Below are 45,035 nucleotides of genomic sequence, written 5' to 3' on the forward strand. Positions count from 1 at the left end.
TTTACACCGTGGTTGCCTGGTCAGGGCAGTCGCCTTACCGCCCCACCCCCCCAACCCCCCTGCTTTTCCCCGCCGTCGTCCCCCCCCCCCCCCCACGACGCGAAGCCGGGCAGAAGCGGATCAGACGAGCCGGACCGGGCAGGCCTCGACCAGGTCGCCGAGGACGGCGGGCATCCAGCGGACCTCAGGAAGTGTTGGGTAATTGATCAACTGCATGGCGTGAGTTGCTGGGGGTGATCTTCGCGGGTCTCGACCGCGAAGATCACCGTCATGTGTGCCTGTTCGCGCGAGCCTCTCCATGCCCCGTCGTTGACGGATGCTCAGTGGGCGGTGATCGAGTCGCTGCTGCCGGAGCGGGATTCGCGCCGGGGCGGGCGTCCGTTGAAGTTCCCGCGCCGGCTCGTCGTGGACACCGTGCTGTATGTGCTGGTCACCGGGTATGCGTGGAGGCTGGTGCCGCATGACCTCGCGCCGTGGGCCGCGGCGTACCGCTGGTTCCGGGTCCGGGCGGCGGACGGCACCTGGGATCGGGTCCACGACGCCCTGCGTGAGCGGGTCCGGGTGGCCGACGGCCGCGATCCGCAGCCGTCGGCTCCCGTGCTGGACTCCCAGTCCGTGCGCAGTCATCAGGGCGGGCAGGCGATCGGTTACGACGCCGGCAAGCGGGTGCGCGGGCGCAAGCGACACCTGCTGGTGGATACGTGCGGGCCGAGCTGCTGCGGGCGGTCGTGCACTCCGCCACGGTCCAGGAGCGCGCCGGGGCGAAGCTGGTCCTCGCCGGTGTCCGCGAGGTGTTTCCGCTGGTCGGGCTGGTGTGGGTGGACGGGGGCTACGGGCGGCTGACTGGCCATACCGGGGCGCCACGAATCCGCTTGGGCCCGCCCGCGGACGACGCGTAGCCTCTTGGCCATGTGCTACCACGCGTTCAACGGCGCCTTCCGGCACTACGTGTGCGTCGCGTGCCGGCTCTCCTTCAAGGGCAGCACGTGGCCGATCCGGAAGCGCATCTGTCCTGGCTGTCGTCAGCAGCTCGTCTTCGCCGGCTACGACTTCGCCGCGCCCCGGCGACGCGACGCGAAGGCGTGGTCCGTCGTTGCTACCGTGCTCGCGGAGGGGCTGACCTACGACCACCGCCCCGGCTGCGGCTGCTCGCGGCTCCCCTCGTTCCGCCCCCGGACCCAATCACAGGTGCGCGTCCGCCGACGCGCGGCCGAGCGGCTGGGCCTGCCTCTGTCGGTGACCCTCGCCCGCCGGGACGCCTTCACCCCGGAGAGCCGCGACGAGCATCCACCCGCGCAGTAGGCCGCCGAGCCCGACACGACAGGGCGGCCACGTCCGCGCCGCCACCGAACCGACCTTGTCCGTCCACCACTTCACCCTCACGGCCTCGCCGGGCACCGACGCGGCGGAAGCCGAGGTCTGGCAGCAGCTGGAGGCTGCTCCTCCGGCGGGCTGCACCTACGACTCCGAGGTCCTTCCTCAGACCCCCCGAGCTGCACTGCGAGTGTGAGGCCTCCACCCGGCTGGAGGCCGTATTCGGCGTCGTCGGCGAGGTCCACGCCTCCCACGGCCTCCTACTCGACGACCTCGGCGTGGAGAATCTCCCCAAGTGGTTCGGCGACGGCCCGAACCAGACCGACAGCCCCGCCGGGATGTGCGCGGCCGACACCGCCGCCCAGCCCCTGCTCCTGGCCGTCGACCGCCTCAGGCGCCTGGGCCAGAGGCATCAAGGCGGTCACGGACCCGCTCCTCGGCGAGCCTCGCTCCGCCTGACCATCCCGCCATGGGTCCGCCGACGCTGCATCAAGGCACCTGACCTGTACCTTACGGGCAAGCGGTTCCGTGGAGGCGTGACGGAGCTCAGCGGTGCTCGGGGTTCTCGAAGTCGAAGCGGCAGCCCGCGTCCCACTCGGAGCGCTGGTTGCCGTGGGCCGGGATGCCGCCGACGTCCTTGAGCATCCTCGCCAAGTGGAGCTGGTTCCACGTCATGAGGGTCGCGTTGCGGTTGGTGAAGTCGTTCTCCGGGCCGCCGGACGGGGACGAGGACCTCCGGCACGACTCCTACCTGGAACTGGTCACGCAGGCCTGACGCCCGTTCCGAGTCCCGTCTCGGCCCGCCGGACTTCCCCGGCGGGCCGAGCGTCGACGAAAAACGTTCCGCGGTCCGCGAACCGCTCTACGGCTTGCGCGCCTCGATCAGGAACCGCGCCGAGTGGGCGACGAACGGCCCCTCAGCCCGGATCAGGGCGTCCAGCTCGCGCAGCCGGTCGCGGTACGCGTCGACGGTGAAGCCCGGGACCCCATCCAGATCACCTTGCGCAGGACAGGAGAAGCGTGATGGGCGAGCCGCCGGTGTCCTCCGGGGAAGGGCGCCGCTACTGCGGCGTCACGTAGGCGCCGGAGATGCCGCCGTCGACGAGGAAGGTGTTAGCGGTCATGAAGGACGAGTCGTCGGAGGCGAGGAAGGCCACCGCTGCGGCGATCTCCTCGGGCTCGGCGAAGCGGCCGAGCGGGATGTGGACCAGTCGACGGGCGGCCCGCTCCGGGTCCTTGGCGAACAGTTCCTGCAGCAGCGGGGTGTTCACCGGGCCGGGGCAGAGCGCGTTGACCCGGATGCCCTCGCGGGCGAACTGCACGCCCAGCTCGCGGGACATGGCCAGCACTCCGCCCTTGGAGGCGCTGTAGGAGATCTGCGAGGTGGCCGCGCCCATCACGGCGACGAACGACGCGGTGTTGATGATCGACCCCTTGCCCTGGCGCTGCATGTGCGGGATCGCGTACTTGCAGCACAGGTAGACGCTGGTCAGATTGACCTCCTGGACACGCTTCCAGGCGTCCAGGCCGGTGGTGAGGATGGAGTCGTCGTCCGGCGGCGAGATGCCCGCGTTGTTGAAGGCGATGTCGAGCCGCCCGCACTCGTCGACGACCCGCTGGAAGAGGTCGCGCACCGCGTCCTCGTCGGTGACGTCGGCCTGGATGAACAGGCCGTCGACCTCGTTCGCGGCCTTGGCGCCGGTCTCGGCGTCGAGGTCGACGCAGACCACCTTGGCGCCCTCCGCGGCGAAGCGGCGGGCGGTCGCCAGGCCGATGCCGCTGCCCGCGCCGGTGATGACGGCCACCCGGCCGTCGAGTCGCTGGGTCATGCTGATCACTCCTCCGTGGAGATGAAGACGTTCTTGGTCTGGGTGAAGGCGTCGAGGGCGTCCGGGCCGAGCTCGCGGCCGAGGCCGGACTGCTTGAAGCCGCCGAACGGCGTGGTGTAGCGCACCGAGGAGTGCGAGTTGACGGACAGGTTGCCGGCTTCCACGCCGCGTGAGACCCGCAGTGCGCGCCCGACGTCCCTGGTCCAGATGGAGCCGGACAGCCCGTACTCGGTGGCGTTGGCGATGCGCAGGGCGTCCTGTTCGTCGCGGAACGGGACGACCGCGACGACCGGGCCGAAGATCTCCTCGGTGAAGACGCGGTCGTCGTGCCGCACGGGCGCGAGCACGGTCGGCGGGTACCAGAAGCCGGGCCCGTCGGGGACGCTGCCGCGGAAGGCGACAGCCGACCCGTCCGGGACGTAGGAGGAGACCCGCGCCCGGTGGGCAGCGGAGATCAGCGGGCCCATCTCGGTCTTCTCGTCGGTCGGGTCACCGACCCTCACGCCGCGGACGGCTGGTTCCAGGAGCTCCAGGAAGTCCTCGAGAACGGATGCTTCGACCAGGATCCGGGAGCGGGCGCAGCAGTCCTGGCCGGCGTTGTCGAAGACCGCGTAGGGGGCCGTCGCGGCGGCTTTGGCGAGGTCGGCGTCGGCGAAGACGATGTTGGCGCTCTTGCCGCCGAGTTCGAGGGTGACGGGCTTCACCTGGGCGGCGCAGCCCGCCATGATCTCCTTGCCGACCCGGGTCGAGCCGGTGAACACCACCTTGCGCACGTCGGGGTGGGTGACGAAGCGCTGTCCGACGACCGGGCCGCGGCCGGGCAGGATCTGCAGCACGCCTTCCGGGATCCCGGCCTGGAGGGCGAGTTCGCCGAGGCGCAGGGCGGTGAGTGGAGTGAGTTCGGCCGGTTTGACGATGACGGTGTTGCCGGCGGCCAGCGCCGGGGCCAGGGCCCAGGCGGCGATCGGCATCGGGAAGTTCCACGGCACGATGACCCCGACCACGCCGATCGGTTCCTGGAAGGTGACATCGATGCCGCCGGACACCGGGATCTGTCGGCCGAACAGCCGCTCGGGCGCGGCGGCGTAGTACTCGATGACGTCACGCGCGTTGCCCGCCTCCCAGCGCGCATTGCCGATGGTGTGGCCGGCGTTGGCGACCTCCAGGGCGGCAAGGTGCTCGCGGTCGGCGTCGACGGCGGCGGCGAAGGAGCGCAGCAGCCTGGCCCGGTCGGCGGGTGCCACCCGGCGCCAGGTGTCGAAGGCGGCGCGGGCGCGAGCGACGGCGGCATCGGTTTCGGCGAGGCCGGCCAGTTCGACGGTGGTGATCACCTCCTCGGTGGCGGGGTTGACGACCTCGAAGAGGTCCGGTGCGGTCATGGAGCTGGCTCCCTGTGTGTGGAGGTGGTCTGGCCGGCGGCGACCAGGGCCTGGAAGAGGCGCAGGTCGTCGGGGTTCGTCTCGGGGTGCCACTGGACGCCCAACGCGAAGCGGTGGCCCGCCAGTTCGAGCCCTTCAACGGTGCCGTCGGCGCTGCGGGCGGTGATCTGCAGGCCGGCGCCGAGCCGGTCGACGGCCTGGTGGTGGTAGCAGGAGACCTCGGCGGTCGGCCCCAGGACGTCGGCGAGCCGGCTGCCCGCCACCACGCCGACCCGATGGCGGACGTAGCGGGCGGGGACGATCTGGTGGTTCCCGTCGGGCAGGTGCTGCAGGAGGGTGCCGCCGAGTTCGACGTTGAGCAGCTGCATGCCGCGGCAGACGCCGAGCACCGGCAGGTCCCGGGTGAGGGCGGTGTGCAGGAGCATGCTCTCCCAACCGTCGCGGGCGTGGTGCGGCGGGCCGGTGCGCGGGTCGGCGTCCGCCGCGTACCGGGCCGGGTCGACGTCCGGTCCACCGGCGAGGACGAGCCCGTCCAGGGCGTCGAGCAGGTGGTCGGCCCCGCCGGGCTGCGGCGGCAGCAACACCGGGGTGCCGCCCGCGCGGACGACGGCGTCGACGTACGTCTGGGGCACGAGGGAGGCGCGCTGGTTCCAGACGGACCAGGCGGCGTCGTCCTGGTAGCTGGTGATGCCGATCAGCGGTCGTCGGCGGTCGTCGCGCGTCACAGGCGCTCGAATCCGCGGCGCCGCTCCCAGTCGGTCACCGCCCGTTCGTAGGAGGCGAGTTCGGTGCGTCCGGCGTGGGTGTAGTGCCGGACGACGTCCTTGCCGAAGGCCTGGGTGGCGACTGCGCTGCGCTCGAAGGCGTCGACCGCGTCGCGCAGGGTGGCGGGCACCCGGGGCGCGGCGGAGGCGTACGCGTTTCCGGTGAACTCCGGTTCGAGTTCGAGCTGTTGCTCGACGCCGTGCAGTCCGGCCGCGATCAGGGCGGCGACCGCGAGGTACGGGTTGACGTCGCCGCCGGGGACGCGGTTCTCGAAGCGCAGCGAGGGGCCGTGACCGACCACGCGCAGGGCGCAGGTGCGGTTGTCGCGGCCCCAGGCGATGGCGGTGGGTGCGAAGCTGCCGGGCACGTAGCGCTTGTAGGAGTTGACGGTGGGTGCGAGCAGCAGGGCGAAGTCGGCCAGGCAGGCGAGCTGTCCGGCGAGGAAGTGCTCCATGGTGCGGGAGAAACCGTGCGGACGGTCACCGGCGAACACCGGGGCGCCCTGCTCGTCGCGCAGGCTCAGATGGATGTGGCAGGAGTTACCCTCGCGTTCGTCGTACTTCGCCATGAACGTGAGGCTGCAGCCCTCCTGGGCGGCGATCTCCTTGGCGCCGGTCTTGTAGACGGCGTGGTTGTCGCAGGTGGTGAGGGCGTCGGCGTACTTGAAGGCGATCTCGTGCTGGCCGAGGTTGCACTCGCCCTTGGCGGACTCGACGGTGAGGCCGGCGCCGGCCATGCCGTTGCGGAGTCGGCGCAGGAGGGGCTCGATCCGGCCGGTGCCGAGGATGGAGTAGTCGACGTTGTACTGGTTGGCCGGGGTGAGCCGGGTGTAGTCCTTGTCCCAGGCCTGTTCGTAGGTGTCCTGGAAGACGACGAACTCCAGCTCGGTGGCGGCCTGGGCCTGCCAGCCGTAACCGGCCAGCCGGTCCAGCTGGCGTTGCAGGACCTGGCGCGGGGAGACTGCGACCGGGCTGCCGTCGTGGTGGGTGACGTCGCACTGCACCATGACGGTGGCGGGGTGCCAGGGGACGGACCGCAGGGTGGCGAGGTCGGGGCGCAGCACCAGGTCGCCGTAGCCGTTCTCCCAGGAGGAGATCTCGTACCCGTCGACGGTGTTCATGTCGACGTCGACGGCCAGCAGGTAGCCGCAGCCTTCCGCGGCGCCGGGCACGACGTCGTCGAGGAAGTACTCGGCGGCGACGCGTTTGCCCTGGAGGCGCCCCTGCATGTCGGTCATGGCGAGCACGACGGTGTCGACGGACCCGTCGGCGACGTGGCCGCGCAGTTCGTCGAGGGTGAGCCGGGGGCTGGTCATCGGACCTCCAGTTCGGTGTCCCGTGCGTCGGGTTCGGGCGGCGTGCTCTGGACGTGGGGCCCGGTGAACCAGTGCCGGGCGGAGGCCAGCCACCACACGCCGGCGAAGCCGACGACGACGGCCACGGCGACGGGCGTGTAGTTGAAGTTCTCGGCGGTGATCGGGCTGGCAGTGGGGAGCATGAACAGGACGGTGATCACTGCCGTCCAGGCGACCGCGACGATGCCGACCGGCCGACTCCACCGGCCCAGGTGCCAGGGACCGCGCGGGAAGTCCTCGCCCTGGCGCAGTCGCAGGTACACCGGGATGACATAGGAGATGTACAGGCCGATGACGGAGATGGAGGTCACGGCGGTGTAGGCGGTGGTGTTCCACAGCGCGGGCAGGCCGAGCAGCAGCGCGCCGCCGGTCGCCAGCCAGACCGCGTTGGTCGGGGTCTGGGTGCGCGGGTCGATGCGGTGCCATAGGCGGGAGCCGGGCAGCGCACCGTCCCGGGAGAAGGCGTAGATCATACGGGAGTTGGCAGTGACGGAGGCCATCCCGCAGAAGAACTGGGCTCCGATGACGATGAGCAGCAGGACCTCGGCGCCGCCGGCGCCGATCGCGTCGATGAAGATCTGCGCGGGCGGGACCTGGGTGTCGCTGTTGAGCGCGCCGTCGTAGTCGCGGATCGCGAAGGTGATGCCGAGCAGCAGGATCCAGCCCGCCACCAGGGAGACGGTGATGGCGTTGACGATGCCGCGCGGGCCGGAGCGGGCGGCGTCGTGGGTCTCCTCGGTCATGTGCGCGGAGGCGTCATAGCCGGTGAGGGTGTACTGGGCCATCAGCAGGCCGAGCATCGCGACGTAGAACTGGTTGTGGAAGCCGGTCTGGTTGACGAACTCGGTGAGGACGAAGGAGACGGAGGCGTGCTGGTCGGGCAGCACGGCGAGCGCGCCGACGATGACCGCGACGCCCACCAGGTGCCACCACACGGACACGTTGTTGAGGACCGCGACCAGGCGCACCCCCCGGGTGTTGAGCAGGCCGTGCACCAGCAGGATGACGGCGAAGACCTCCATGGTGTGCACGGGGCTGGCCGCGACGCCGAAGCGGAGCGTGAGGAACGCGTTGGTGAAGAAGGCGGCGCCGAAGTCGACACCGGCGGTCACCGCGACCTGACCGAGGAAGTTGAACCAGCCGGTGAACCAGCTCCAGGCCGGGCCGCGGCTGCGGGTCAGTTTGGCGGACCAGTAGTAGAGCCCGCCGGCCGTCGGGTAGCTGGAACAGATCTCGGCCATCGCCAGCCCGACGCAGAGCGTGAGCAGACCGACCACCGGCCAGCCCCAGACGATCAGGGCCGGGCCTCCGGTCTTCATCCCCGTTCCGTACAGGGTCAGGCAGCCGGAGAGGATCGAGACGATGGAGAAGGAGACGGCGAAGTTGGAGAAGCCCGACATCGAGCGGGCCAGTTCCTGGGTGTAGCCCAGCTCGCGGAGCCGTTGTTCGTCGTCGGAAACGGGGGCGGTGTTCTCCGGAAACACTTCGGGGGCAGGGTGATCGGGTGAGCGTGCGTCGGTCATGGGCACCCCTGGGGGTTGAGGGTGTGCCGGGGAGGACACGGCCACGACGGCGTGGAACGGTCGCCCCGACGGGTTCGACGGTCGGACGGCTCTTCAATGGTCTGGAATCAGTCCATTGGGGTGGGTGAGCAGCATCGTTCCGGCTGGATCGGGGCCGCGTCAAGAGCGAGGAGGAAACGAGTCCGGGGAACCCGTTCATAGGTACGATTCCGACGTGGACGTGGACGAAACACGTGAGCAGGCGCGGCTCGGCTGGCAGGCCGGGGCGATCTTCCGCCCGGTCCGGACCGGCAACGCCTTCGAGGAGACCGTCGAGAGGCTGCTCCAGGCGATCAAGCTCGGCGTCTTCGACCTCGGCGACCGACTGCCCGCCGAACGGGATCTCGCCGCCCGGCTCGGCGTCAGCCGGGAGACCCTGCGCGAGGCGCTCCGCACGCTGCAGCAGGCCGGCTGCGTCGAACCCCGCCGCGGCCGGTACGGCGGCACCTTCGTCACCTATCGGCTGCCCGCGCCGGACGTCGCCGACCTGCGCCGCGCGGCCCGCGACCTCGGCGGCGCACTGGAGGACGCGCTGACCTATCGCCAGGTGCTGGAGGTCGGCGCCGCCGAGGCGGCCGCCCGTCGCCCCCTCTCCCCCGACCAGCGGGCCCACCTGGAGAGCCGGCTGACCGACCTGGAGGGAGCCCCGCCGGAGCAGTACCGCCAGCTGGACTCGCGCTTCCACCTCGCCATCGGCGAGCTCACCGGCTCCCCCACCCTTGCCGCGGCCATCGCCGAGGCCAGGATGCGTCTCAACGACCTGCTCAACGCCATCCCCATGCTGGACCGGAACATCGAGCACGCCGCCGAGCAGCACCGGACGATGGCCCGGGCGATCCTCGCCGGCGACGGTGACGCCGCCCGACGCGCCACCGAGGAACACCTCGCCGCTACGGCCGCACTGCTGCGGGGCTTCCTGGCCTGAGGCTCCGTGGCACCGCTTGCCGCCCCGTTCAGGACAACACGGGCCCGAAAGCGGACCAGGCGTCGGCCATCGTGCGGCCGGCCTCCCGGAGCGTCTGCGGCAGGTGGTGCGCCAGGGCCTCGACCAGTCCCTGGATGTGATCACTGCCGACATGCCGGGTGAGGGTGAAGCGCAGGCCCGACTTCTTCAGGGGGACGAGGGGGAAGGACGACTGGTTCACGTAGAACCCCTCGTCGAGCACACGCCGCACCATGCTGTAACTCACCCCGGGCTCGCCGAGTCCGATGAAGTAGACCGGCGTCCTGGGGTCGGAGACGACGGGCAGGCCGGCCGCGGCAAGGAGCTCGTTGCAGTGCTCGCGACGCTCCGCCAGCTCCGCTTGGAGGGTCTCAATCCGGGCGGAGAGGTGGATCCGCGCCGAGGCGATCGCCGCCCCGAGCATCGGGGGCGGCAGCGGGTGGGAGTACATCAGCGGTCCGCCGTTGACCTGCACCTGGTGGAACGCTTCCTCGGTGGGGAGCACGGCGACGCCGCCGATGGTCCCGAAGCCCTTGGCGAGTGTCGTGACGAGTACCACGCGTTCGCCCAGGCGCCGGCCGAGCTTCTCGAAGACGTAGCCCGCGCCGTGCCTCCCGTACCAGCTCATGCCGTGCGCATCGTCGACGTAGAGGTGCAGCGCGGGGTACGCCGCCATCAGCCGGACGAGGTCTTCGACGGGAGCGACGTCGCCGAACATCGAGTACACGCCGTCGATCAGGTACCAGATCCGCTCGCCGGCACCCTGCGCGCGCCGGAGCCTGCGTTCCAGCGCGTCCAGGTCGTTGTGCCGCACCATCGCGAGCTCGATCCCCTGTTGCCGCCCGAGCTGGGCTGCCGTCTGAACGCTGAAGTGGACCTGCTGGTCCAGCACGGCCAGGTCGCCGGCCCCGAGCAGCGCCGGCAACACGGAGATGTGGCACAGCGACGTCGACGAGTACACCAGCACGGGGTGGTCGTCGTACATCTCCCGCAGCAGCTCTTCGAGTTCGAGGTTCAGGCCGGATGCCACGTACCCCCTGGAGATCGAGAACTGGACGCCGAAGCGCTCGGTCGCGTCCACGGCGCCGCGCCGAACCTCCTCCTCCTGTTCGAGCGAGAGGTAGCCGCAGGTCCCGAAGTTGACGAGATCCCGGCCCCCGATCCGCAGGTACGTGCCCGGCGGCGCGTCGAGCCCGGTCGCCAGATGGCTGGTGCCCTGCCTCATCGCCTCGGCGATCAGCCGCTCGGCGGTGTCGGCGGAACTCTGGTACGGCACGGTGGCCATAGCGTAATCCCCTCAGACCATGGGGTGGTCGGACCATCGGATCAACGCCTCAAATCCAAGAAGGTTACGGAAAGTTGAGGCTGACCACGATCTCCGTCCCTGACTACGGCGAGCAACTCGACGCCGCCCGCGCCCGGCTGCGGCCCGGACGGGACAGAGCCCCGGAGGCCAGGGCACTCGTAGGCCACCACGGGTCAGTTGCGGTGGGCTCGTCCCGGCAAGACGCTGGCGCACCGCTTCTGCGCACCGCGAGCCGATAGATCAGGAGGGTCGTACGCGGTCTTCGACTCACCGGCCGACCAACATCCACCGTTCCGCCCCGGATGGCAGAGTGTGCCCCCACCCCAGATCGGCGAAACACTCTGGCACCCTACCTGACCTGCGGCAAAGCACACGAAGCTGCACGGCTGGTCTCTCTGCACGGGCATGTGGGCGGGCACGTCCGGGCGGTGCGGAACCCCCGCAAGACCAGGCGTTCACCCGGGCTGCTGTCAGAACACCACGGCCGAGCGGAGCACGTCGCCCCCGTGCATCCGCTCAAAGGCCTTCTCCACCTCGTCCAGGGCGATGGTCTCGGTGACGAACGCGTCCAGGTCCAGGCGGCCCTGCAGATACAGGTCGATCAGCATCGGGAAGTCCCGGGAGGGCAGGCAGTCGCCGTACCAGGAGGACTTCAGGGCGCCGCCGCGGCCGAAGACGTCCAGCAGGGGCAGCTCCAGCTTCATCTCCGGGGTCGGAACGCCGACGAGCACCACCGTCCCCGCCAGGTCGCGGGCGTAGAAGGCCTGCTGGTACGTCTCCGGGCGGCCGACCGCCTCGATCACCACGTCCGCGCCGAAGCCGCCGGTCAGCTCGCGGACCGCCTCGACCGCGTCGACCTCCATCGAGTTCACCGTGTGCGTGGCACCGATCCGCTGCGCCGTCGCGAGCTTCCGGCCGTCGATGTCGACCGCGATGATCTTCGCAGCGCCGGCGAGCCGAGACCCGACGACGGCCGCGTCGCCGACGCCGCCGCAGCCGATCACGGCGACCGTGTCGCCCCGGCCCACGCCGCCTGTGTTGATGGCCGCGCCGATGCCGGCCATCACACCGCAGCCGAGCAGTCCGGCCACGGCCGGCGAGGCCGCCGGGTCGACCTTCGTACACTGCCCGGCGGCGACCAGGGTCTTCTCGGCGAAGGCGCCGATGCCCAGGGCCGGGGACAGTTCCTGGCCGCTGGAGGCGAGGGTCATCTTCTGCCGGGCGTTGTGCGTGTTGAAGCAGTACCAGGGCCGCCCGCGCAGACACGCGCGGCACTGGCCGCAGACCGCCCGCCAGTTGAGGATCACGAAGTCGCCGGGTGCCACCTCGGTCACGCCCTCGCCGACCGCCTCCACCACGCCCGCGGCCTCGTGGCCGAGCAGGAACGGGAAGTCGTCGCCGATGCCGCCCTCGCGGTAGTGCAGGTCGGTGTGGCAGACGCCGCAGGCCTGCACGGCGACCAGCGCCTCGCCGGGGCCCGGGTCGGGCACCAGGATCGTCTCGACCCGCACCGGCTCGCCCTTGGCGGGGGCGATGACTCCCTTGACCTGATGGGACATTGCACGACACCTTTCGCTGTGGGTGTGATCCGGCAGGGACGGACGGGTCAGCCGCGGAGCCGTTCCGTCACCCACTCGTGGAAGGCCCCGATGTGGTGCTCGCTGGGCACCAGCACGCCGCCCCGCGCGTAGGCGCGGGAATCCATGCCGAGCTGGGTGCGGTCGCACGCCTCGAAGTCCTGCACGTTCACCCGGTGGAAGAGCTCCACCGAGCGGGACAGGTCCGTACCCGACTCGACCACGTCCTTGATGAAGAGCCAGTCGCACTCGACGACCGTGCGGTCCACCGCGAGGGGGTACATCCGGTGGACGATCACGTGGTCGGGCACCAGGTTGATGAACACCTGAGGCTTGACGGTGATCGCGTAGTACCTGCGGTCCTGCTCCTCGGAGACGCCGGGGATCCGCTCGACCCCGGCACTTCCGTCCACGGTGAAGCCCTCGGCCTCCGTCGCGAACTCGGCACCGTGCCCGACGTAGTACTGGGCCGCGTAGCCGCCGGCGAACTCGGGCAGAACCTCGGTGAGTTCGGGGTGGATCGTGGCGCAGTGGTAGCACTCCATGAAGTTCTCGATGATCAGCTTCCAGTTCGCCCGCACCTCGTAGCGGATGCGCCGCCCCACGGCGAGCTCGTCGGCCTGGTAGTGGCCGATCGCGTGCGGGTCGCCGAGCCGCTCGGTTGCGGCGCCGATCACGTCGTCCTCGAAGGAGGGCGGGTCGTCTGCCAGACAGACCCAGACGTACCCGAGCCACTCCCGCACGTGCACCGGGACCAGGCCGTAGGCCGTCCGGTCGACGTCGGGCATGCTGGTCAGGTTGGGCGCGGCCACCAGCTTGCCGTCCAGCCCGTACGTCCAGGCGTGGTAGGGGCATTGGAAGTTCCGCTTGACCTCGCCGGACTCCTCGGTGCAGATCCGGGCACCGCGGTGGCGGCAGATGTTGAGGAAGGCCTTGATCGTGTGGTCTCGGGAACGGGTCACCAGCACGCTCTCCCGGCCGACCTGCACGGTCCGGAACTTGCCCGGCGCATCCAGGTCAGCGGCGCGCACGACGCAGAACCACATCGTCTCGAAGATCTTCTCCTGCTCCAGCGCGAAGATCTGCGGGTCGGTGTAGGAGGATCCGGGCAGGGTGCTGATCAGGCTCGGTGGGAGTTCGGTCGCGGTCACGGCGGTCGCCTTTCGTGAGTGGGGAACCGGGATGCCTGACGGACGGCCGGCCGGGATCACCGGCGGATGCGTGCCATCTCCGGGTCGAACAGCGGCTCCTGGGCGACCGTGGCGGGCAGCCGCTCCCCGAAGTACTCGACGTGCACCCGGTTTCCGGGGACGGCCGCGGCGGTCGGCAGCCACGCGTAGGCGATGGACCTGCCGACGGTGTACCCGTACGCGGCGCTGGTGACGTAGCCCGCCGGTGCGCCGTCGACGTACACCGGCTCCTTGCCCATCACCACGGCCTGCGGGTCGTCCAGCAGCAGGCAGGTGAGCCGGCGGGAGACGGTCTCCTCGCCGAGGCCGACCAGCGCGTCGCGGCCGAGGAAGTCGCCCTTGTCCATCCGGACGGCGAAGCCGAGGCCGGCCTCGTACGGGTTGTGCTCTACGGTCAGGTCCGTCCCCCAGGAGCGGTAGCCCTTCTCCAGGCGGAGGCTGTTGAACGCGCTGCGGCCGGCGGCGACCAGGCCCAGCGGTCGGCCCGCCCGCCACAGGGTGTCCCAGAGCCGCGGCCCGGCGTCGGCGGTGGTGTACAGCTCCCAGCCGAGCTCACCGACGTAGCTCAGGCGCATCGCGGTGACCGGGACGTTGCCGAGGTACGCGTGCCTGGCCTTGAAGTAGCCGAAGCCGCGGTGCGAGAAGTCGGCGTCGGTCAACGGCTGGACCAGCTCACGGGCGAGCGGGCCCCAGACGCCGAGGCAGCAGGTGCCGGCGGTGATGTCGCGGACCTGGACCGTGCTGTCCTCCGGCAGGTGCCGGGTGAGCCAGTCGAGGTCGAGGTTGCCGTTGGCGCCGACCTGGAAACGGTGCTCGCCGAGCCGAGCTACCGTCAGATCGCTTCGCACTCCGCCGGCTTCGTCGAGCAGCAGGGTGTAGGTGACCGAACCGACCGGCTTGTCCAGCTGGTTGGTGGTGAGGTACTGCAGGAAGCCGAGCGCTCCGGGACCGGTGACCTCCAGTCGCTTGAGGGCCGTCATGTCGTAGAGCGCGACCCGCTCACGGGTGGCCAGCGACTCTGCGCCCGCGATGGGCGACCAGTACCGCGAGGCCCATTCGCCCCGCCCCGGGATGCCGGCTACCTCGGGCAGGTCGGCGTTGGCCTCGTACCAGTGCGGGCGCTCCCAGCCGGAGGCCTCCAGGAAGACCGCGCCGAGTTCCCGCTGCCGGGTGTGGAACGGGCTGACCCGCAGCGGGCGCGGCTCCGCCATCGGCTGCAGCGGGTGGAGGATGTCGTAGACCTCGACGAAGTTCTGGCAGCTGCGCCGGTGCACGTAGGAGGGCGCGAGCTGGACCTGCTCGAAGCGGTTCAGGTCGCATTCGTGCAGGTCGGTGCGCGGCCTGCCCTCGACCAGCCACTCCGCCACGGCCTGTGCCACGCCCGCCGAATGCGTCACCCACACGGCCTCCGCCACCCAGAAGCCGCGCAGCTCGGGCGCCTCGCCCAGGAGCGGGAAGCCGTCCGTGGTGAAGGAGAAGATGCCGTTGAAGCCCTCCTCGACCTTCGTCCCGGCCAGCGCGGGCAGCAGCGTCTTGGAATCGTTCCAGGCCGGCTCGAAGTCCTCCGCGGTGAACGCCTTCATCGAGGGCATGACCGGACCACCGGGGGCGGCCACCTCGGCGAGGTCGACGGGCATCGGGCGGTGGGCGTAGGAGCCGATGCCGATCCGGTCCACGTGCTCGCGGAAGTACAGGTCGCGGTCCTGGTGCCGCAGGATCGGCTTGGACGCCTCCAGCAGCTCGGAGTTGTGGCCGGCCAGTGCGGGCACCGGGGTGGTCCTGGCGTACTGGTGGGCCATGGGGACCAGCGGCACGGCGAGACCGGCCATCCGCCCGATCCTCGGTCCCCAGAACCCGGCGCAGGAGACCACGACGTCGGCGGGGAAGGTGCCCTGGTCGGTCACCACGGCGGCGACCCGGCCGTGCGCCGAATCGATCCCGGTCACGGTGTGGTGCCCGAGGAACCGCGCGCCCCGCGCGATCGCCCGGCGGGCCTGCGCCTCGGCGGCCCGCAGTGCCTTGGCCAGGCCGTCGTCCGGGGTGTGGAATCCGGCGAGCACCTGGCTGCGGTCGAGCAGAGGGTGGAGCTCGGCACACTGGTCCGCGTCGAGCAGGTGGGCCCGGACGCCCCACGAGGCGGCGTAGCCGTGCTTGCGCTTGAGTTCCTCCACCCGCTCCGGTGTGGTGGCGACCTCCAGACCTCCGACCTTGCGGAAGCACCACTGTCCGTCCAGCGAGAGCGCGGAGTACTTGTCGACGGTGTAACGCGCGAACTCGGTCATCGTCTTGGAGGAGTTGGTCTGGAAGACCAGACCGGGAGCGTGCGAACTGGACCCGCCGGTGGCGAACAGCGGTCCCTGTTCGAGCACCGTGACGTCCGTCCAACCGCGCGCGGTGAGTTCGTCGCCCAGCGCGCATCCCACGATTCCGGCGCCGACGATCACGACCTTCGGGTGAGCTGTCAAGTGATCCGCCCCCTCTTGGGAGATCGGAGTTGCATAATGCGCAAATCAATGCGCGATATGGAACAGCGTCGACCGCCGGTCGGACCGTGTCAAGACTCCACCCCCAACTCCCGTGCGCCTGGGAGGAGTCAGGACCCGCCCCCTTGACACCCCTTTCCCGTCCTTCCATACTCAGCGGCACGTTGCGGATAAAGACAATCGTCTCAAATTACGCAACTCACCCGAGGAGGCGGCGGCCATGCGCCCATCGATCCGCTCCGCATCACTGCTCATCGCCGATGCCTGGACGGCGGCCGAGGACGGTCGCGAGCGCGAGATCGTCAACCCGTTCGACGCCTCCCCCCTGGCGACCGTCGCCGAGGCGTCCGCGCGCGACGCCGATCGAGCCGTACGGGCCGCCCGCGCCGCGTTCGACGAGGGCTCCTGGGCCCGCGCCCCGGCCACCCGGCGCGCCGCCGTGCTGACCGCCGTCGCCGACGCGCTCCAGGAGCAGCGCGACGAACTGGCCCGGCTGGAGTCGCTCGACACCGGCAAGACCCTGGCCGAGAGCCGATTCGACGTCGACGACTCGACGGCCGTCCTGCGCTACTACGCGGCCCTGGTGACCACCGACGCGGGCCGCACGGTCGACACCGGGCGCTCGGACGCGGTCAGCCGGGTGGTCCACGAGCCGGTCGGCGTCTGCGCACTGATCACGCCGTGGAACTACCCGCTGCTGCAGATCACTTGGAAACTCGCCCCGGCACTGGCCGCGGGCAACACAGTGGTCGCCAAGCCCAGCGAGATCACCCCGCTCACCACCATCCGCCTCTTCGAGATCCTCCGGGAACGGCTCGCCGAGGCCGGCGCACCCGGCGGCACGGCGAACCTGGTGCTCGGCGCCGGGCCGGTCGGGGCGGCACTGGCCGAACACCCCGGGGTGGACCTGGTCTCCTTCACCGGCGGCCTGGCCACCGGACAGTCCGTCATGCGGGCGGCGGCCGCCACGGTCAAGAAGGTCGCACTGGAACTCGGCGGCAAGAACCCGAACATCGTCTTCGCCGATGCCGACCTGGAGGCGGCGGTGGACTTCGCGCTCACCGCCGCGTTCCTGCACTCGGGGCAGGTCTGCTCGGCCGGCTCCCGACTCATCCTCCACCGCAGCCTGCACCGCGAGTTCACCGCCGAGCTGGCCCGTCGCGCCGACCGCATCCGGCTCGGCGACGGTCTGGCCGAAGGCACCGAGACCGGCCCGCTGGTCTCCGCCGAGCACCGCGAGAAGGTCGAGCGCCACATCGCCGGCGCCATCGCCGAAGGCGCCGCCCTGCGCGCGGGCGGCGCCCGCCCCACCGAGCCCGGACTCCAGGCCGGCTACTTCCTGCGGCCGACCGTCCTCGACGGATGCCACGCCGGCATGGCCGTGGTCCGCGAGGAGGTCTTCGGCCCCGTCCTCACCGTCGAGACCTTCGACCACGAGGACGAGGCGCTGGTCCTGGCCAACGACACGCCGTACGGACTGGCCGGCGCCGTCTGGACCCGGGACCCCGGCCGCGGCGAGCGGCTGGCGGCCCGGCTGCGTCTGGGCACGGTCTGGATCAACGACTACCACCCGTACGTCCCGCAGGCGGAGTGGGGTGGTTTCAAGCAGTCCGGCACCGGCCGCGAACTCGGCCCCTCCGGCCTGCGCGAGTACCAGGAGACCAAGCACATCTGGCGTACCGTCAACCCGGCACCCCAGCACTGGTTCTCCGGCTGAGTGAGTTCTCCGGCCGAGGCCGACCCGGCCCCCCTCCACCGCCTCCGCCGGTCCTTGCGGTCCCCCGCGTCCCGACACCTGCCTTGCACCTGGAGCGTCCATGAGCACCTCGGGAAACAGCAGCACCACCGTCCCCGGACAACCCGCCGACGACACGCGCGACCTGGCCCGGTTCGGCTACCGGCAGGAGTTGGAGCGCTCCCTCGGCTCGTTCTCCAGCTTCGCCGCCGGTTTCAGCTACATCTCGATCATGACCGGTGTCTTCCAGCTCTTCGGCTTCGGCTTCGGCGCCGGCGGACCGGCCTTCATCTGGTCCTGGCCGTTGGTCTTCCTCGGGCAGCTCGCCGTCGCCCTCTGCTTCGCCGAGATGGCCGGGCAGTTCCCGCTGGCCGGTGGCGTCTACCAGTGGTCCAAGCAGACAGCCCGCCCGGTCACCTCGTGGATGTCCGGCTGGATCATGGCCATCGGCGCGGTGGTCACGGCCGCCGCCGTGGCGGTCGCCTACCAGGTGATCCTGCCTCAGGTCTCACTGGCCTTCCAGATCGTCGGCGGCGCCGACGACGCCGGGGTGACCTCGACGCCGAACGGTGCCAAGAACGCGATCGTGCTCGCCCTCGGCCTGGTGGTGTTCACCACGGTCGTCAACATCGTGGGCGTCCGGCTGATGGCGAAGATCAACAACCTGGGTGTGGCGGTCGAGCTGCTCGGCGTCACGCTGCTGATCGTCATGCTGGCCGTCCACATCCACCGCGGCCCGCAGGTGGTCCTGCACACCGCAGGCACCGGCGCCGGCCACTCCTCGGGTTACCTGGGCGCCTTCCTGGTCGCGTCCATCATGAGTGCCTACGTCTTCTACGGCTTCGACACTGCGGGAGCCCTGGCCGAGGAGACCAAGGAGCCGCGCCGCCATGCCCCGCGGGCCATCCTCCGCGCCATCACGGCGGCGTTCCTCGCGGGCGGCCTGCTGATGCTGGTCGGCATGATGGCGGTCGGCGACATCGACGCCCGGGAACTCGGCACGCTGGGCATGCCCTACCTGATCAAGTCCACCCTCGGCACCGGCCTCGGCGACGCCTTCCTGATCTGCTCGGCGATCGCCATCACCGTCTGCTGCCTGGCGGTACAGACCGCCGCCATCCGGCTGCTCTTCGCCATGGCCCGCGACGGCCGGCTGCCCTTCGGCCACGCCATCGCCAGGGTCTCCCCGCGGTCGAGGACGCCGATCGTCCCGGCGGTCGTCACCGGTGTGCTCACCATCGCCCTGCTGGTGGTCAACATCGGCAACCAGCGAGTCTTCTACATCCTCACCTCGGTCGCGATCATCCTCTTCTACATCCCCTACCTGATGGTCACCGGCCCGATGCTGCTGCGCCGGCTGCGCGGGCGGTGGCCGGGGCCCGACCACGGCCCGTACTTCAACCTGGGCCGCTGGGGCCTGCCGGTGAACGCCTTCGCGGTGCTCTACGGGGCGGCGATGACGGTCAACCTGGCCTGGCCGCGCGCGGCCGTCTACGGCGACGACCACTGGTACTTCCAGTGGGGCGCGGTGCTCTTCACCGCCGTGATCACTGCGATCGGCCTGGGACTGTACCTCCGGTACCGCAAGGGCGTCGCGGTACAGCGCCCGGTCGTCGAGGCTGCTGCCGCGGAACTCTGACGTTCGCTGGAGGGAGACCCGAGCGGGGCGCCGGGCGGACACCCGGCGCCCTGCGTTCAGCGGACGCGCATGTAGCCGAGGCGTCCGGAGACCTCCTCGGCGGCGGCCCGGACCGCGGCGGCCACCTCGCGGAGGCGTCCCTCGGACAGCCTGAACGACGGCCCGGAGGCGCTGATCGCGGCCACGACCTGCCCGTTGTGAGCGAAGACCGGAGCGGCCACGGCATTCAGCCCCGTCTCCAACTCCTCGATCGTGCAGGCGAATCCGTCCCTGCGAGCGGACTCGAGCTGCTTCCGCAGCTCCTCGGGGTCGGTGACGGTGAGCGGCGTGTACCGCTCCAGCGGCTCGGCGAGCCGCTTCTCCAGTGCCGCCTCGGGCAGGTGCGCCAACAGCACCTTTCCGCTCGAGGTCGCATGCAGGGGGGTCCGCTGGCCGACCCAGTTGTGCGTCGTGATCGCCGACGGGCCGAGCACCTGGTCGATGTTGACGGCGGCGTCCACGTCGAGGATCGCCAGGTTGATGGTCTCGGCGACCTCGACCGCCAGCCGCTCGCAGATCGGTCGGCTCTGCTGGGACAGATCGAGTCGGACGGTCGCCGCGCCGGCGAGCCGCACCAGGCCCAGGCCGAGGCGGTACTTCCCGCGCTCGCCGGGCTGCTCGACGAGCCCACGCAGCTCCAGGGCGGCGACCAGCCGGAACGCGGTCGACTTGTGCACACCGAGTTCGGCGGCGATCTCGGTGACCCCCGCCTCGCCGCGCCGGGCGAGGAGTTCGAGGATCGTCACCGCCCGGTCGACGGACTGCACCGGGGACTCCCCCGCACTGTTGCTCATGGCGCAACATTATGCACATCCAGTGGCCGCCGCGACCCTTGACAAGGCCTCACCTCGGAGAAACCATGTTGCGCATAACGAATCTCGTTGTGTAATACGCGACACGAATCGCTCTCTGGCGGCTCTGGAGGTTCCACATGATCACGGTGTGCCGGCTCGAGGACCTGCCCCCCGGCGAGGCCCTCCGGGTCACCGAGGGCGTCCCCTCCCCCATCGCCGTCTTCAACGCGGACGGCACCCTCTACGCCGTCGACGACACCTGCACGCACCAGGACGCGTCCCTCGCCGACGGCTGGCTGGAGGGCTGCCTCATCGAATGCCCCCTGCACGCCGCCTCGTTCGACCTGCGGACCGGCCGCCCCACCTGCCTCCCGGCGAAGGAGCCGCTGCGCACCCACCGGGTCTCCGTGCAGGACGGCTTCGTCCTGCTCGACATCCCCGTCGGCGAGCCGGCATGAGAACGATCGCCGTCGTCGGAGCCTCGCTCGCGGGCCTCGGCACCGCCCGTGAGCTCCGCTCCCAGGGGTACGACGGCTCCCTCGTGATCGTCGGCGAGGAGCGACACCGGCCGTACGACCGCCCGCCGCTGTCCAAGGAGTTCCTCAGAGGCGGCATCGACGCGGAAGCGCTCGCCCTGGGCACCCCGGACGAGTACCGGGAGCTGGGCGTGGACTGGCTGCTCGGTGAGCGGGCGGTGCGCCTCGATCCGGCGAGCCGGACGGTGACCCTGGCCGGCGGCCGCGAGCTGCGCACCGACGCGGTCGTCATCGCCACCGGCGCAAGCCCCTGGACGATCCCCGGCTCGGAAGGGCTGGCCGGCATCCACACCCTGCGCACGCTGGACGACGCCGAGGCCCTGCGCGCGGACCTCACCGACGGCCTGCCCCGGGTCGTCGTCATCGGCGCCGGTTTCATCGGCGCCGAGGTGGCCTCCACCGCTCACCGGCTGGGGTTGGACGTCACCGTCGTCGAGGCCGCCGATGTGCCCCTGGAGCGGGCGCTGGGTCGCGAGATGGGCCGGGTCTGCGCCTCGCTCCACACCGACCACGGGGTCCGCCTGCTGTGCGGCGTGGGCGTCGCCGACTTCGAAGGCGACGGCCGTGTCTCCGGTGTACGGCTGGCGGACGGACGCGTGCTGCCCGCCGAGGTCGTCGTGGTCGGCGTCGGGGTCCGTCCCGCGACGGGCTGGCTCGCGGGCTCCGGCGTCCGGGTGGACGACGGGGTGGTCTGCGATGCCGGGTGCGCGACGAGCCTCCCCACCGTGGTGGCCGTCGGCGATGTGGCCCGCTGCCCCAACCCCTTCACCGGGCGGCACGCGCGCATCGAGCACTGGACCAACGCGATGGAGCAGCCGAGGACCGCGGCCCGCACACTGCTGTCCGGTGCGTCCGCACCCGGACCCGCCTCCGCCCCCTACTTCTGGTCCGACCAGTACCAGGCGCGGATCCAGCTCGCCGGGCACGTCCGGCCGGGCGACGAACCCCGGATCGTCGAGGGGGACCTCGACAGCCGTTCCTTCGCTGCCGTGTACCTGCGGGACGGGCAGGCCGTCGCCGTACTCGCGATGAACCGGGCCAAGGCGTTCAACCGGCTCCGCCGCACCCTCGTCCCGGCCGTCGCGGTCGCAACCGGCTGAGCCTCGTTCCGCGCCCCGTCGGAGGGTCGCCGACGTCATCGCCGAGGCGCTGCTCCCCGGCTTCGACGCCGACAAGGCCACCGCCCTCAAGGCCCGCGTCACCACCCTCGCGGTGAAGCACCCGCTCTGCTGACGGCCGGGTTGCGGAACCTGGATGCCCGGCCGCCGGGAGTTCCGGCTGACTCCGAGGACCTGGGAGGCGGCAATCCGATCACTGCCGGCTGCTGTTCTGACGAGCTCGCACACCACGCTGCGCCGGTCACAGTCCGGCGGAGGTGCCGGCATCCGGCTGGGGCGCGCCCGTGTCTCGGCCTTGGATCGCCGCGGCGGCGCGGTGCAGTTCGGCGAGGACCGTCCGGACGGCCCTTCGTGCCGCACGCTCGGGCCGGTGGAGCACATCGATGTGTCGTCGGGCCTGGACTCCACTCAGCGGCCTGAGAACCACGTCGGGGTGTGGGCGGGCGGTCCAGCGCGGCATCAGTGCCAGGCCGCCGCCGGCGGCCACGGCCTCGGCGACCACCGCGAACTCGTTGATGCGGTGGACGATGTCGAGTCGGCGGTTGGCGACGCTGGCGATGGCCTCGATGGTGGCCATCAGTGGGAAGCCGTCGTGGACCGTGATCCACGGCTGGTCGGCCACGTCCCGCGGCGAGAGCTGCCGGTTCGAGGCGAGGGGGTGGCCGACCGGCAGGGCGACATCGAGGGGCTCGCGCAGCAGAGTGCCGGCGATCACGGTGCGCGGCCACGGCGGAGCGTGGTCAAGGCGGTGAGCGACCACAAGGTCGTAGTCACGGGTGAGGACGGGAAAGCGGTCCTGGGTGACATCTTCGTCGGCGAGAGCCAGTCGAGGACGACCCGGGCCGGCGAGGCTGCGCAGCAGAGGCGGAAAGAACGCCGAGGCCGCGCTGTGGAACGCCGCCACCGATACCTCACCGTCCGGTTGTTCGGTGAAGTCGGTGACGGCGTGGCGTGCTCTGGCCAGTGCGGTCTCCACCTCGATGGCCGCCCCCGCCAGGGCCTGCCCGGCGTCGGTCAGCACCACCCGGCGGCCGGCGCGTTCGGTGAGCGGTACGGGGATCGAACGCTGCAGCAGCCTCAGCTGCTGCGAAATCGCGGACGGCGTGACGTGCAGCGCCTCGGCGACCGCGGTGACACTCCCCAGTTCTCCCAGTTCCCGCAGGATCCGCAGCTGCCGCTCATCCACGCCGACAGTGTAGGGGTACTACAGGCTCGTTTAAGAAGTTGGTTGTGGCCTTCAACGCCCTGGTCGGGCAGCGTGGGGGCATGCCCGTTGCCCGCCGTACCGATGCAGTACTCCTCCTGGTCGCACTCGTCTGGGGCTCCAGCTACCTGGCAGCCAAGACGGCCACCGCCGCGCTCCCGGTCCTGGCAGTGCTGTTCGCCCGGTATGCGATCTCCGCGCTCGCGTGCGGCGCTCTGGTCGCCTCTCGACGCCGGACGCGCCGCTGGACCCGCGACGAGGTCCGCACCGGGTCCGTCCTGGGAGTCACCCAGGCGGCCGTTCTCGTGCTGGAGACCTACGGGGTGGCACACACCAGCGCCGCCAACGCCGGACTGATCATCAGCCTGACGATCGTGCTCACCCCCCTGATGGACCGCACCGGGGGCCGCAGCCTGCCCCCGACGTTCTTCCTCGCCGCCGGCCTCTGCGTCCTGGCCGTCGGGCTGCTCACCTCCAGCACCGGACTGCACGCACCACGACTCGGGGACGTCCTGATGCTTGCCGCCGCAGTCGTACGGGCCGGGCACGTCGCGCTCGTCGGACGGCTCACCGCCGACCGACCCATGGACCCGCTCCACCTGACAACCGCCCAAACCGTCGTCGGCTCGGCACTGTTCCTGCCAGCCGCCATCGCCCACCTGCCCGACCTGACCCGCAGCAGTGCTACCACCTGGACCCAGCTGATCTACCTCGCCCTGTGCTGCAGCGTGTTCGCCTTCCTCGCCCAGACCTGGGCCGTGCAACGCACCTCCGCCAGCCGGGCCAGCCTTCTGCTGGGAACCGAACCGATCTGGGCCGTCGCCATCGGGATCAGCCTCGGCGGCGAACGGCTCACGGTCTGGTCCGCCCTCGGTGCCGTACTGATGATCGCCGGGACCCACTGGGGGCAGACCATCGAGCGCACGCACCGCACCACGGCACAAACCGTGAAGGAATGCACCGCGTGCCGGACGACGACACCTACCAGCGCCTGATCACCCTGCTCGACACCACCCAGCCCCCTGCCGATCGCCGGTCCAGCTGTTCCCCGCCACCGCAGCCGGAACTCCGCGCGGCTCAGGCCGCCTTGCGGTGGCGGTAGAACTCGGCGTGGTCTGGTTCGAGGGGTGTGTTGCCGAGGATGATGTCGGCGGACTTCTCCGCGAGCATCATCACCGGGGCGTAGATGTTGCCGTTGGTGACGTACGGCATCGCCGAGGCGTCCACCACGTGCAGCCCCTCCAGGCCGTGGACCTGCATGGTGGTCGGGTCGATGACTGACATGTCGTCGGTCCCCATCTTGCAGGTGCAGGACGGGTGCAGAGCCGTCTCGCCGTCGCGGGCGACCCAGTCGAGGATCTGCTCGTCGGTCTCCACGGCGGGGCCGGGCGAGATCTCGCCGTCGCTGAACTCTGCGAAGGCGTCCTGGCCGAGGATGTGCCGGGTGACGCGGATGGCCTCGACCCACTCCCGCCGGTCCTGGGCGGTGGAGAGGTAGTTGAAGCGCAGCGCGGGGTGGACGCGGGGGTCGCGCGACTTGATCTTCACCGAGCCTCGTGCGTCCGAGTACATCGGGCCGATGTGCACCTGGTAGCCGTGCCCTCCGGCCGGCGCGGAGCCGTCGTAGCGGACGGCGATCGGCAGGAAGTGGAACATCAGGTTGGGGTAGTCGACGTCCTCGTTGCTGCGCACGAAGCCGCCGCCCTCGAAGTGGTTGGTCGCCCCCGGCCCGCTGCGCAGGAACAGCCACTGCGCGCCGATGAACGGCCGCCGCCAGAGCTGGAGTTGCGGCTGCACCGAGACGGGCTGCCTGCAGGCGTGCTGGACGTACACCTCCAGGTGGTCCTGGAGGTTCTCGCCGACGCCGGGCAGGTGGTGGACGGGCCTGATACCGAGGGCGGCCAGCTCGTCCGCGTTGCCGACGCCCGAAAGCTGAAGCAGTTGGGGGGAGTTGACCGCGCCTCCGGAGAGGATGATCTTCCCGCCCTGCACGCGCTCCAGCGAACCCCGGCGGGCGTACTCCACACCGACGGCCCGCTTGCCGTCGAAGAGTACGCGGGTGGCGAGCGCCCGGGTCCGCACTTCGAGGTTCGGGCGGCCCATGACGGGGTGCAGGTACGCGCGGGCGGCACTGAGGCGGCGGCCGCGGTGCAGGTTGCGGTCGAAGGGGGCGAAGCCCTCCTGGCGGTGACCGTTGACGTCATCGGTCAGCGGGTACCCGGCCTGCTGGACGGCCTCGAAGAAGGCGCCGAAGAGCGGATTGGTGACCGGCCCGCGCTCCATGACGAGCGGGCCGTCGTGGCCACGGAAACCGGGGCCATCAGCCGCTCCGCGCCGGGCCTCCCGGTCGGCCAGGCAGTTCTCCATCTTCTTGAAGTACGGCAGGCAGTGCGCGTAGTCCCAGGTCTTCATGCCTGGGTCGGCACCCCAGCGCTCGTAGTCCAGCGGGTTGCCGCGCTGGAAGATCATGCCGTTGATGCTGCTGGAGCCGCCGAGGACCTTGCCCCGGGCGTGGTAGATCCGCCGTCCGTTCATGAACGGCTCGGGCTCGGACTCGTACTTCCAGTCGTAGAAGCGGCTCCCGATCGGGAAGGTCAGGGCGGCCGGCATGTGGATGAAGACGTCCCACGGGTAGTCGGGCCGCCCGGCCTCCAGTACCAGCACCCGGTTCCCCGGGTCCGAGCTCAGCCGGGCCGCGAGCGCACAACCGGCCGATCCTCCGCCGACGATGATGAAGTCGTACTGCTGAAAGGTCATGTGTTCCTGCCGTAGCTGTCGGCGCCCGGTGGGTGCGGTACCGCAACCAGGCGGTTGTCGGGCGATGGCGAGGCGGGATGGGGCAGGGGAACTGACGTTCAACACGACGTCGACAGCAAGTTTCCTCAAGTGAAACCAGCTCCGTATGGCGCAACAGTCTCCGCGCGGCTCGGATCGGCGTCAAGCCGCACCAGCCTGTGATGCCAGGTTTTCTGCCGAGGCCAGTCCCTCCCGACTGTTGTGGGTGGCGCAACTGTGTGCGTAATCTGAAACAGCTTGGTTGCCCTCCACACGTCAGGGAGGCGAGTCACGATGGCTGCACGCCGCCGACGGTCGGCCGCGGCTGCTCATCCTGGTCTCCCGGTTCCCGGCCACCCCGCCGCCCCACTCAGGAGCCCAGGAGTCCTGCCATGTCCCATCAGCTTCCCGAGCACCCCGACTGGCTGTGGCGCACGCCCGACCCGAGGCCGTCCTACGACGTCGTCATCGTCGGCGCGGGCGGCCACGGACTGGCCACCGCCTACTACCTGGCCCGCAACCACGGCATCACCAACGTCGCGGTGCTCGAACGTGGTTGGCTGGCCGGCGGCAACATGGCACGCAACACCACGATCATCCGCTCGAACTACCTCTGCGAGGAGAGCGCGGCGATCTACGAGCACGCGCTGAAACTGTGGGAGGAGCTGCCGGAGGAGCTGGAGTACGACTTCCTGTTCAGCCAGCGCGGCGTGCTCAACCTCGCGCACACCCTGCAGGACGTCCGTGAGGGCACCCGGCGGGTCAACGCCAACCGGCTCGGCGGGGTCGACGCCGAGTGGCTCGACCCGGACGAGGTCCGCGCCTTCTGCCCGATCGTCAACACCTCGCCGGACGTGCGCTACCCGGTCCTCGGTGCGACCCTCCAGCCCCGCGCGGGCATCGCCAAGCACGACCACGTCGCCTGGGCCCTGGCGCGCAAGGCCGACGAGTACGGCATCGACCTGATCCAGAACTGCGAGGTGACCGGCTTCGTCCGCGACGGCGAGCGGGTCGTCGGCGTCGAGACCACCCGCGGCCGGATCGCCGCCGGCCGGGTCGCGCTGGCCGCCGCCGGGCACACCAGCACCCTCGCCGACCTGCTCGGCCTGCGTCTGCCGCTCCAGAGCCACCCGCTGCAGGCCCTGGTCTCCGAACTGCTCGAACCCGTGCACCCGACCGTCGTCATGTCCAACCACGTGCACGTGTACGTCAGCCAGGCACACAAGGGCGAACTGGTCATGGGCGCGGGAATCGACTCGTACAACGGCTACGGCCAGCGCGGCTCGTTCCACCAGATCGAGCACCAGATGGCGGCGGCCCTCGAACTGTTCCCGGTCTTCGCCCGAGCCCACGTGCTGCGTACCTGGGGCGGCATCGTCGACGTCACCCCGGACGCCTCGCCGATCATCGGACCGACTCCGATCGAGAACCTCTACCTCAACTGCGGCTGGGGAACCGGCGGTTTCAAGGCGACACCCTCCTCGGGCTGGGTCTACGCCCACACCATCGCCACCGGTGAGCCGCACCCGCTGAACGAGCCCTTCGCGCTGGAACGCTTCACCACCGGCGCCCTCATCGACGAGCACGGCGCCGCCGCCGTCGCACACTGAGCCCTCAACCCTCACAGGAGGACACATGCTGCTCATCGCCTGTCCCTGGTGCGGGGAGCGCGACGAGACCGAGTTCCACTACGGCGGCCAGGCCCACGTCGCGTGTCCGGCCGACCCCGAGGCGCTCTCCGACACCGAGTGGGCCGAGTACGTCTTCGTCCGCGACAACCCCAAGGGCCCGTTCGCGGAGCGCTGGTCCCACGCCGCCGGATGCCGCCGCTGGTTCAACGTCATCCGCCACACCGTCACCCACGACATCCTGGCCGTCTACCCGGCCGGGCAGCCGAAGCCCGAGGTGAACGCATGACCCACCGCCTCCCCGAGGGCGGTCGCGTCGATCGCACGACCGTGCTGCGGTTCAGCTACGACGGGGTCGAGTACTCCGGGCTGCGCGGCGACACCCTCGCCTCCGCACTGCTCGCCAACGACGTCCTCGGCACCGCCCCCAGCCTCTACCGCGAGCGCCCACGCGGGATCGTCACGGCGGGCGTCGACGAGCCCCACGCACTGGTGCAGGTCGACGGCCCCTGCTCGGAACCGATGCTGCTCGCCACCACGGTCGAGCTGTACGACGGGCTGCGGGCCAGCAGCCTGCGGGGCCGGGGCCGGCTCGACGAGGCGCCCGACGAGGCCGTCCACGACAAGATGCACCTCCACACCGACGTCCTCGTCGTCGGCGGCGGCCCGGCGGGACTTGCCGCCGCACTCGCCGCCGGGCGCTCCGGAGCCCGGGTCGTCCTGGTCGACGACCAGCCGGAGCTCGGTGGCGCGCTGCTCAGCGGCCGCGAGGAGATCGACGGGCGCCCCGCACTCGACTGGGTCGAAGCCGTCCACGGCGAACTCGCCGGCCAGCCCGAGACCCGGATCCTCACCCGCGCCACCGCGATCGGCTACCACGACCACAACTACCTGCTGGTCGCCGAGCGCCGCACCGACCACCTGGGCCCGCACCCCGTCCCGGGCGTGTCCCGCCAGAGGCTCTGGCACCTGAGGGCCCGCCAGGTCGTCCTGGCGACCGGGTCGCACGAGCGTCCGATGGTGTTCGCGGGCAACGACCGCCCCGGGGTGATGTCGGCCGCCGCCGTCCGCAGCTACCTCAACCGGTACGCGGTCCTCCCCGGCCGGCGCGCCGTCGTGTTCACCACCAACGACCACGCCTACGCCACGGCCCTCGAACTCGCCGCGGCCGGCGCCGAAGTGGCCGCACTGGTGGACACCCGCCCGCAGCCGCCGGCCACGCTGGTCGCCGCCGCACACCGCGTCGGGATCGAGGTGCTCCCCGGGTCCGCCGTGGTCGCGACCGCCGGTGCGAAACGGATCACGGCGGTGCGGATCAGCGGACTGACGGGCGGTGACGCGCTGACCGGGCCGGTACGCGAGGTGGCCTGCGACCTGCTCGCCGTCTCGGGCGGCTGGAGCCCGGCGGTGCAGCTGTGGAGCCAGTCCCGGGGCACCGTGCGGTACGCGGAGGCGATCGCCGCGTTCGTCCCGGACGTGAACGCCCAGCGCGTCCAGGCCGTCGGAGCCGGGCGCGGCACGTACGACCTCGCCGGCTGCCTCGGCGAGGGCTTCTCGGCCGGAGCGGAGGCCGCGACCCGCGCCGGGTTCCCCGCAGCCGTCCCACCGGTGCCACCCGGCACGGGCGACGAGCCGCCCGCGCCGCCGCGTCCGGTCTGGATCGTGCCCGGCGAGGACGGCGAACCGGCCACCTGGCGCGACCACTTCATCGACTCCCAGCGCGACGCGACCGTCGCCGACGTCCAGCGGGCGATCCGGGCCGGGATGCGCTCCGTCGAGCACATCAAGCGCTACACCACCATCGGCACCGCCCACGACCAGGGCAAGGGCTGCGGGGTGAATGCGATCGGCGCCATCGCCCGCCTGTTGGGGGCGAGTTCACCCGGCGAGGTGGGCACCACCACCTTCCGCGGCCCGTACGTACCCGTCTCCTTCGCCCTCCTCGCCGGGCGCGAACGCGGCCCGCTCTTCGACCCGGTGCGCACCACGCCGATCCACCCCTGGCACGTCCGGCACGGCGCGGTCTTCGAGAACGTCGGCCAGTGGAAGCGCCCCCGGTACTACCCGGAGGCGAATGAGGACATGGACGCCGCCGTGCTGCGGGAGTGCCGAGCGGCCCGCGAAGGCGTCGCGGTCATGGACGCCTCCACCCTCGGAAAGATCGACATCATCGGCCCCGACGCCGGGGCCTTCCTGGACCGCATCTATACCAACGGCTTCGCCGAACTGGCCGTCGGATCGGCCCGTTACGGCATCATGTGCCGCCCCGACGGCATGGTCCTCGACGACGGCGTCACCGTGCGGCTCGCCGACGACCACTACTACCTGACGACGACCACGGGCAACGCGGCGGCCGTGTTCGACTGGCTCGAGGAGTGGCTGCAGACCGAGTGGCCCGAGCTGCGCGTGCGCTGCACCTCGGTGACCGAGCAGTGGTCCACCGTCGCCGTCGTCGGCCCCCGGTCCCGTGAGGTCCTCGCCGTCCTCGCGCCCGGTCTGGACGTCTCCAACGAGGCATTCCCGTTCATGACGGCCCGTCAGACCGGACTGGCCAACGGCATCCCGGCCCGGATCTGCCGCATCTCCTTCTCCGGCGAGCTGGCGTACGAGATCAACGTCGCGAGCTGGTTCGGCCTCGCCGTGTGGGAGGCCGTGATCGCGGCGGGCGGCCCGGCCGGAATCACCCCCTACGGCACCGAGACCATGCACGTGCTACGCGCGGAGAAGGGCTACCCCATCGTCGGCCAGGACACGGACGGCACGGTCACCCCGCAGGACCTCGGCATGGAGTGGATCGTCTCCCGCCGCAAGCACTTCGTCGGCAAGCGGTCCTTCCGGCGGGCGGACACCGCGCGGGCCGACCGGAAGCACCTGGTCGCGCTGCTGCCGGTCGACCGCGCCGAGTTGCTGCCGGAGGGCTCTCAGCTGGTGGCCGAGGGCGTCGACACCACGGCCGGCCCGGTGCCCTCGCTCGGCCACGTGACCTCCAGCTACCGCAGCGCCGCGCTCGGCCGGACCTTCGCTCTCGCCCTCGTCCGAGGCGGCCGGGACAGGATCGGCGAGACCGTCCTCGCACCGCTCGCAGACGGCCGCACGGTCGCCGCGACCATCGCCGACCCCGTCCTCTACGACCCGAAGGGAGCCCGCCGTGACGGTTGACCAGCTGCGGCAGAGTCCGCTCGGACACCTCGCCGACACTCCTCCAGCCTCCGGCCGGGGGTACCCCCATCTCGGCCCTGCTGTCACCGGCGAACGAGGCGTCCGGCTGCGCGAGGTCCCGTTCCATGCCCAGCTCAACCTCCGGCTCGACCCGGCCGGCGCGGCCGCAGCACGGGTCGGCACGGCGCTCGGCGCGGCTCTGCCGGCCCAGGCCGACACCGCCGTCCGAGCAGGCGACCTCCAGTTGCTGTGGCTGGGCCCGGACGAGTGGCTCGTCGTCGGCCCCGACGGCTCGGGGCCGACCACCGAGTGGCTTCTGCGCGCGGCGCTGGCAGACGAGCCCGGATCGGTCGTGGACGTCTCCGCCAACCGCACGACGCTCGAACTGACCGGCCCGGCCGCACGCCAGGTGCTGGAGAAGGGCTGCTCACTCGATCTCCACCCGCGCGCCTTCGCGCCGGGCCGCTGCGCCCAGACGACGGTGTCCAAGGTCAACGTGGTGCTCCACCAGCTCGACGAGGCGCCGTCGTACCGGCTCCTGGTCCGCGGGTCGTTCGCCCAGTACCTCGCGGACTGGTTGCTCGACGCGATGGAGGAGTACCGACACCCGCCACTCCCCGACCTCCCCTGACGGTGCGGGATTCACTCCTCGAGTACATGCACGCTTGTTCAGGTGGCGTCGAGCGGGCCGGTGCACTCCTGACGTCGTGCCAGTGCAGCTCGGGGCCCGCCATCGGCCCGGCGTAGACACCCCGGTCCGGTCCAGGCCGTGAGCCGGCCCGCCAGTAGGGCAAGGACCCCGCACGCGCGCCCTGCATCCGGCCGTGCCGTGCCCGATCTTGGTGGTTAATTTCAACTTTCATGCTGAGAGGCCGAGTTGGAGTCTGGCGAGGTGACTGTGGTTGGCGCGGTCGAGGGGGTGGCCGTTCCAACAGGAGTGGAGGCGGATGAGGTTGAGGGCGGTGGCGCTGGTGGTGTGGTCGAGGTGGGTCTTGGGCAGGCCGCGGTAGCGGGCTCGGCGTAGTCCGGTCGTGTGGGTGGCCTGGCGGATGGTGCCCTCGACGCCGGCGCGGAGCGCGTAGTCGCGTTGCCAGGTTCCGGTCTGCTGTCGGTTGCGGGCGTCGCGGATGGCCTCGGTGAGTTCGCGGGGGTAGAGGCTGAGCTGGCGGCGGTTTTTGCGGGAGCTGGTGCATTGCTCCTTGAAGGGGCAGGGAATGCAGTCGAGGGCGGCGAAGGTGACGACGGTCTTGGGCACCCCGTTTTGGATGTTCGGTGTCCAGGTGGCGCTGGTCTTCCCGGCTGGGCAGACGGCCTGCTGATTGTCCCAGTCGATGGTGAAGTCGTCGGCGGCGAACCCTTCTTGGGCTTTGGCTTGGCGGGAGGTGTCGAGCAGGACCGGAGTGATCAGGGCGACGCCGTAGGTCTTGGCCGAGCCCACGATCAGTTCGGCACTCGGGTAGCCGGAGTCGAGGTAGTGCCGCGCGGGCAGGAGCCGACGGCGCTGGAGCGCCTGATGGATCGGTTCCAGGGCCTTGGAGTCCGGGAGGGTGGAGGCGGTGGTGGCCACGTTCGTGATGATGTTCGGCCGGGCGGGGCGGTCGCCGTCGGCCTGCGGGTGGCATGTCTCCGAGACGTGGAGCTTGTACCCGTTCCAGAACATGTCCTGTTTGGCCGACCAGCGGGCGTCGGTGTCATAGGGGGAGGCCAGGCGTATCGGGCCGGGCGGCAGCCCGTCGCCCCCGTCCTCGGCGCTCTCGCGACGCTTGACGCGGATATGCCCGTTGCCGGCCGTGGTGCGGATGTAGTTCTGCACCAGCACGATTCGCAGGCTCTGCACGGCCGGCAGCTCACGCAGCCATGCCGGGGAGCCGTGTGCATACACCGCTTGCAGCAAGGTGTATCCGTCCTTGGCGTAGTCGAGCGCGAGCGCGTCCTGCTTGGCCTTGGAGGTGGGAAGGCGCCAGGTGTCGATCCGGTCCGCGTAGCGGCGGCTCCAGTCCTCCACGACCAGCACCTGATCGACCCAGCCGGGACAGGCGGCGGCCAGCGCGTTCAGGGCCGCGCGGACGCTTTCGCCGGCCAGCTCAAGCCGGTTCAGATCCCGCACCGCCGCCACGATATGCGTGGAGTCAGTGCGCTGGCCGCCGCCCGCGCCCACCAGGCCCAGCCCGCGTAGACGCTCCAGCAGCAGGTCCAGCGCCCGCTCCTCCAGCTCGTGGGTGACGACGCGGGAGCGGAACTCCGACAGCACACTGTGGTCGAACCCCGGATCCTCCAAGCTCAGACCCAGTGCGTACTTCCACGCCAGGTTCTCCCGGACCTCGTCCGCCGCCTGCCGGTCGGTCAGGTTCGCGGCCTTCTGCAGGACCGTGACCAGCGCGAGCCGGCCCGGCGACCAGCCCGGCTTGCCCGCCCGGCCGAACGCGTCGGCGAAGGCCGCGTCCGGGAACAGCTCACCGAGCCGGTCACGGACCTGCACCGCCAGCGGCGCCTCCCGCTTGCCCCGGTACATCGCCCGGATCGCCGCCGCGATCTGCGGATCAGGCTGGGGCCAGGGCTGCGGCTGCACCGACACGACATGCTCCGATCCAAGACAAGGCCCGAGAGATCACCAGCGCTCATGATCCACTGCACCGTGGCCACGCTGCCACCCCTGCCCCAAGGAACAAGTCCCAGACCGCTCCCCAGACCGCCCCAAAGCATCCCAACTCGGAGTCATCACAAGGAACTTGAAATTAGCCACCAAGATCGGGCCCTTGCCGAAAACCTCATCCACCCTGCTCAGGCAGCATGTTGATACTCATGGAGAAGGCCGCCGAGCCGGTCGCGCTGTCGTATGTCGAGGCGGGTGATCTGCCCTGGATCGGCGATCGGTTGGGGGAGCGGGCGGAGGGGGCGGGCGTTGGCGACGCCCTGGTGGGCGCGATGCCCGTTATAGAACGTCTCGAACTCGCGCAGGGCGTACAGGAGATGGCACTGGTTCCAGATCAATGTCCGGTCCAGCAGCTCACGGCGGCGGGTCTGCACCCATCGCTCCATGACCGAGTTCATCCTCGGTATCCGGACGCCGCTGAGTACCACCTCGATGCCCGCGTCCATGAGTACCTCGTCGAACAACTGCGGGAACTTCCCGTCACGGTCCCGGATCAGATAGCAGGCCCGGCAGCCGGCGTCCTCGAGGTCCATCACCAGATTCCTTGCTGCCTGGGCCACCCAGGACGCGGTCGGATGCACGGTTGCGCCCAGGATCCGGATCCGGCGGTTGGTGTGCTCGATCACCGCGAACACGTACAGGCGGGCCCCGGACAGAGTGACGGTTTCGAAGAAGTCGCACGCCAGGAGCGCGTCTGCTTGGGAGCGCAGGAAGTCCGCCCAGGTACTGGAGGTCCGATCGGGCGACGGCGGGATACCGGCCTCCTTCAAGATCTCCCACACCGTGGACGCGGCCACCTTCACGCCGAGGACCAGCAGCTCCCCGTGAAGGCGCCGGTAGCCCCAGGTCAGATTTTCTGCAGCCAGGCGCAGGACCAGGGCGCGGATGGAGCATACGGTACGCGGCCGGCCTCCGCACTTGGGCCGGGACCGGGCAGCGAGACGGCGGGCGACCAGGTCGCGGTGCCACCGCAGCACGGTGTCCGGCCGCACCAGCAGCCGCATCCGGTGCAGCACGTTGCGCGGCAGGCCGCTGAGCAGAGCCGCCAGGAACGCCCGGTCGCTCGCTTCGAACCGGACCCGCTGCCCACCCAGCTGCCGTTCCAGCACCACGATCTGATGGCGCAGGGCCAGGATCTCCACTTCCTTGTCGCGGTCGCTCATCGGCAGCAAACGCAGCACCGCGAACACGTTGGTCACGCCCAGGTACGCCAGTCTCAGCAGCACGATCCATCAGCCTGACACGCTCATCCGACACCCGTGGCCATTCGTGAGAACGCGCAGGTCACAGGCCCTGGATAAGGTTTTCGGCAGGGCAGGCGGGCGGCGGGCCGCGCCGCGATCCCCGGGTCCGGGCGGCCACCGCGGTCCGCTCCCGCCCGGGAGCTCGAACCGGGACGTCAAACCGTTTGCAAGGATCCGTCAAGAGTGCTGGGAAAGGCTGCGTCGTGTCCGCGCGGCCGCCCGGACGCGGCCCGCGAACCGGGCCGGTCGAACGGCCGTGGCGGGCGCCCGGTCGCCGGGCACCCCCACGTCTACCACTCTCGTACGGAGATCCCTATGCGGCAGCGCCCGAAACTCGTCCTGGTCGGTCAGTTCTCCGCTCTTCCCTGGGTGTTCGAGGCCGCGGAGCGCGCCGGTGTCGACCTGATCCTGGTGCCCCGGGGTGACGACGACGTCGAGCGGGCCCGCAAGGCCGCCGGGGTGGTCGAACTCCTGCCGCTGGACGTCGACGGGGACCACGACGCGGCGCTGGCCGCGCTGGTGGAGCGGTTCGGCCGCGAGCCGTTCGACGGGATCATGGCGGGCAACGAGAAGGCCGTCCCCTTCGTAGCCCGGGCCGCGCGGGTGCTCGGGCTCACCGGACTGGCCGAGGAGGCGGCGGAGGTGGTCAGGGACAAGCGCAGCATGCGCCGCCTGCTGCGCGCCGCAGGCCTGGCCGTCCCCGGGTTCGTCGCCGTCGGCCACCCGGACGACTGGGCGGACGCGGCGGGCCTGCGCTTCCCGGTCGTGGTCAAGCCGGCCAACGGCTACTCGAGCCTCGGCGTGATCCGGGTCGACTCCGGCCAGGAGCTGGAGCGGGCGGTGCGCACCACCTGGGCGCTGGGCAACGCCCACCTCGGGTACGACGACGCGGCGGCCGAGGGCTGCGGGGTGCTGGTCGAGGAGTACCTGGACGGCCCCGAGATCTCCGCCGAGTCGCTGGTGCACCGCGGCCGGGTCCGGGTCTGCGCCATCAGCTACAAGGGCGAGTTGAGCGGACCGTACTTCGAGGAGACCACGGTGCGGGCCCCCGCCCAGCTCCCGGCCGACGTGCTGGCGGCCGTCGAGCGCGAGGTGGTCGGCGCGCACCACGCCTTCGGCATCACCGAGGGCACCACCCACACCGAACTGCGCCTGGTCTCGGGCACCCGGCCGGTCCTGCTGGAGATGGGGGCGCGGATCGGCGGCGGCGGGTTAATGCACCACTTGGTGCACGTCAGCAGCGGGATCGACCTCGCGGCGGAGGCGGTCCGCATCCACCTCGGCCGGGAACCCGAGTGCTGGACCGGCGAGCCGGTGGGCACCGGCCACGCGGCGGCCTACCTGGTGCCGGTGGGCAGCGGCGGCCGGATCGCCCGGGTGCACGGCCTGGACGAGGTGCGCGGCGAGCCCTGCGTGGACCACGTGGCGCAGACCGTCGGCCCCGGCGCGTTCCTGCGGCCGTATCCGGACTGGTCGGGGTACCCGGCGATCGTGCTGTCGCAGCACCCCTCGGACGCCGCGGCGGTGGAGTTCCGTGACCATCTCTCACGGACCCTCAGGGTCGAGTACGAAGGGCAGAACTGACGTGCCGACCCGGCCGGCCAGGGCGCCGTGGGGGCTTCCGGGCCCGTTCTGGTGGCTCTGGGGCGGGACGCTGGTCACCTCCGCGGGCGGCTTCGTGGTGCCGTTCATGGCGATCTACCTCACCACAGTGCGCGGCTACTCGGTCTTCTTCACCGGCCTGACCCTGACCACGTTCGGGGTGGGCAGCGGGATCGCCTCGCTGTTCGGCGGCATCCTGGCGGACCGGATCGGGCGGCGGACGGTGCTGCTGGCGAGTGAAGTCCTCACCGTCACCGGCATGCTGGGGCTCGGCCTGACCCACGGCCGGGCGCCGGTCCTGCTGTTCACCCTCACGGTGGGGGTGGGCCTGAACGCCACCCGCCCGGCGCGGGCGGCGGCCGTCGCGGACCTGGTGACACCCGAGGACCTGCCGCGGGCGTACGCGCTGATCTACTGGGCGACCAACCTGGGTTTCTCGGCGGCCGCCGTCACGGCGGGTCTCGCGGCGTCCCACGGCTTCCTGCTGCTGTTCCTGGTCAACGCGCTGGCCAATCTGCTCGCCGGTGTCATGGTCTACCTGCGGGTGCCGGAGACCCGGCCGCCGCCGGGCACCGGCCGGGCGGCGGGCGCGGCCGGGGCGGCGGGGGCGGTGCACCGGGCGCCGGCGTTCCTGGTCCTGCTGGGCTCGGTGCTGCTGCTCGGGCTGATCTTCCAACAGCCGCTGGTGGCACTGCCGCTGGCGATGACGGCGGACGGGCTGTCCGCCGCCGACTACGGCGCGGCGATGATGATGAACGGCCTGGTCATCGCAGTGCTCCAGCTCCCGCTGACCCGGTTGGCGGGGCGGCTGCGGCCGGAGCACGCGCTGGCCGCGGCGACCTTGGTGACCGGCCTCGGCATGGGGCTGACCGCCGGCGTGCACGGCACCGCCGGGTACGGGGCGACTGTCGTGCTGTGGAGCCTCGGCGAGATCGTGGTCTGGCCGACCTGCATGGCGCTGGTGGCCGTGCTGTCGCCACCCGGCCGGCAGGGCGGCTACCAGGGCTGGTTCCTGTCGACCTGGAGCGTGTCGGTGGCGCTGGCGCCGGTGCTCAGCGGCCGGGTGATCGAGGCCTCCGGCACCGCGACGGTGTGGGGTGCCTGCTCGTGCCTGGCCGTGGTCTGCGCCGGGGGCCACCTGCTGCTGGCCCGGCTGCGCGGGGACCGCCGGGCCGAGGCCGTGCCCGGCAGCAAGGAGACCGCCACGTTCCCCTGATCCGGCCCCAGCTCCAGCCCGACCCGCCCGCCAAGCCGCTCTTGTGACGGCCCGGCGGCTCCCCCGTACCCGCGTGCGGTGCTCCGGCGCGGACCCGTTCCTGTCACCTTCCGTAGCCGTCAAGATGGACACGTATCCCTGTCCGATGGTGGGTTTTATGACCCTCTCATCCGGGGTAGCCTGGCAGCGTTCATGATTCATATGACAGTGACATGGCTAAGCCCCGCGCTGCCCCGCCGCGTCGTACGCATACGGATCACGGCTGGTCGCGCCAAGGGAGGCACCACCATTTCCGCCCCACGCCGTCCTCGTCGCACCACATCCAGACGCCTGGCCTGAGAGCGCCCGGCACCACTCCCGTCGACGGCTCCCGCGCCCTCCCCAGCCCCCCAGCACCATCGGATCAGCAACCGTCGGTGACGGCAGGGGGCGGCCACCACACGGGACCGGCGACTCCCTGAGGCCCCCGCCGTTCGTACCCCCGCACGGCTGGCTGCCGCGACATCCCCGGCCATGTTCGGACATTACCTGAATCACGCCATGACGCGGGCTCACCCCTGCGGCCATCGCGGATGCACCAGCTGTCTTGCTTGACGGGATGTGATGAGATGAGCCAAGTTGACCACGCAGCTGCCGATCTCGTGTTACGGACCCCCGCGCCGATCCGGGTGCTGGGACAGATGTCGGTGCAGGCCGGCCGGCGGGAGCTGGACCTGGGCCCACCGCGACAACGGGCTTTGCTGGCACTGCTGCTGATCAACGCGGGCCAGGTGGTGTCGGTCTCCGGGATCATCAACGCCATCTGGGGCTCCTCGCCGCCACAGGCGGTGGTCGGCACCCTCCAGTCGTACGTCTCCCGGCTGCGCAAGGCGATCGACAGCCACGCCCCCGGACCGCCCAAGGACCGCCTGCTGGCCCTGCGCTATCAGGCCCCCGGCTACGTCCTGGAGGTCGATCGGGACTGCATCGACGCCAGCCGGTTCCAGTCCGCGGTCGAGAGCGGGCGCGAGCAGTTCGCCCGCGGAGACCTGGCCGCGGCCCGCAGCACCACCGACGACGCGCTCGGTCTGTGGCACGGCTCCCCGTACGGGGAGCTGGCCGCCTACGACTTCGCCCAGCTGGAGTCCGCCCGGCTCGAACAGCTGCGCCTGATGGGCCTGCAGACCTGGGCCGACGCCTGCCTGGGCCTCGCCCGCTTCGACGAGGTGGTGCGCGAACTCGACGACGAGGTCCGGCGTAACCCGATGCTTGAACGCCTCGGCTGCCAACTCATGCTGGCGCAGTACCACTGCGGCCAGCCCGCCGAGGCGCTGCTGACCTTCGAACGGATCCGCGCACACCTCGCCGAGGAGCTGGGCGCCGACACCAGCAAGGAACTCCAGGAGCTGCACGGGGCGATTCTGCGTCAGGACCTCGTGTACGCGGGCCGGCCAGCCGCTTCCCCGGCCGCCCCCCGCCCCCGCCTCACCGTGGTCACCGACGTCGACGCCCTGCGGCCGCCCGACCCGACCCCCGCCCCCGCGCCCGAACCGCCGCGCTCCGCGCCGGCCCCCGTGCCGCTCCCCGCACCGGCCGGGCACCTGGTCGGCCGGACCCGGGAGCTGGACACCCTTCGGGCGCTGACCGGGCCGGGCCGCCGCGGCCGTACCGTCCTGGTGATCGGTGAACAGGGCGTCGGCAAGACCCGGCTACTCCAGGAACTGGAGAGCGGACTGCCGGCCGCCGGCATGGACGCCCTCTGGGCGCACTGCGCCGCCGGACCCGAACTCCCGGACTACTGGCTGTGGACCCGGGTCGTCCGCAAGCTGCGCCGCACCAGGGCCCACGAGCTGGCCTCGCTGCCCGAGCCGGTCCTGGACGCCCTCGGCATGCTGCGCCCGGACCGGACCCCGGGCCTCGCGGGCGCCGAGGCGGCACTCTCTCCCGCCCAACACCTGGCCTACCAGGACGCGGTCTGCCAGGCCCTGCTGACGGCCGCCCGCCGCCCGCTGGCGCTCTTCCTGGAGGACCTGCACCTCGCCGACACCCGCACCCTGGCCCTGCTCCAGCTGCTCACCAAGGAGATCCGCGACACCGACCTGCTGGTGGTCGCGACCGTCCGGGAGCACCGGCTCGCCCTGCGCCCCGAACTCGGGCGCGCGGTGGCCGACCTGCTCCAGGAGGTCGCCGCCGAGTACATGCACCTCAACGTGCTCTCGCTCGCCGAGACCAGGGTGCTGATCGACCGCACCGACGGCGAGCCGCTCACCTGGGACCTGGTGTCGGCCGCGCACCGTGCCACCGGCGGCAATCCGTACCTGCTCACCAAGCTGCGGCCGTCGGCCGGCGCCGTGGCCGACCCCGCCGAACTGACCGCCGCGGTCTCCTTCGACCTGCGCCTGGTGTTGCGTGCGCGCCTCGCAGAGTGCCCGGAGGGCGTCACCCGGGTGCTGCAGGCCTGTGCGGTGATCGGCCCGACCGTGGACCGCCGGCTGCTCACCGACGTGCTGGCCGGGCTGGGCGAACCGCCGGGCCTGATCAACGAGGCCTTGCACAGCGGGCTGCTGAGTCCTGACCCGGTCGACCCGCACGGCTTCCGGTTCGCCCAGGGCCTGGTGCGGGACATGCTGCTCGCCGACCTCGACCCGGTCCACCGCGCCCGGCTGCACCACCGGGTGGCGGGTGCGCTGGCCGACGGCGCGGTCGGCACGGCCCGCACCGACTGCGCCGAGACCATCGGCTACCACTGCGGCCGGGCGGCGCAGGAACTCGACCTGCACGAGGCGGTGCAGCCCTTGGTCGGCCTGGCCGACCTCGCCGAGCGCCGGCTGCTGCACTCCGAGGCCTACGCCTGGCTGTCGCATGCCATCGACGTGCTGCACGGGCAGCCCCGGGACCGATCCGTCGCGGCCGAACTGGAGCTGCAGAAGCGGGTCGTCTGGCTGCTGTCCATGACCCGCGGGTACGGGTCGCCGGCGGTCACGGATGCCTGTACCCGGGTGGAGGTGCTGCAGAGGACCCTCGACAACACCCGGCCGACCGCGCTGCTGGCCTCCCGGGTCATCATGCACCTGGCCGGCGGCGACCACCCCCGGGTGTCCGGACTGGTCGCGCTGTTGGACGAGTTGGCCGAGCACGGCGGCGGGACCGAGGCCCGAACGGCCGCGTGCTACGGCAAGGGCGTGCTGCGGTACACCGCCGGCCGACTGGAAGAGGCCGTCACCGAACTGGAGTGTGGGCTCCCGCTGGTCGATGCGCAAGGCGAGCAGGAACGGCCGGACCGGTTCATGGGCCTGTCCCGCAGCGACCCCAGGATCAACTACCGGGCCCACCTGGCCGTCAGCCACGTCCTGCTCGGCGACACCGCGGCCGCCGAACGCTACCGCGAGCAACTGCTGCAGTTCTCCGAGTCGGACAGCTACGACCGGCCGTGGGACCGCGCCTTCGCACTGTACGCCGACGCGCTGCTGGCCGTGCTCGACGGGGACGTGGAACGGGCCTGGCAGGCCAGCACCGCCGGGGTCGACCTGACCGTGCGCTGCCAGCTGAGCCACTGGCAGTACATGCTCGCCGTCCTGCTCGGCTGGGCCGAGGTGCACCGCGGCCGGCCCGGCATCGGCTTGCGGCGGATGCGCTGGGCCCTGGACGCGGCCTCCCGGTCCGGCACGGTGTTCCGGCGGGCCCTGCACCTGGGGCTGCTCGCCGAGGCGGAGCACCACGCCGGGATGCCGGACCTGGCCCGTGCGACGGTACGGACCATGGCCGACGAGATCGAGCTACGGGGCGAGTACGTGCTGCGGCGGCCGCAGTGGCCGTTCGCCGCGCTGCTCGCCGGGGCGCGATAGCCCGCGGCGGCAGCGCGGTCGGTCCGCCGCGCTGCCGCCGCGGACCGGGTCCGTCGACCGGTCAGCGCACGTGTCCGTCGGGGTCCACCCGGGAGAGCACCGACCGTAGGCCGTCGACGAGTTGGTCCGCGTCCTGCCGGGTGAACACCAGCGGCGGGTTGATCACCAGCGCGTACGGGTTGGTCCGCAGGATGATGCCGGCCTGCTCGCGCAGCGCGTCCGCCACCTCGGTGGTGCCGTGCGGCAGCGGGCGCCGGCCCGCCCGGTCCGAGGTCAGCTCGACGGCCAGCATCAGCCCGACCCCGCGGACCTCCCCGACCACCGGCAGGTCCAGCAACTGCGCCAGCCGGCCTTGCAGATGACCGCCGACGGCGGTGGCGTTGGCCAGCAGTCCCTCGCGTTCGATGATGTCCAGGTTGGCCAGCGCGACGGCGCACGCGGTCGGGTGCCCGGTGTAGGTGTAGCCCACCGGGAAGCCCTGCTCAGCGGTGATTGCGTCGGCGACCGCGTCGGTGACCAGTACGGCGCCGTGCGGGATGTACCCCGAGGTGAGGCCCTTGGCGGTGACCAGGATGTCGGGCACCACCCCGAAGTGCTCGCTGGCGAACCAGTGCCCGGTGCGGCCGTACCCGGTAACCACCTCGTCCAGGATCAGCAGGATGCCGTAGGAGCGCAGCAGTTCGGCGACGCGCGGCCAGTAGTCGGCCGGCGGGACGACCGCGCCGATGCCGCCCATCACCGGTTCGCCGATCATCGCGGCGATCCGCTCCGGTCCGATCCGCTCGATCGACTCCCGCAGTTCGGCCAGGCAGAACTCGGTGACGTCCGTGCCGGAGAACAGCTCCTCGCGGTAGGGGTGCGGCGGTGTCAGGAAGTGCACGTTCGGCATGCTGGGGCCGAACCCGTTGTGGTAGACCGGGAATCCGGACACGCCGCCGCTGCCGTAGCCGATGCCGTGGTAGCCCATCGTACGCGCCAGGATCCAGGTGCGCTGCGGCTCGCCGCGCCGGTGGTGGTACAGCCGCGCCATCCGTAGCGCGATCTCGTTGCCCTCCGCGCCCCCGCTGGTGAAGTACGTCCGGCGCAGCGGATCCGGGGCCAACTCGGCGAGCCGGGTTGCGAGTTCCACCGCACGATCGTTGGTCACGGTGCCCCAGGTGTGGAAGTACTCCAGCCGGGTCATCTGGTCGGCGGCGGCCCGGGCGAGCTCCGCGCGGCCGTGGCCCACCTGGGTCACCCCGAGGACGGCGGAGGCGTCCAGGTACTCGCGGCCGGCCGCGTCGGTGACCCGGCAGCCCGCGCCGGAGACCAGGACGGTGCGGTCCGTCCGGTGGGCCGGCAGCGTGGGGTGGATGAGCGTCGCGCGGTCCGCGGCCGCGAGCCCGGTGCCGGTCGCACCGGGGGCGGTGGCAGTTGCTGGGTTCAAAGCGAGCTCCTTCGGATCGGATGAGGCCCGCCACCAGGCTGTCAGCGACGCCTTGGCGCCCGTTGGACGTCCCGCTCCGCGCCGCCACCCGCCCGGCCGCGCCGGCCGCCGCCGGGGCCGGCCGGCCGACAGGCGGTGCGTCAAACGATTCGCAAGAACCCGGTGCCACCGTCGACCCCACCCTCCCCGTATCCAGCCGCGGCGTCGCGGCACGGCACGAAAGGACCACCAGTGAAGTCCATCCTCTTCTACCTGCCGACCGTCGGCAGCCATGACCAGGTGCTCAAGGGCATGTCGGGGGTGAACCGGCAGAACTACCAGAACATGCTCTGGCAGCTCACCCAGCAGGCCAAGGCGGCCGACGAACTCGGCTACTGGGGACTGTCGTTCACCGAGCACCACTTCCACGTCGAGGGCTTCGAGGTCTCCAACAACCCGATCATGCTGGGCCTGTACCTGGCCATGCAGACCAAGCACATCAGGGTCGGCCAGATGGCCAACGTGCTGCCGTTCCACAACCCGCTGCGGCTGGCCGAGGACCTGGCGATGCTCGACCACATGACCCGGGGCCGGACCTTCGTCGGGATCGCGCGCGGCTTCCAGAAGCGGTGGGCCGAGATCATGGGCCAGCCGTTCGGGGTCGGCGGGACGCTGTCCGACGCCGGCGCCAACGACGTGCGCAACCGGGCGCTGTTCGAGGAGCACTGGGAGATCCTCAAGAAGGCGTGGACCACCGAAACCTTCTCGCACACCGGCGCCCAGTGGACGATCCCGCCCAAAGACCTGGAGTTTCCCTACGACGCGGTCCGCAGCTTCGGCCGTGGCCTCGACGAGAACGGCGTGGTGCAGGAGGTCGGCATCGCCCCGAAGCCGTACCAGCACCCGCACCCGCCGGTGTTCCAGCCGTTCAGCTTCAGCGAGGACACCTTCCGGTTCTGTGCCCGCGAGGGTGTGGTGCCGATCCTGATGAACACCGACGACCAGATCGTCCGCCGCCTGATGGACCTCTACCAGGAGGAGGCCGAGGCCGCCGGGCACGGCCGGCTGCGGCGCGGCGAGCGGGTCGGGGTGATGAAGGACGTGCTGGTGGCCAGGGACGCCGACGAGGCCCACCACTGGGCGGCCCGCGGCGGCGGCTTCATCTTCGAGAACTGGTTCGGCCCGATGGGGTTCACCGAGAGCCTGCGCCACGTCGGTGAGACCGGACCGATCGGCGCGGACTACCGGACCCTGGTCGAGCGGGGCCTCGAATGGGTCGGCACCCCCGACGACATCAACCGCAAGATCGAGAAGCTGGTGACCCGGCACGACCCCGAGTACCTGCTGCAGTGCCAGTACTCCGGCCTGATCCCGCACGACGTGCAGATGCGCAGCCTGGAGCTCTGGGCGACCGAGATCGCGCCCAACTGGCTGTGAACCCGGCGGCGGTGGGACACCTTCCGCCACGACACCGACCGACCGTCCGGCCCCCGCGGGGCCGCTCATCACAGAGGAGAAGCCGGTGGACCACCGCGTCTTCGAACTGGACAGCCTCCCGCTGGCTGACGGAGGGACCCTGCCGTCGGCCAGGATCGCCTACGCGGCCCACGGGACGCTCGACGCCGAGGGCCGCAACGTCGTGCTGTGCCCGTCCTACTTCGGCGGCGACCACACCGCGTACGACTGGCTGATCGGGGACGGCAGACCGCTGGACACCAGCCGGTACTGCGTCATCACCGTCGGCCTGTTCGGCAACGGCGTGTCCAGCTCGCCGAGCAACCACCCGCTGGGGGCGGCTTTCCCCCGGATCAGCCCGCAGGACAACGTCAACGCCCAGTACCGGCTGCTCACCGAGGAGCTGGGGGTCAACGAACTGGCGCTGGTGACCGGCTGGTCGATGGGCGCGGCACACGCCTACCAGTGGGCGGTGTCGTACCCGCAGATGGTCCGCCGGATCGCGCCGGTCTGCGGGTCGGCGGTGACCAGCGAGCACAACCAGGTGTTCCTGGCGGCGCTGGCCGCCGCGCTGCGCGCCGACGGGGGCGCCGAACGGGGCCGGCGGGCCGCGGGCCGGGTCTTCGCCGGGTGGGCGGCCTCGCACCCGTTCTGGGCCGAGGGCGGGTACCGGGAGCTGGGCTTCGACTCCCGGGAGACGTACCTCACCGGCTTCTGGGAGGAGTTCTTCGTCGCCGGGCCGTCCACCGAGGACCTGCTGACCATGGTCGGGACCTGGGCCGGTGCCGACGTGGGGGCGACGCCCGGTTTCGGCGGCCGGGCAGAGGCCGCGCTGGGCTCGGTCACGGCCGAGGCCGTGCTGCTGCCCGGCGCCCGTGACCTGTGCTTCGCGGTGGAGGACGAGGCGAGGGCGGCCACCCTGATGCCGCGCGCCGCCCTGCGGGTGATCCCGGGCGTGTGGGGCCACCTGGCCGGTGCGGGGGCGACCGCCGCCGACCGGGAGTTCATCGGCGACGCGATCTCCGCCCTGCTGGCCGGGCGGCCGGCGCCGGCGGCCGCCTGACGGCCGGCCCCGTACGCGGCTGGGGGCGCAAGGAGGGGGGATCCCCTGGGGGGAGGACGTCCTGCCCCCCCTCCGTTGCTTTTGTTGGTTTCGTTGTATCGTTGGTTTTTTCCCTCCCCCCCCCCCCCTTTCCTTCCCCCCCCCTCTCTGCCCCCCCCCCCCCCGGTTCCGGGCCCGGCCCCCGCCTCCCGCCGCCGACCGGACGTCCCCGCAGGTCGCGCCCGGTGGATCGGTAGACTCGGCC

Annotated in this window: 33 protein-coding genes and 3 pseudogenes; 18 read left to right on the forward strand and 18 right to left on the reverse strand. The window is 71.3% G+C overall.

The features are described from left to right. Positions 1-270: 270 nt before the first annotated feature. The 3 genes and pseudogenes from ACFQ87_RS07740 to ACFQ87_RS07750 all read left to right on the forward strand — a co-directional run. A pseudogene (locus tag ACFQ87_RS07740) lies at positions 271-833 on the forward strand (IS5 family transposase); the annotation flags it as partial. A gap of 76 nt (positions 834-909) precedes the next feature. Continuing rightward, positions 910-1,302, forward strand: coding sequence for a hypothetical protein (locus ACFQ87_RS07745; protein WP_380609698.1), 393 nt, complete (start codon positions 910-912; stop codon positions 1,300-1,302). A gap of 55 nt (positions 1,303-1,357) precedes the next feature. After that, entirely contained in the window at positions 1,358-1,510 is a 153-nt protein-coding gene (locus ACFQ87_RS07750) for a hypothetical protein (RefSeq protein ID WP_380609699.1), read from the forward strand. Positions 1,511-1,574: 64 nt separating this feature from the next. On the opposite strand, the gene ACFQ87_RS07755 is transcribed toward ACFQ87_RS07750, so the two are convergent. The 8 genes and pseudogenes from ACFQ87_RS07755 to ACFQ87_RS07790 form a co-directional block, all read right to left on the reverse strand. Beyond that, complete coding sequence (locus ACFQ87_RS07755; protein WP_380609700.1) at positions 1,575-1,739, reverse strand: hypothetical protein; 165 nt, start codon at positions 1,737-1,739, stop codon at positions 1,575-1,577. Positions 1,740-1,860: 121 nt separating this feature from the next. After that, positions 1,861-2,034, reverse strand: a pseudogene (locus tag ACFQ87_RS07760) (flavodoxin family protein); the annotation flags it as partial. 142 nt (positions 2,035-2,176) lie between these two features. Continuing rightward, positions 2,177-2,322: pseudogene (locus ACFQ87_RS07765) on the reverse strand (SAM-dependent methyltransferase); the annotation flags it as partial. Positions 2,323-2,375: 53 nt separating this feature from the next. Continuing rightward, positions 2,376-3,143: a 3-oxoacyl-ACP reductase gene (locus tag ACFQ87_RS07770; protein WP_380609701.1), complete on the reverse strand. Its 768-nt coding sequence runs from the start codon at positions 3,141-3,143 to the stop codon at positions 2,376-2,378. A 5-nt stretch (positions 3,144-3,148) separates the two neighbouring features. Beyond that, the gene (locus ACFQ87_RS07775) at positions 3,149-4,522 is read right to left on the reverse strand and encodes an aldehyde dehydrogenase family protein (RefSeq protein ID WP_380609702.1); all 1,374 of its coding nucleotides are present in this window, start codon (positions 4,520-4,522) and stop codon (positions 3,149-3,151) included. After that, positions 4,519-5,247 carry a gamma-glutamyl-gamma-aminobutyrate hydrolase family protein gene (locus ACFQ87_RS07780; protein ID WP_380609703.1) on the reverse strand — a complete coding sequence of 243 codons (729 nt, stop codon included), beginning with the start codon at positions 5,245-5,247 and terminating at the stop codon, positions 4,519-4,521. The genes ACFQ87_RS07775 and ACFQ87_RS07780 overlap by 4 nt, the downstream gene beginning before the upstream one ends. Continuing rightward, positions 5,244-6,602 (reverse strand): glutamine synthetase family protein, encoded by a 1,359-nt coding sequence (locus ACFQ87_RS07785; RefSeq protein ID WP_380609704.1) that lies wholly within the window; start codon positions 6,600-6,602, stop codon positions 5,244-5,246. Before ACFQ87_RS07785 ends, ACFQ87_RS07780 begins: the two co-directional genes overlap by 4 nt. After that, positions 6,599-8,164 carry an amino acid permease gene (locus ACFQ87_RS07790; protein WP_380609705.1) on the reverse strand — a complete coding sequence of 522 codons (1,566 nt, stop codon included), beginning with the start codon at positions 8,162-8,164 and terminating at the stop codon, positions 6,599-6,601. The genes ACFQ87_RS07785 and ACFQ87_RS07790 overlap by 4 nt, the downstream gene beginning before the upstream one ends. Before the next feature lie 214 nt (positions 8,165-8,378). Between ACFQ87_RS07790 and ACFQ87_RS07795 the strand changes: the two genes are divergently transcribed. Next, entirely contained in the window at positions 8,379-9,128 is a 750-nt protein-coding gene (locus tag ACFQ87_RS07795; RefSeq protein WP_380609706.1) for a FadR/GntR family transcriptional regulator, read from the forward strand. Between the two features lie 28 nt (positions 9,129-9,156). Here the strand turns inward: ACFQ87_RS07795 and ACFQ87_RS07800 are convergent, their stop codons facing one another. From ACFQ87_RS07800 to ACFQ87_RS07815, 4 genes are all read right to left on the reverse strand, one after another. Further along, on the reverse strand, positions 9,157-10,431 hold the full coding sequence (locus tag ACFQ87_RS07800) for an aminotransferase class I/II-fold pyridoxal phosphate-dependent enzyme (RefSeq protein ID WP_380609707.1): 1,275 nt from the start codon (positions 10,429-10,431) through the stop codon (positions 9,157-9,159). Positions 10,432-10,922: 491 nt separating this feature from the next. Further along, positions 10,923-12,011, reverse strand: a complete 1,089-nt coding sequence (locus ACFQ87_RS07805) for an S-(hydroxymethyl)mycothiol dehydrogenase (protein ID WP_380609708.1) — start codon at positions 12,009-12,011, stop codon at positions 10,923-10,925. A gap of 47 nt (positions 12,012-12,058) precedes the next feature. After that, complete coding sequence (locus ACFQ87_RS07810) at positions 12,059-13,180, reverse strand: aromatic ring-hydroxylating dioxygenase subunit alpha (protein WP_380609709.1); 1,122 nt, start codon at positions 13,178-13,180, stop codon at positions 12,059-12,061. Between the two features lie 56 nt (positions 13,181-13,236). After that, complete coding sequence (locus tag ACFQ87_RS07815; protein WP_380609710.1) at positions 13,237-15,684, reverse strand: FAD-dependent oxidoreductase; 2,448 nt, start codon at positions 15,682-15,684, stop codon at positions 13,237-13,239. A 238-nt stretch (positions 15,685-15,922) separates the two neighbouring features. Here ACFQ87_RS07815 and ACFQ87_RS07820 point away from each other — a divergent pair, with 238 nt between their 5' ends. Next, a complete protein-coding gene (locus tag ACFQ87_RS07820; protein WP_380609711.1) occupies positions 15,923-17,419 on the forward strand; it encodes an aldehyde dehydrogenase family protein in 1,497 nt (498 codons plus the stop codon). A 100-nt stretch (positions 17,420-17,519) separates the two neighbouring features. Beyond that, complete coding sequence (locus ACFQ87_RS07825; protein WP_380609712.1) at positions 17,520-19,076, forward strand: APC family permease; 1,557 nt, start codon at positions 17,520-17,522, stop codon at positions 19,074-19,076. Between the two features lie 56 nt (positions 19,077-19,132). On the opposite strand, the gene ACFQ87_RS07830 is transcribed toward ACFQ87_RS07825, so the two are convergent. Continuing rightward, positions 19,133-19,909, reverse strand: coding sequence for an IclR family transcriptional regulator (locus ACFQ87_RS07830; RefSeq protein WP_380609713.1), 777 nt, complete (start codon positions 19,907-19,909; stop codon positions 19,133-19,135). A 137-nt stretch (positions 19,910-20,046) separates the two neighbouring features. Here ACFQ87_RS07830 and ACFQ87_RS07835 point away from each other — a divergent pair, with 137 nt between their 5' ends. Continuing rightward, a complete protein-coding gene (locus ACFQ87_RS07835) occupies positions 20,047-20,367 on the forward strand; it encodes a bifunctional 3-phenylpropionate/cinnamic acid dioxygenase ferredoxin subunit (protein WP_380609714.1) in 321 nt (106 codons plus the stop codon). Then, positions 20,364-21,545, forward strand: a complete 1,182-nt coding sequence (locus ACFQ87_RS07840) for an NAD(P)/FAD-dependent oxidoreductase (protein WP_380609715.1) — start codon at positions 20,364-20,366, stop codon at positions 21,543-21,545. The genes ACFQ87_RS07835 and ACFQ87_RS07840 overlap by 4 nt, the downstream gene beginning before the upstream one ends. A 259-nt stretch (positions 21,546-21,804) precedes the next feature. Here ACFQ87_RS07840 and ACFQ87_RS07845 read toward each other — a convergent pair whose 3' ends face one another. Then, complete coding sequence (locus tag ACFQ87_RS07845) at positions 21,805-22,749, reverse strand: LysR family transcriptional regulator (RefSeq protein WP_380609716.1); 945 nt, start codon at positions 22,747-22,749, stop codon at positions 21,805-21,807. 80 nt (positions 22,750-22,829) lie between these two features. Between ACFQ87_RS07845 and ACFQ87_RS07850 the strand changes: the two genes are divergently transcribed. After that, on the forward strand, positions 22,830-23,762 hold the full coding sequence (locus tag ACFQ87_RS07850) for a DMT family transporter (RefSeq protein WP_380609912.1): 933 nt from the start codon (positions 22,830-22,832) through the stop codon (positions 23,760-23,762). A gap of 82 nt (positions 23,763-23,844) precedes the next feature. On the opposite strand, the gene betA is transcribed toward ACFQ87_RS07850, so the two are convergent. Next, positions 23,845-25,524 (reverse strand): choline dehydrogenase, encoded by a 1,680-nt coding sequence (gene betA / locus ACFQ87_RS07855; RefSeq protein ID WP_380609717.1) that lies wholly within the window; start codon positions 25,522-25,524, stop codon positions 23,845-23,847. A 410-nt stretch (positions 25,525-25,934) separates the two neighbouring features. On the opposite strand from betA, the gene ACFQ87_RS07860 reads away from it, so the two are divergent. The 4 genes from ACFQ87_RS07860 to ACFQ87_RS07875 are packed head-to-tail and all read left to right on the forward strand — an operon-like array spanning position 25,935 to position 30,960. Next, positions 25,935-27,152: a sarcosine oxidase subunit beta family protein gene (locus ACFQ87_RS07860; RefSeq protein ID WP_380609718.1), complete on the forward strand. Its 1,218-nt coding sequence runs from the start codon at positions 25,935-25,937 to the stop codon at positions 27,150-27,152. Between the two features lie 25 nt (positions 27,153-27,177). Further along, complete coding sequence (locus ACFQ87_RS07865) at positions 27,178-27,459, forward strand: sarcosine oxidase subunit delta (RefSeq protein WP_380609719.1); 282 nt, start codon at positions 27,178-27,180, stop codon at positions 27,457-27,459. Then, positions 27,456-30,329, forward strand: coding sequence for a sarcosine oxidase subunit alpha family protein (locus ACFQ87_RS07870; RefSeq protein ID WP_380609720.1), 2,874 nt, complete (start codon positions 27,456-27,458; stop codon positions 30,327-30,329). Before ACFQ87_RS07865 ends, ACFQ87_RS07870 begins: the two co-directional genes overlap by 4 nt. After that, complete coding sequence (locus ACFQ87_RS07875; RefSeq protein WP_380609721.1) at positions 30,319-30,960, forward strand: sarcosine oxidase subunit gamma; 642 nt, start codon at positions 30,319-30,321, stop codon at positions 30,958-30,960. The genes ACFQ87_RS07870 and ACFQ87_RS07875 overlap by 11 nt, the downstream gene beginning before the upstream one ends. 228 nt (positions 30,961-31,188) lie before the next feature. Here the strand turns inward: ACFQ87_RS07875 and ACFQ87_RS07880 are convergent, their stop codons facing one another. Together ACFQ87_RS07880 and ACFQ87_RS07885 are read right to left on the reverse strand one after the other, a co-directional pair. After that, complete coding sequence (locus ACFQ87_RS07880) at positions 31,189-32,904, reverse strand: IS1182 family transposase (protein ID WP_380609722.1); 1,716 nt, start codon at positions 32,902-32,904, stop codon at positions 31,189-31,191. A 206-nt stretch (positions 32,905-33,110) separates the two neighbouring features. After that, a complete protein-coding gene (locus tag ACFQ87_RS07885) occupies positions 33,111-34,208 on the reverse strand; it encodes an integrase (protein ID WP_380609723.1) in 1,098 nt (365 codons plus the stop codon). Positions 34,209-34,541: 333 nt separating this feature from the next. On the opposite strand from ACFQ87_RS07885, the gene ACFQ87_RS07890 reads away from it, so the two are divergent. The 3 genes from ACFQ87_RS07890 to ACFQ87_RS07900 all read left to right on the forward strand — a co-directional run bounded on the left by ACFQ87_RS07890 (position 34,542) and on the right by ACFQ87_RS07900 (position 40,868). Further along, positions 34,542-35,810, forward strand: a complete 1,269-nt coding sequence (locus ACFQ87_RS07890) for an ATP-grasp domain-containing protein (protein WP_380609724.1) — start codon at positions 34,542-34,544, stop codon at positions 35,808-35,810. Between the two features lies 1 nt (position 35,811). Then, a complete protein-coding gene (locus tag ACFQ87_RS07895; RefSeq protein ID WP_380609725.1) occupies positions 35,812-37,044 on the forward strand; it encodes an MDR family MFS transporter in 1,233 nt (410 codons plus the stop codon). A gap of 608 nt (positions 37,045-37,652) precedes the next feature. Then, complete coding sequence (locus tag ACFQ87_RS07900) at positions 37,653-40,868, forward strand: BTAD domain-containing putative transcriptional regulator (RefSeq protein WP_380609726.1); 3,216 nt, start codon at positions 37,653-37,655, stop codon at positions 40,866-40,868. 61 nt (positions 40,869-40,929) lie between these two features. On the opposite strand, the gene ACFQ87_RS07905 is transcribed toward ACFQ87_RS07900, so the two are convergent. Further along, complete coding sequence (locus ACFQ87_RS07905; RefSeq protein WP_380609727.1) at positions 40,930-42,294, reverse strand: aspartate aminotransferase family protein; 1,365 nt, start codon at positions 42,292-42,294, stop codon at positions 40,930-40,932. 231 nt (positions 42,295-42,525) lie between these two features. Here ACFQ87_RS07905 and ACFQ87_RS07910 point away from each other — a divergent pair, with 231 nt between their 5' ends. Together ACFQ87_RS07910 and ACFQ87_RS07915 are read left to right on the forward strand one after the other, a co-directional pair. Further along, a complete protein-coding gene (locus ACFQ87_RS07910) occupies positions 42,526-43,710 on the forward strand; it encodes an LLM class flavin-dependent oxidoreductase (protein WP_355669355.1) in 1,185 nt (394 codons plus the stop codon). A gap of 85 nt (positions 43,711-43,795) precedes the next feature. Continuing rightward, on the forward strand, positions 43,796-44,791 hold the full coding sequence (locus tag ACFQ87_RS07915) for an alpha/beta fold hydrolase (protein ID WP_380609728.1): 996 nt from the start codon (positions 43,796-43,798) through the stop codon (positions 44,789-44,791). Positions 44,792-45,035: the final 244 nt, after the last annotated feature.

Origin of the sequence: Kitasatospora sp. NPDC056531, from assembly GCF_042794375.1 — a bacterium.
GTDB lineage: Bacteria > Actinomycetota > Actinomycetes > Streptomycetales > Streptomycetaceae > Kitasatospora.

Coding starts and splice junctions, on each gene's coding strand:
- ACFQ87_RS07790 (WP_380609705.1), bottom strand. CDS start 8,164: ATGACCGACGCACGCTCACCCGATCACCCTGCCCCCGAAGTGTTTCCG.
- ACFQ87_RS07775 (WP_380609702.1), bottom strand. CDS start 4,522: ATGACCGCACCGGACCTCTTCGAGGTCGTCAACCCCGCCACCGAGGAG.
- ACFQ87_RS07835 (WP_380609714.1), top strand. CDS start 20,047: ATGATCACGGTGTGCCGGCTCGAGGACCTGCCCCCCGGCGAGGCCCTC.
- ACFQ87_RS07825 (WP_380609712.1), top strand. CDS start 17,520: ATGAGCACCTCGGGAAACAGCAGCACCACCGTCCCCGGACAACCCGCC.
- ACFQ87_RS07840 (WP_380609715.1), top strand. CDS start 20,364: ATGAGAACGATCGCCGTCGTCGGAGCCTCGCTCGCGGGCCTCGGCACC.
- ACFQ87_RS07900 (WP_380609726.1), top strand. CDS start 37,653: ATGAGCCAAGTTGACCACGCAGCTGCCGATCTCGTGTTACGGACCCCC.
- ACFQ87_RS07865 (WP_380609719.1), top strand. CDS start 27,178: ATGCTGCTCATCGCCTGTCCCTGGTGCGGGGAGCGCGACGAGACCGAG.
- ACFQ87_RS07745 (WP_380609698.1), top strand. CDS start 910: ATGTGCTACCACGCGTTCAACGGCGCCTTCCGGCACTACGTGTGCGTC.
- ACFQ87_RS07890 (WP_380609724.1), top strand. CDS start 34,542: ATGCGGCAGCGCCCGAAACTCGTCCTGGTCGGTCAGTTCTCCGCTCTT.
- ACFQ87_RS07800 (WP_380609707.1), bottom strand. CDS start 10,431: ATGGCCACCGTGCCGTACCAGAGTTCCGCCGACACCGCCGAGCGGCTG.
- betA (WP_380609717.1), bottom strand. CDS start 25,524: ATGACCTTTCAGCAGTACGACTTCATCATCGTCGGCGGAGGATCGGCC.
- ACFQ87_RS07870 (WP_380609720.1), top strand. CDS start 27,456: ATGACCCACCGCCTCCCCGAGGGCGGTCGCGTCGATCGCACGACCGTG.
- ACFQ87_RS07860 (WP_380609718.1), top strand. CDS start 25,935: ATGTCCCATCAGCTTCCCGAGCACCCCGACTGGCTGTGGCGCACGCCC.
- ACFQ87_RS07805 (WP_380609708.1), bottom strand. CDS start 12,011: ATGTCCCATCAGGTCAAGGGAGTCATCGCCCCCGCCAAGGGCGAGCCG.
- ACFQ87_RS07850 (WP_380609912.1), top strand. CDS start 22,830: ATGCCCGTTGCCCGCCGTACCGATGCAGTACTCCTCCTGGTCGCACTC.
- ACFQ87_RS07820 (WP_380609711.1), top strand. CDS start 15,923: ATGCGCCCATCGATCCGCTCCGCATCACTGCTCATCGCCGATGCCTGG.
- ACFQ87_RS07785 (WP_380609704.1), bottom strand. CDS start 6,602: ATGACCAGCCCCCGGCTCACCCTCGACGAACTGCGCGGCCACGTCGCC.
- ACFQ87_RS07770 (WP_380609701.1), bottom strand. CDS start 3,143: ATGACCCAGCGACTCGACGGCCGGGTGGCCGTCATCACCGGCGCGGGC.
- ACFQ87_RS07830 (WP_380609713.1), bottom strand. CDS start 19,909: ATGAGCAACAGTGCGGGGGAGTCCCCGGTGCAGTCCGTCGACCGGGCG.